Source organism: Thalassolituus sp. UBA3500 (assembly GCF_002377545.1).
GTDB lineage: Bacteria > Pseudomonadota > Gammaproteobacteria > Pseudomonadales > Oceanobacteraceae > Thalassolituus.
In genome coordinates, this window is record NZ_DFQB01000013.1 from 12,834 (window position 1) to 68,782 (window position 55,949).

The following is a 55,949-nucleotide window of genomic DNA, read 5'->3' on the forward strand; positions in this document are numbered from 1 at the left end:
CGGGAAGAAGCTTCCCTCCTACAGGGTCGTCACACGATATTGTAGGAGCTCAACGCGAAGCTTGAGCGATACCCTGAGTCTGTCGAGCATAGCCAGGCAGGCTGGCTTAAGCGCTCCTACCCATTTCAAATAGCGCGAATAGCCTACGGCTGATTCACTCCCACAGGAACCAGTGTGTGGTTCTATGCCACACAGGATGAAACCCCGCTGTCTTTCCTGTAAAATGCCGCGTCATTTTCATACGTTAGACAGCGACAGGGGTACCCACCTTGGAAATCAATCCAATCGTCGAACAGATTAAAGACCTTCAGGCACGCACCGACGTGCTTAGGGGGTATCTTTGACTACGCCAACAAGGTTGAGCGTCTCGAAGAAGTAGAACACGAACTGGCTCAGGGCGATGTCTGGGATGACCCGGACCGCGCGCAGGAGCTGGGTCGCGAACGGTCTTCTCTGGAAGCCGTCGTTAAGACCATCGATACCCTGGATAGCGGTCTCGGCGATGCCAAAGATCTGCTTGATATGGCGGTCGAAGAAGACGATGAAGATGCCGTTGACGAAGTTAAAAGCGAATTGGATGGCCTTCAGTCCGAGCTGGAAGTTCTGGAATTCCGCCGCATGTTCTCGGGCGAGATGGACGAGAACAACTGCTACGTAGAAATTCAGGCTGGCTCGGGTGGTACCGAGGCTCAGGACTGGGCCAACATGCTGCTGCGTATGTACCTGCGCTGGATCGAAGCGCATGGCTTCAAAGGCGAGCTGATGGAAGTCTCCGAAGGTGAAGTTGCAGGCATCAAAGGTGCTACGATTCACGTTCAGGGCGAATACGCTTATGGTTGGCTGCGTACTGAAACAGGCGTCCACCGCCTGGTACGTAAGAGCCCGTTTGATTCGGGTAACCGCCGTCATACCTCATTCTCATCGGTATTCGTTTCTCCGGAAGTCGACGACAATATCGAAATCGATATTAACCCGGCCGATCTCCGCATCGACGTATACCGTGCCTCAGGTGCTGGTGGTCAGCACGTAAACCGGACAGAGTCAGCGGTACGTATTACGCACTTGCCGACCAATACCGTGACTCAGTGTCAGAATGACCGCTCCCAGCACAAGAACAAAGATCAGGCGATGAAGCAGATGAAAGCCAAGCTCTATGAGCTGGAGCTGCAGAAGCGCAGTGCTGAATCTCAGGCGCTTGAAGACAGTAAAGCTGATATCGGCTGGGGCAGCCAGATTCGTTCGTACGTTCTCGATGATGCGCGTATTAAAGATCTGCGCACCAGCGTTGAAACGCGTAATACGCAGGCTGTTCTGGATGGCGATCTGGACCAGTTTATCGAGGCGAGCTTGAAATCCGGGCTTTGACCTTTTTCGCGCATAGCCAGGCGAGCTGGCTGAAGCGCTCCTACGATAAAAGAATCCTGTAGGAGCGCAACGCGAAGCTTGCGCGATGTATATTTGCAGACCAAACAGAATTTAACATTGATCCCTAGAATACCGGGTGCCAAATGACAGATCAGAATCAAACCGCTCAGGACGAAAACAAGCTCATCGCCGAGCGCCGTGCCAAACTCGAAACGCTGCGTGAAAACAGCAAATCTAATGGCCACCCGAACGACTTCCGTCGGGAACATCTGGCGGCTGATCTGAAAGCTGAGCACGGTGAAAAGAGCAAAGAGCAGCTTGCTGAAGAAGGTCACCGCGTTGCGGTAGCAGGTCGTGTCATGCGTCGCGGCGGTCCGTTTATCGGTATTCAGGATGTCACGGGGTCCCTGCAGGTCTACATGGCGAAGCCACTGCAGAAAGAAAGCACCGCGTGGCAGTCACTGGATATCGGTGACATCGTGGCGGCAACCGGCACACTGAGCCTGTCTGGTAAAGGCGAGCTGTACGTTGATGTGGGTGATCTGAGCAACTTCCAGATTCTGACCAAGTCACTGCGCCCACTGCCGGATAAATTCCACGGCCTAGCGGATCAGGAACTGAAATATCGTCAGCGTTATGTTGATCTGATCATCAACGAAGAAACGCGTAATAATTTCCTGATGCGTTCAAAAATCATCGAAGGCATTCGCTTCTATCTGTCGCAGCGCGGCTTTATGGAAGTCGAAACGCCAATGCTGCAAACCATTCCGGGCGGTGCAACTGCGAAGCCATTTGAAACACACCACAATGCGCTGGATATCGATATGTTCCTGCGTATTGCGCCTGAGCTATACCTCAAGCGCCTCGTCGTTGGTGGTTTTGAGCGTGTGTTCGAAATTAACCGTAACTTCCGTAATGAAGGTCTGAGTACTCGCCATAACCCAGAATTCACCATGATTGAGTTCTATCAGGCATACGCCGATTACCGTGACATGATGGACCTGACCGAAGGCATGCTGCGCTTTGTTGCTGAAAATGTCGTTGGTAGCACCACCATTAAATACGGTGAGTCTGAATACGATTTTGCACAGCCATTCCAGCGCATGACCATGGTCGATGCGATTCTGAAGTACAACCCGGATATGGATGCCAATGTACTGAATAATCCGGAAGAAAATATCGATACGCTTAAAGAGTATGCGAAAAAAGTCGGTATTCCTCAGTCTGAGAAACAGTCTGCCTGGGGCCCTGGTAAGTACATCTGCGAAATCTTTGAAGAAACCGCTGAAGAAAAACTCGATCAGCCGACCTTCATTACCGAATATCCATGGGAAGTGTCACCGCTGGCACGCCGTAACGACGACAACCCATTTGTGACTGACCGCTTCGAATTTTTTGTCGGTGGCCGTGAGCTGGCAAATGGCTTCTCGGAGCTTAACGATGCCGAAGATCAGGCCGCTCGCTTCCGTAAGCAGGTTGAAGAAAAAGACGCCGGTGACGACGAAGCAATGCACTACGATGCAGATTATGTCCGTGCGCTGGAGTACGGTATGCCACCAACTGCAGGTGAAGGTATTGGTATTGACCGTCTGGTGATGTTGTTTACCGATTCGCACACCATTAAGGATGTTATTCTCTTCCCACATATGAAGCCGCTCTGAGGCTAGCTACGTTGCCCTGACGGTGGTGAAGGCTGATTCAAAGTGCTCATGTATTACAATACATTCCGCGCTTTTCACCAGCCTTCGCCTTGTCAGGTCTGCCTCGCTGACGCCTCAGCCGCAAGAGGTTAATCGCGTAGCCAGTTTGCGCGACTCTGATAGGTAGGAGGAGATCTTATCCCCAACCTCTCATTGTGGGAGCGAATCAGCCGGAGGCTATTCGCGATGATTTTCAGGCTGATTTAAGAGCACCACACCATGAATAAACCCAGCGAGTTACATCCCTCCTGGCTGGCGGTCATTGGCGATCAGTTTGATCAGCCTTATATGCAGAACCTACGCGACTTTCTCAAAGCCGAAAAAGCCGCGGGCAAAACTATGTTCCCGCCGGGTCATTTAATTTTTAATGCGTTTAATCACACGCCATTCAATAAAACTCGTGTCGTGATCATCGGGCAGGACCCATACCACGGCCCAGATCAGGCCATGGGCTTAAGTTTTTCTGTGCCGCAGGGCGTTAAAGTCCCACCTTCTCTGGTGAATATCTTCAAAGAAATTCATCAGGATCTCGGCTTGAGTATGAGTGGATCAGGTGATTTAACTCCATGGGCTGATCAAGGCGTTTTATTATTAAATGCGACCTTAACAGTCGAGCAGGCGAACGCCGGCTCACATCAGAAAAAAGGCTGGGAAGAGTTTACTGATGCGGCTATTGCTGCACTAAACGCGCAGTGTGAAGGTTTGGTGTTTGTTTTGTGGGGCAGTTACGCGCAGAAAAAGGGTGCGTTTATTGATCGCAATAAACACCTGGTTCTGCAATCACCACACCCGTCGCCTTTATCGGCGCATCGGGGTTTTTTCGGTAATCGTCAGTTTTCAACGATTAATGAATATCTGATGAAGCGTGGTGAGCAGCCGATTAACTGGCAGTTGTAACTGCTATTCGCGCATAGCCAGGTAAGCTGGCTGAAGCGCTCCTACGAGGTGAGTTACGTTGCCGATGTAGGAGGGGATCTTATCCCCGACAATGATCAGGTTAGTCAGGCTGTCGGGAAGATGCTTCCCTCCTACAGGTCTACCACGGATTTTATACCGGCTTCCTCACATAAAACTGGTACATGCCTGCGAAGAGCGCAGGCTCTATCTGTTCCAATGTATGCCAGTCATTTAACGTCAGGTTAGCCGGTGGCAAACGCAGAATTTTCTCTGCGAGCTGTTGAGCGCCCGGTGGTGGCACAATGCCAACCCATTCGAGGTCGGCACTTTCAATCATGCGACGTATTTCCTGCAGATCAAATGTGTGTTCCTGAGTATGGAATAACAGGTCCCGCACACTGCTCATGCTGTAAAAGTCGGGTGACTGCAGAATGGCGCGCCAGCGTCCTTCTCCTTGATGCAGCAGGGCTTCACGGACTGTGCGTATTTCCTGCTCGCTTTGCGGAAGATTGCCATTCAGTTCAGAGCGAAGTTCAGAGATCAGAGTTCTTGCCTGACGACTGTAGAGGGCGAGTTTCATGATGCCACCGGGTTTTAATGCATCAACAAGCGCCTTCAGGCCCGCCTCAGGCGTTTCCATATGATGCAGGACACCAGAGCTCTCAATGACATCAAACTGCTGCCCTAAGCGTTCTGAGACAAGAATATCGCCCAGGATGAAGTCTACTGGCAGGTGATGATGCTCCGCCTGCACTTGTGCGTATCCCAGAGCAGAAGCACTGAGATCCATCGCAGTCACCTGCATACGGTGGAAGTACTTAACCAGTCGCAAAGCGTGGCGGCCGGTACCGCAGCCTGCAACGAGCACACTTATCGGTCCGGACTCTGGCTGCAGATCGTCGAGACGATTCGGAAACAGCGCCTGAAGCGATGCGTAGTAGTCGGTTTTCTGGTTATATCCCAAACTCGTCCAGCGAGGATATGGATGTTCCTCGTATTGAGTTTTTACTTTACGTGATGTGGCGTTGCTGCTGAGCCCAAGTGAAGGAATTACCTTCGCTGCCTCTGCAACGTGCAGAGGTTGATCGAAGCACAGGCTCATCAACTCACTCAGATGATCAGGCCATAGCAGAGCTTTTTCTCTAAGGTCCATGTAGAAAGGTGCTGTACGCAGTGGCTGGTACATCATGGTCAGCAGCATGATCGCGCTGATGTCTTCGGCTTTTAATTCACTTATCTGCAGGATTTTTGCTGCAAGCTGGTTAAGCTGACTGACGAGCGTCTGCTCTTGCTGGCTGATAAACCAGACTGCCTCGTTAAGCTCGATTTGTCCCGACAGGGCGACAACGAAAGGCATATAGCCTGAATCAATGGCAAGATCGCGACTGCTGTTCAGGAGAATGCTCTGGCGTAAGGTAATTAACAGCCGCTCTATTAACGGATCACTGAAATGAAAGCGCATCATGGCTTTAAGCAAGAGTGGATCCGACGCAATGGTTTCCGGCTCGATCGGGCAGCCGGCTTCACTCAGATGTAGTTTGTGCTTGAGCAGTGAGGTGGTGAGGCTTCTCAACTGGTTGTAGTCGACGTCTTTAAACTCGAACCAGCGCAAAAGCTCGCTTTCCAATTCCTGGGAGTAGAAGTCTGCAACGATGTAGCTGGCAGCTTCAAATAATTTACTGCGGATCTGGACATCATCAGAGCGGGTTTTTATCAGCTCACGATACAGTTGAAAGGCCTCGAGATACTCGCCTTGCAGGAGGCGTATGTGGGCGAGGTAAATCGGAGCTTTCGTGCTCGTTTTCGAAATGCGGGTCGCATCCGCAAAGTAATCGGCCGCGAGTGTCTGCTTTCCTTCGATCAGAGCCAGGTGACCTGCGCTGTATAAGAGGCCGGTGCTTTCAGGCTTCAGGCTTAAACCGGTTTGCAGCCAGTGATGGGCTTCTCCATTAGCACCACGGCGCATAGCAATGCGGGCGAGCAGGTTAATACCGGGAATGTAATTGTTGTCAGCCTGCCATGCCTGATAAGCAAGGTCGGCAGCCTGAGACAATAACACTGGGTTGTTTTCCCGGCTGGCCTCATTGTAACAACGGCTGGCGGCAGCGAGCAGACTTCGGTGGTCTGTCTGCCGTGCTGTATTTAATTGTGCTGTCGTTTGTACGCTGGCCATGTGAATAACCTCTTAGCATTTACAGCCCTACGATCAAATTCTGTGCCATTTTTTATATCGTTGATTTTATTGGGGTTTTTAATTTATCTGAACGAGGAGGGCGGCCGCTTGCCGCTGATTGCCGGGCAAGAGCTTGCCGCTTGTGCCGTCTGAAAATTCGCTGAAACTACAAAAAGTTACTAAAGAATTCTGCTCGCAGGCCGTCAAAGAGAGTATCACTTGATTATGCTCATCAGGTTTTTCGGTGGGCTATTTCGGCAGGAGAGTTGTGTATGTATCAATCCGGCGCGTCGCAATACCAAAAGGTAAACGTTACGTCCGAGGTCCTCGATGCGGACCCACATCGTCTGATTCAGCTTCTGATGGAAGCGGCTCTGACTCGTATGGCGCAGGCGAAAGGAGCTATTCAGCGTAAGGATATGCAGGAGAAGGCAAGTTTGCTTGGCAGGGTGAATGAAATCATCCAGACGTTGAAGTCGAGCCTGGATCACACTCAGGGAGGTGAACTGGCCGGAAATCTCGATCGTCTTTATGACTACATGATACGTCGAATTCTGGAAGCGAGCGGGCAGAATAGTACAGACATGATTGATGAAGTTATGGGGCTGATGCTGGAGGTCAAGACGGGCTGGGACGGTATTCGTCAGGAATATCTTGAGTCTGTGCATGGTACTCGCCCTGAAACCGACGAATCAGCATCAGGGCGCCTGTCGAGTTCAGTATCTGCCTGAATTTCCACGACTTTTTTCACTTGTGTGAACTTCCTTGCCCTCTTTTCAGAGGGCTTTTTATTGTCCTGAGGCGCCATATTCTTAGGTATTTCAACAAATTAAGTATAGATTTGGGCTAACTGGATAAGTTTTAACGTCAGAAGTTTGACTTCGTCGCATTTTGATACTTAACTGAAAAGAGGGAAGTCAATCAGTTGGCGTTGATTACGCTGTTCCGTGTTTTATTGAGGGAAAGGGCATCTGCCATGTGGAGAGAAATCAAAATTTTACTTGTCGATGACGACGAACAACGTCGCCATGATCTTAAGGTAATTCTCGATTTCCTGGGCGAAGAAGTTATCGTGGCGGGCTCGTCAGACTGGCGCAAAGTTGCGGATGCCAGCATTGAAGAGAGCACTGAGATCAGTGCAGTAATGCTGGGCGACTGTGATAACCAGTCGCTTGAGAAAACTGTTGAGGCGATGCTTGCCTGGGATAAGGGGCTGCCATTCCTTTTTGTTGGCAGCCAGATACAGGTCGACGAATTATCTGAAAATGTCCGCCGCTGTGTATTAGCCAGCCTGGCGATGCCCCCAAGTTACAATAAAATGCTTGATAGCCTTCACCGCTGTCAGGTGTTCCGCGAACAATATACGCACAACCGCAGTCGCGGTGAGCGACGCGAAGTTCAACTTTTCCGAAGCCTTGTGGGTACCAGCCGTCAGATTCAACATGTGCGTGAGCTGATCATGCAGGTGGCCGATAAAGACGTCAGCGTTATGATTCAGGGCGAGAGCGGCACGGGTAAGGAAGTGGTTGCCCGTAACCTGCATTATCATTCGCATCGCCGTAATAAACCCTTCGTGCCTGTGAACTGCGGTGCTATTCCGGCTGAGCTGCTTGAGAGTGAGCTGTTCGGGCATGAGAAAGGCGCATTCACCGGTGCAATCAACAGCCGTCCGGGGCGTTTTGAGCTGGCAGAGGGTGGTACGCTCTTTCTGGATGAGATCGGTGACATGCCGCTCAATATGCAGGTAAAAATCCTGCGTGTGTTGCAGGAGCATACGTTTGAGCGTGTTGGCAGTAATAAAACCCTTAAAGCGAATGTCCGTGTTATTGCAGCCACGCACAAGAACCTCGAAAAAATGATTGAGGATGGTTCATTCAGGGAAGACCTGTACTACCGTCTGAATGTTTTCCCCATCGATATGCCATCGCTGCGCGAGCGTGTCGAAGATCTGCCCCTGCTGTTGAATGAACTGATTTCCCGCCTGGAAAATGAAAAGCGCGGTTCTATCCGCTTTAACTCGGCTGCAATTATGTCGCTGTGCCGTCATGAGTGGCATGGGAATGTTCGTGAGCTGGCTAACCTGGTAGAGCGTTTAGCAATTCTGCATCCGTACGGTGTTATTGGTGTAAATGAATTGCCGAAGAAGTTCCGTCACGTGGATGAAGACGATGAGCAGTACACACCACCGGTTGTTGCGGACGTCACTCAGAACGAAGGTCTGGCGGGTGTCGACAGCCCAGCCTTGTTACCGGTGAATGGTCTGGATCTGCGTGAATATCTGTCTGACCTTGAGTGTTCGTTGATTCAGCAAGCGCTTGATGATGCCAATGGCGTTGTCGCACGCGCTGCCGAGAAACTCAGTATCCGCCGTACGACACTGGTGGAGAAAATGCGTAAGTACAACATCAACCGCAAAGAAAAAGACATGGCCTGATCAGCCACAGAAGCGGCCTGCATTGGCGGGCCGTTGATTTCAATCCTACCTGACTTTCGTAACCTCTCTTTTTTAAATTATCCTCCCTCTAAGTTTATTGCAGTTGCTGGCACGCTAATTGCCCAATACCTATCAGTGACATTTTTCCGCCGCAAATGTGGTGTTCTGGTGAGGTATTTATGGCGAGTGTGGCATTAAGTTCAGTTCCTGACGATCAGCAGCCCCTGGACCCCAGTGAGCTCAAGCGCGCATTTAACATGTTCAATGAGATGTCGCAGCAGCTGACGGATTCTTACGCCTTTCTCGAAAACAAGGTTGAGCAACTCAGCGGCGAACTGGCGACGGTGTCTGCGCAGCGTATGCAGGAGCTGGGCGAAAAAGAACGTCTGGCCGATCGCCTGGAAAGCCTGCTGCAGATGCTACCTGCAGGTGTTCTGCTGCTCGATGAAAATGGCGTCATTATTCAGAGTAACCCAGCCGCTGAAGACCTTTTATTAGCAGCTTCGGGTGCTGGCACCTTGCTTGGCCAGCGCTGGCGCAACGTGATTAAGCGTTGTTTCAAACCACGCCGGGATGACGGTCATGAAATTTCACTGGTTGATGGTCGCCGCGTCAGTCTGCGCACCGCAGCCATGACCAATGAGCGTGGACAGCTGATTCTTCTTACCGACCTGACGGAAACCCGTGCGTTGCAGTCTCAGTTGGCTCAACACGAGCGCTTGTCGGCCATGGGAAAAATGGTCGCTTCTCTGGCGCATCAGATTCGGACACCTCTGGCAGCGGCGACACTCTACGCGGGCCATCTTAGTTCCGAAGATCTCGCTGAAGAACACCGTATTCGCTTTGCCGGTAAGTTGCAGGAGCGACTTCATCACCTGGAAAGCCAGGTGCGCGATATGTTGATTTTTGCCCGTGGCGAGGCGCCATTAAACGATGATGTGAAAGTAACGTCCCTGTTGGACGGTATTGCCTCGGCCATGGAGGTCGCTGTTGCGCAGAGCGGCGCTGTCTGCACGCTTGAGAATCAAGTGGGGGAAGCTTCCCTTATGTGTAATCGGGACTCTTTAATCAGCGCCGTAATGAACCTGATTAATAACGCCCTTGAGTCCTGTGAGCACCCTATCGAGATCAAATTGGTCGCCCGTCGTGACGAGCAGGGCAGGCTGTGTATCGCCGTCATGGACAACGGTCCAGGCCTGCCGGATGACAAGAAAAACCGCATGATGGAGCCTTTCTTTACAACAAAAAGCAATGGTACCGGGCTGGGTCTGGCCGTTGTGCAGGCGGTTGTTCGTGCTCATCACGGTGATTTCAGATTAACCGACAGCCCACTGGGTGGGGTGTCTGCAGAAATGTACCTGCCGCTCGCACGCGGTTAATTCAAACAGGTATCTAAGAGGAATTATTATGCGCTTACTCGTTGTTGAAGATGATCCGACTCTACGTGAAGCAGTCGTAGATACCCTGAAAATGAAAGGGTACGACGTCAAAGAAGCTCCGAACGGCATCGAGGCTGTGGCTTTGCTGAATCACCATAATTTCGACGTTGTTCTGTCGGATATTAATATGCCTGGCATGGACGGTCTTGAGTTGCTGAATCACATAAAGCAGCAGCACCCATGGTTGCCTGTATTGTTAATGACTGCCTATGGCGATGTTTCTCAGGCAGTTCAGGCGATGCAGAAAGGTGCTGATGATTACCTGATGAAGCCATTCGAATTGCGTGAACTTGAGGCTCTGTTAAAGCCCTATACGCAAGGTGAAACTGAGGTATCGGATAAAGATCAACCTGTGTGTGAATCCTTCGCGTCGCAGCAGTTATTTCAGATGGCCATGCGTGTCGCGGCAACAGATTCCACGGTGTTGATCAGTGGTGAGAGCGGTACCGGCAAAGAAGTTCTTGCCCGTTATATTCACCAGAATTCGCCAAGAAAAAGTGGCCCTTTTATCGCACTGAACTGTGCTGCTATTCCGGAAAATATGCTTGAAGCCATGTTGTTTGGCTATGAGAAGGGCGCATTTACCGGGGCTTACAGTGCTATGCCGGGCAAGTTTGAACAGGCGGATGGTGGCACCATTCTGCTTGATGAAATTACTGAAATGGACATGGGGCTTCAGGCGAAACTGCTGCGAGTGCTGCAGGAGCGTCAGGTCGAACGTCTGGGCGGTAAGAAAACCATTGATCTTGATGTTCGTATTGTTGCCACGACGAACCGTGAACTGGCGGATTACGTAGCCGAAGGTAACTTCAGAGAAGATCTGTATTACCGCCTCACCGTATTCCCTCTGCAGTGGCTACCGCTGCGCGAACGCCGCGACGACATCCTCCCTCTGGCGCGCCGCTTACTCGCGCATCATGCCGATAAAATGAAACGACCAGCACCATCACTGCATGCCGATGCTGAACGTAAGTTGGTAACGCACAGCTGGCCCGGCAACGTTCGTGAGCTGGATAACACAGTCCAGCGTGCACTGATTATGCAGACTGGAAATCAACTGAACGCAAATGACTTTATTCTGACTCCGGTGCCAAAGCATCGTCAGGTCCCGGCACCAGTGTCTGTGGATGTGGCGGATGTTACGCAGGATGAAGGCGAGTTAGGTTCTGACTTACGTACCCGTGAGGTTGAATTAATCGTTCGCGCATTGAAAGAAGAACCCAGTAGAAAAGAAGCCGCTGAACGGCTGGGTATCAGCCCTCGAACACTACGCTACAAGGTGGCGCGCTTAAGAGATGAGGGTGTTGATGTTGAATCTATGGTGCTGGCTGCGTCTTAAGCGCGAAGCTGGCAAGGGGTTTGCAACGTCAAAGAATGCATCGGAAAAATATAGAAAAAGTGTCAAAAATAAGTTGCCGATGCGTTGCAGAAGAGGGTGTAGAAAATGGTTGATCGTGTTGATGTAAGTTCAGTTCTGATGCAGATGCGACAGGTAAAAGATCAGTTGCGTTCGCAGAATGAAATGGCCAGCCAGGGAGTGCGACCAAATGCTGAAATGGACGCCGTTGCACGGATCTCTAAGCAAGCCGAGCAAGCAACCAGCATTAACGAAGTCAGTGGTGATAATACGGTTCCTGATTTCCAGTCCATGTTTAAAAATGCCATCGATAATGTGAATGAAAACCAGCAGACGGCTGCACAGCTGGCAACACGGTTTGAACAGGGCGACCCTTCCATTGATCTGCCAGAGGTCATGATTGCTCTGCAGAAATCCAGCGTTTCTTTTCAGGCGATGACACAGGTTCGTAACAAACTTGTCGAGGCCTATAAAGACATCATGAACATGCCTGTATAACGAGCTGAGCTATGGAAAACGTACCCGCACAAGCAGGCGCCGGCGCTGATGGCGCTAACGCAAACGCTCAGGAACCTCAGGCAAGTAGCACGAATACTGGTGCCGAAGGCTTAAGCGAGAATAGCGCTCCGACATCCGGACATCCTCTACTCGCTGGTTTCAGCAGCCTTCCTATGACGCGTCAGGTGATGGCGATTGGTGGTATCGCACTGGTCGTCGCCATTGGTATTGCGGTCATGATCTGGTCAGGCGAACCCACCTACAAGCCTCTGATTCACCGCATGCAGGATCACAACGCCCAGGATATTGTCGAGATCCTGAATCGTGAGGGTATTCCATTCCAGATTGATCCGACGACCCAGGTTCTGATGGTCGAAGCGGGGGATGTGCACCAGGCACGGATGAAACTCGCTGCGGCCAGCCTGATCGATGATAAAACCGTCGGGCTGGAAGTGCTTGAGCAGGACAGCGCGCTCGGTACCAGTCAGTTTATTGAAAATGCACGCTATCGCCGCGGTCTGGAAGGTGAACTTGCACGTACGGTTGCCAGTGTTAAATCGGTGCGCAATGCCCGTGTTCATCTGGCGATTCCCCGTCAGTCGGTGTTTGTACGTGATCAACGTAAGCCCCGTGCATCGGTATTTGTAGAGTTATATCCCGGCAGTAACCTGAGTAAAGATCAGGTTGAGGCTGTTGTGAATCTGGTCGCAACCAGTGTCAGTGAAATGGATCGGTCTGATGTGTCAGTGGTTGATCAGCACGGCAATCTGCTGTCGAAAATTGAAGATGACACGGAAGAAATGCTGGCAGCCCGCCAGCTGGAATATCGCGAAAAAGTTGAGTCGTCTATTTCTGACGCGGTGAATAATATTCTTCAGCCGGTGCTGGGCTCTGCGAACTACAAAGCGGAAGTGTCGGCAGACATCGACTTTACGATCAGAGAAGAAAGCTCTGAACTCTTTAATCCTGATTTGATTGCGCTGCGCAGTGAGCAGGTCATCGACGAAGAAAACATGTCAGAGGCTGGTGGCGGCATTCCTGGTGCGCTTTCTAACCAGCCTCCGCCAGAAGCAGCTGCTCCGGAAGAAGCCATTGGCACGGGGGCCGGCGGTGCGGGTGCGGCAGGTAAGCGTCGCTCAGAAGCAACTCGTAATTACGAGGTCGATCGTACACTGAGCTATCGCCAGCATTCGGTCGGAGATATCCGTCGCCTGACCGTTGCGGTAGTAATTAACGACAAAGCGGTGCTTGATGCGGATGGGAACACCACGACGCAGCCATGGACTGTGGATGACCTGCAGCGCCTCGAAACTCTGGTGAAAGATGCCGTTGGCTTTAATGCGGCTCGAGGTGACAGTGTGAACGTCATCAACTCTCCATTCATGGGTGATGATTCGCTGACGCTGGGCGAACCTGATATCTGGACTCAGCCCTGGTTCTGGGAACTGGTAAAACAGGTGCTGGCGGGATTGTTCGTTCTGATCCTCATATTCGGTGTTATCCGTCCTACTATTAAGAGCATTACAAATAAAGGTCGGGAAGAAAGTGACTTACTGCTCGATGAGCTTGAAGATGCTGAAGCCGGTCTGGATGATGATAAGGTGACACTGGCGGGCATGGATGAATATCTACTTCCCGGTGCGTCAGAAAGTTATGAGCGTCAGCTGGATGCCTTGAAAGGGCTGATCGCAGAAGATCCGGCCCGGGTCGCTCAGGTAGTTATTCAGTGGGTAAACGACGATGCCGGATAATACGATGCCCGAGGCGGGCAATGCACTAGCTAATCTCAACCGCACAGAGCGTGCTGCGATTCTGTTGATGTCTCTGGGCGAGAAAGACGCTGCCGAAATCCTGAAACACATGGGCCCGAAAGAGGTTCAGCGTGTAGGTTCGGCCATGGCCACTCTTGCGAGTGTGAACCAGACTCAGGTTGAAGGCGTGGTATCAGAGTTCCTTGATGCTGTCAGTGGTCAGACCGGCATGGGGCTTGGCGCTGATGACTACATCCGTAATATGCTGACGCAGGCTCTGGGTCAGGATAAAGCGGGCGCACTCATAGACCGGATTCTTCTTGGCGGTAACACCACAGGCCTGGATTCATTGAAATGGATGGAGCCGCGTCAGGTTGCTGACCTGATTCGTCACGAGCACCCTCAGATTCAGGCTATTGTTGTGTCATACCTGGACGCGGATCAGTCGGCGGAAGTGCTGTCTTTATTTGATGAGAAAGTCGTCCTAGACATCATCATGCGTGTTGCATCGCTCGAGGCCGTTCAGCCAGCGGCACTGCAGGAACTTAACGATATCCTTGAACGCCAGTTTTCTGGCAAGGCAGGCACACAAACCACGACCATGGGTGGTATCAAATGCGCGGCCAGTATTGTTAACTTCGTGGATAGCACGATTGCCTCTGAGCTGCTTGAGCAGATTAAAGAGGTCGATGAAGATCTGGGTACCCAGATTGAAGACCTCATGTTTGTCTTCGATAACCTCGTTGACGTTGATGACCGGGGTATTCAGACCCTGCTGCGCGAAGTGTCGACCGACCTTCTGGTGCTGGCATTAAAAGGGGCAGATCCGGGCGTTCAGGAAAAGATATTCAAGAATATGTCGAAACGCGCTGCCGAGCTGTTACGTGATGATCTGGATGCGAAAGGGCCGGTCAAACTCAGTGACGTTGAAGGCGCTCAGAAAGAGATTCTTACCATTGCCCGTCGTCTGGCTGATGCCGGTGAAATTATGCTGGGCGGTGGTGGTGAGGCCATGGTGTAACCCATGACCGAACTGAAGAAACGTGATGCGCCGATTCCTGCTGAAAGTGCGGAAGAAGCGCGTCCGTGGCGACTGCCGTTCTGGACTGAGCCTCCTGTTCATACTGTCGAGCGTGAACCCGATCCCGCAGATTCAGATGACGAGTCTACCGGTAAGGCAGACGCTGACAGTAATGAATCCCCTCCTAATTTCCCGACGGCCGAAGAACTGGAAGCGATTCGCCGGGAAGCCTACAACGCCGGTTTAGAGCAAGGCTTGGTCGAAGGGCGTCAACAGGGTCATAAAGACGGCTACGATGCTGGCTTCGCCGAAGGTCAGGCCGATGGTCAGGCTCAAGGCTTTGATGCTGGTAAAAAAGAAGGTTCGACTGCGGGCTTTCAGGAAGGCAAAGCGTTAGGCAGTCAGGAAGTCACTGACGAGGCACAGCGCCTGCGTCAGATTAGTGCCACGCTCACGGCGACACTCAAAGAGCGTGACGCTGAACTGCCTGATGTTATGCTGATGCTTCTTACCCGGCTCGCCGAACAGGTGCTAGAGCACGAATTGAATTCTGGAGCCGATAGTATCGCGCAGTTTGTCGACAAGGCCATTGCTGCTTTACCTTCAGGTGAGGCGTTGGCAAAGGTTTACGTTTCCGAAGCCGACTCTGAACTGATGGCATCCCATTCTGCAGCGAATAAATTGCTTGTCGATAAGACGTTGAATGCGGGCGAATGCCGTGTCGAAAGTGAAAATACCCTGGTTGAGTATTCAGTCAGCGAAAGCCTTCAGCAAACAATCGTCGCACTGGCGAATAAATTATTGACGGCGTCTGACGGTTATCCTGACGACTCCATTGGTGAGTTCGTTCTGGTTGATGTATCAGAGGATACAGAGGCAGATGATGAACTGGATGGCTACGATGATATTGAAGAGATCACTCAGGGCGATGTTCAGCAGCCGGCGGCATCAACATCAGAAGCTCTGGAGCCCGAAACTCAGCAGTCTGAAACTCAGCAGTCCGAAGTTGAGCAACCTGAAACTGAAAACGGCGCAGGGTTAGAACAGAGCACGGAACAAAACACACAAACAGACACGGAACCAGACACAAATCCGGATTTGACGACGGAGGAATCAGACGATGACTCTGAGCAGCCGTTGGCGTGATCTCACACCCGAGGCGGTGTATCAACCGCGTACATCCGGTCGTCTTGTGCGCATGGTCGGTCTTACGCTGGAAGCTATCGGTATCGATGTCCGTACAGGTGATCGTTGCCGGGTAGAGCGTCCGGGTGGCGGTGATGTTGAGGCAGAAGTTGTCGGCTTTGATGGACAGCGTATTTTTCTGATGCCGATTGAGCAGGTTGATGGACTGCGTCCTGGGGCACGGGTCTGGCCGTTGCAGGGCAGTGCGGATGTACCGGTTGGTTTCTCTCTTCTGGGGCGGGTTGTTGACGGTGCCGGCCGGCCATTGGATCTTGATGGCCCGCTTCTCAATACCGAATCCGGAAATCTTCAGGGGCGCTATATTAACCCGCTGCACCGCGCACCCATCCGTGAAACGCTCGATGTTGGTATTCGCGCCATTAATTCCATGCTGACAGTAGGACGCGGACAGCGTATCGGTTTGTTTGCGGGTTCGGGTGTCGGTAAAAGTGTGCTTCTCGGTATGATGACGCGCTTCACCAACGCTGATGTCGTCGTGGTTGGTCTGATTGGTGAGCGTGGCCGTGAAGTTAAAGAATTTATCGACGAGATTCTCGGGCCGGAGGGCCTTAAGCGTGCCGTTGTGATTGCATCACCTGCCGATGATTCGCCCTTGATGCGTCTGAGAGCCGCCATGTACACGACCTCGGTCGCTGAATTCTTTCGCGATCAGGGACTTAACGTTCTTATGTTGATGGATTCATTAACGCGCTATGCACAGGCGCAGCGTGAGATCGCTCTGGCTGTGGGTGAACCGCCAGCCACGAAAGGCTACCCACCTTCAGTATTTAATAAGCTTCCAAAGTTGGTCGAGCGTACGGGTAATGGTCAACAAGGTGGTGGGTCTATTACGGCGTTCTATACGGTATTGAGTGAAGGCGACGATATGCAGGACCCGATTGCCGATGCCAGTCGGGCAATTCTGGATGGTCATATCGTCCTGTCCAGGAAACTGGCGGAAGAAGGGCATTATCCAGCGATTGATGTCGAGGCTTCCGTCAGCCGTGTGATGCCTCAGGTTGTCGACGAAGGCTGGCTACAGCAATCGCAACTGTGCCGCCGTCTTATGGCGCATTATCGTCAGAATCAGGATCTCGTCGCTGTTGGGGCGTATCAGGCTGGCACGGACCAGGTGCTGGATGTCGCGATAGATCGTATGCCACAGATCAAAGCCATGCTCAGGCAAGGGCTGACCGAAGGTGCTGATATTGCGAACAGCCGTAAGGCGCTCAATGATCTGTTCCCAGGTGCAGATAAGTGACCTATCAGCATCCTCGCTCTAAACGATTGGCCGTCGTGCTTAACCTTAAGCGAAGAGAAGAAAAAGAGGCGCTTCAGCGCTGGGGTGATATTGAGCAGCGTCTGACCGCCGAGAGAGACAAACGAACGCAGCTGGACACGTACGCTCAGGAGTACCGCCGTCAGATCACCAGCCCGGCGGACCAGAGTGTCGCTGCCGGACAAATACATAACTCTCTCGAATTTATCGGTCAGATAGAGACTGCTCTGGCGCAACAGGATACGCAACTCAAGGAACTTGAGGCTCTCAGTCAGCGTGCGCGGGATGCCTATCTTGAGATTCATCATAAAGCCGATGCATTGGAGAGCATGATCGATAAGCTTGAAGACGAGCACAAGCGGACTATCAGCCGCGCTGAACAGCGTGAAGCGGACGAGTGGGCCAACCGTCGTCGCTGATTATCCAAATCGCATATTTCCTGACTTTCATACCTTCATTTAGCGATCTATAAAAAAAACACCACATTGTGTGGCAGCTCACAGATTGCCTACTAATCTTAAGGTCATGTCCATGACCGGAATAAAACCATGACCGACACCAGCCCAGTTAACTGTGGTAACCGCCTTAGCATTGATCAGGCTGAAGCTCTCCTAGAGAAGCTTGAGGCTGCAGTGCAAGCAGGTGGGGATGTTGTTCTTGATGGCAGTGAGGTGCAGTACTCGGATACAGCGGGTTACCAGCTTCTGATCAGCCTCCGGAAAACGCTGGAAACCACAGGTAACAGCATTCAATGGCATGCGGTCTCTGAAAATATCCGGGAGATAACGGGCTATCTTGGCCTCAAGCAGGCGATAAACCTGCCAGATTAATTATTCGTTTACTAAGAGGGAGTACTCCTATGACGAGTATTTTAGCGGTCGATGATTCGGCATCCATGCGTCAGATGGTGAGTTTCACACTGAAAGGTGCGGGCTTTGACGTACGCGAAGCGACTGACGGTGTGGAGGCGTTAGAAATCGCTAAAACGGAGAGTTTTGACCTGGTGCTGACCGACGTAAATATGCCAAACATGAATGGCATTGAGTTGGTGAAGAATCTTCGTCAACTCGACAATTATAAGTTTACCCCGATGCTTATGTTAACCACCGAATCGGCAGGTGACATGAAGATGCAGGGCAAACAGGCAGGTGCTACCGGCTGGATCGTGAAGCCGTTTAATCCGGATCAATTGCTGAGTACGATCAAGCGCGTTCTGGGGTAAGCACATGAGTGTCGATCTGTCGCAATTTCATCAGGTATTTTTCGAAGAAAGTTTCGAAGGCCTGGACGTTATGGAAAGTGAGCTGCTGGATATGGACCCTGCAGATGTCGATGACGAGACCGTCAATAATATCTTTCGCGCGGCTCATTCTATTAAAGGTGGCGCAGGTACATTTGGCTTTATGCCTGTGTCTGAGTTCACACACGTTCTTGAAACCTTGCTTGACGAAATACGCTCCGGAAAACGCTCCATGGAGCCCCGCTACGTCGACCTTTTTCTGCAGTCGGTCGACTGTCTGCGTGGCATGCTTTCCGATATGCAGGATGGAAACGATCCAGAGACAGAACGCCCTGCCGAGTTGCGTAAAGAATTCGAGGTGATTCTTGGAATGGAGCAGGAGAGTGCTGCTTCAGAAAATACCGACGCAGACTCTGACGAAAAAGATCATGGTTGGTTAATCGATGTACACCCTCATACCGATCTGCTGATGACCGGTAATGAACCCTTCCGTATGTTCCGTGAATTGCGCGAACTGGTCGGGGAAGACAGCTTTGATGTTACCGCCGATATCGACAATGTCCCAGAACTGAGCAGTCTGACGCCAGAAGAATGCATCATCAACTGGCAGATCAAAGTCACGACCTCAGTGCCACTCGAAGATATCAAAGCGATTTTTGAGTGGGTCGAGGATGAGTGTGATCTGACCTATTCGCCTCTAACGGGTGATGCAGATACCACTGCGGATAACAGCACAATACCGGATCAGAAAGCCCCTGAAGAGCAGGAACAGCAATCTCAAGAGACACCAGAGGTTGTTGCGGAAAAAGCACCTGTGATCGCTGAGGCTCAGAAAGCTGCGAAGCCTGCAAAAGCTCCGAAGAAGGCCGCCGAAAGCTCATCAATACGGGTGTCCATCGATAAAGTCGATAGCCTGATTAATATGGTCGGTGAGTTGGTGATTACCCAGTCGATGCTGGGGCAGCTTGGACAGGACTTTGATCTGAGCCGTCTTGCAAAATTACAGGAAGGCTTGTCTCAGCTGGAACAGAATACGCGCGAACTGCAGGAAAGCGTCATGAAAATACGCATGATGCCGATCAGTTTTGCCTTCAGTCGCTTCCCGCGTCTGGTACGGGATCTGGGTGGTCAGCTCGGTAAGAAAGTTATTCTCGAAACCATCGGTGAGCAGACGGAACTTGATAAAACGGTGATGGAAAAGATCAACGATCCTCTTGTGCACCTCGTTCGTAACTCAATGGATCACGGGCTTGAGACAACAGAAAAGCGTATCGCTGCCGGTAAATCCGAAGAGGGAACCATCACCCTGAATGCGTACCACCAGGGCGGAAATATCGTTATTGAAGTGGCAGATGACGGCGCGGGTCTGAACGAAGACCGGATTCTGTCGAAAGCCATAGAAAAAGGTCTGGTACCTGAGAACAACAACCTGACCCCAGAAGAAATTCACAACCTTATCTTCCTGCCGGGTTTCTCAACAGCAGAAGCGGTGAGCGATATTTCTGGCCGTGGTGTTGGTATGGATGTGGTGCGTCGGAATATTCAGGCGCTGAATGGCAGTATTGAAGTGAAGTCTCAGCGTAACGTGGGTTCCACTTTCATTATTCGCTTGCCACTGACACTCGCTATTCTCGATGGACAACTCGTTAAGGTCTGCGAAGAAACGTACATCTTCCCGCTGGTATCGATTGTTGAATCCATCCAGATTCACAGATCTTCACTGAATCATGTCACCGGTAGCCAGTACGTCATGCAGCTGCGCGATGAATATATTCCGATTGTAAGACTCGATCAGATCTTTGGACTGCGTGATGACAAAGATGTTGTCGATGAAATGATGCTGGTGGTTGTTGAAGGTGACAACGAGAAAATTGGCATCGTGGTCGATGATCTTCTGGGCCAGCAGCAGGTCGTTATTAAGAGTCTTGAACAGAATTATCAGAAAGTGTCCGGTATTTCGGGCGCCACAATTCTGGGTGATGGAACCGTTGCTTTAATAATCGACATTTCCAGTATCGGTAAAAATATTGTTCCTGTTAAACGAAACCAGAACCGCTCTGAACGAGCTGCATGAGGTCCGGGATGGAAGAGCTTAAGAAAGAAATAGTTTTGCCCGAAGGCGACATCGGCGACGAGCAGCAATACCTGACGTTCATCATGTCAGGTGAAGAGTACGGTGTAGATATTCTGGCTGTTCAGGAGATTCGCGGCTGGGAAGAACCCACTTTGATCCCTAATGCGCCCTCGTACATCCGCGGTGTGATCAACCTCCGGGGAACCATCGTTCCTATTATGGATTTGCGCCTGAGATTCGGTCTCGATGAGGCAGATTATACCGCAACCACTGTTGTCATTATTCTGAAATTTGACAGTGACAATGGCGAGCGCGTGATGGGTATTGTTGTCGATGCTGTATCCGATGTTTATACCATTGCCGACGAAGATACCCGTCGACCTCCAGAACTTACGGAGGACGACAACTCAGATTTTATAAAAGGTCTGGTGAACGTGAACGAGAAGATGGTCATTCTGCTCGATGTAGAAGAGCTACTGATGCTACGCATGGGTATGGCTGCAACTCCTTATTCTATTGATGAAGATTAACTGCCGTAAGGTATTTGCCTGAAGAAGGTACAGGAAGGTAACTATGAGCTTTTTCCGCAATATCATTTCCGGTGGCGCAGCCATCGACCCTAATAAAATCCGTGAAATGGAAGGGAAGCTGGCTGCGATTGAGAAAAGTCAGGCTTCTATTGAATTCAAGCCGGACGGAACGATTGTCACAGCAAATCAGAATTTTTTGGATGCGATGGGCTACCGCCTGGAGGAGATACAGGGCCAGCACCACAGTATTTTTGTGTCGGCTAAGTACGCTAAAACTCCAGAATACGCGGCCTTCTGGAATTCTTTGGCACGTGGAGATTTTCAGACGGCGGAGTTTGAGCGCTTTAATAAAGCTGGCGAGAGTATCTGGATTCAGGCGACGTATAACCCAATCTTTGATGAAACAGGCAAAGTGGTGAAGGTTATTAAGTACGCAACTGATATTACCGAGCAGAAACGCCGGAATATTGATTTCGCGGGCAAAGTAGAAGCGATCAGCCGTGCCCAGGCCATGATCGAGTTTACGCCAGAAGGTGAGATCCTGACGGCGAACGATAACTTCCTGAAGACTCTGGGATATCAGCTAAGCGAAATTCAGGGGAAGCATCATCGCATGTTCGTGAAACCAGAGTATGCAAACAGCCCTGAATACGCAGAATTCTGGAAGAAGCTGGGACAAGGTGAATTCAGTGCCGATGAGTTCGAGCGTGTAGCCAAAAATGGTAGCTCAGTCTGGATTCAGGCGACTTATAACCCTATCGTCAATGATGATGGTGATGTCGTTAAGGTCGTGAAATTTGCCTCAGATATTACCGAGCAGAAAGCCAGGGCTGTGGTCAATGAGAAGAATGCTCAGATCGCCAGTGCATTGAAGTTGTGTCAGGCAACGGTGATGATGGCAGATAATGATCTCAACATTGTTTATATGAACGATGAGATGGTGAAAATGCTTCAGAATCGTGAAGCAGACATCCAGAAGCATCTCAGTAACTTTAAAGTGTCGGAGTTGATCGGCACCAACGTCGATAGCTTCCATAAAAAGCCTTCGCATCAGCGAGGCATTCTGCAGTCTTTGGATGGGCCTATCGAAACTCAGCTGTCGTTCGATGACGTCAAGTTTGATCTGACTGCATCTCCCTGGTACGACGCCGATGGTAACCGCATTGGTACCGTGGTTGAGTGGGTTGATATGACCGATATCCTAAAAGCCCGTGAAGAAGAAAAGCGGATTGCAAACGAGAACCTTCGCGTACGTCAGGCACTCGACTCTGTCAGCACGAACGCCATGATTGCAGACACTGACGGCAATATCATTTATATGAACGAAGCCGTTGAAAATATGATGAAGGACTCTGAAGCGGATCTGCGTAAGGACCTGCCTTCATTCAATGCCTCGGCCTTGATGGGCGCGAACATCGATACATTCCATAAGAATCCTGCGCATCAGCGCTCTATGCTGGCTGCCTTAACACAGACCTATAAAACCCAGATCGAGGTTGGTGGTCGTCATTATTCGTTGATCGCTAACCCGATTATCAATGAAAGTAATGAGCGTCTGGGTACGGTTGTTGAGTGGACAGATCGTACCATTGAGGTTCGTGCTGAGCGTGAGATCGATACCATCGTTGAAGCCGCCGCGGGTGGAGATCTGTCGCGTCGGATCGACACTATCGGTAAGCAAGGTTTCTTCCTTGGTCTGGCCGAAGGCCTCAACCGTTTGCTTGGTATTGCGGATGATGTTGTTAACGATACCGTACGTATCTTCGATGCTCTGGCGCATGGCAATCTGACCCGCAAAATTGAAACAGACTACATGGGCTCATTTGGCAAGCTCAAGCAGGACGCGAACTCAACAGTTGAGCGCCTGACCGAAATCATGACCCGTATCCGTGAGTCTGCTTCGACCGTTGCTACGGGCGCGAGTGAAATTGCTCAGGGCAACGCGGATCTGAGTAAGCGTACTGAGTCTCAGGCTTCGAGTCTGGAAGAAACCGCTTCCAGCATGGAAGAAATGACCAGTGCGGTGAAACAGACCAGCGAAAATTCTGTACACGCCAACGAGCTGGCAAGTTCGGCGAAGAACAAAGCGGAAGAAGGCGGCGAAGTCGTTGAGAAAGCTGTCACTGCGATGGATGAAATTAATCAGGCCAGTAAGAAAATCTCAGACATTATCGGTGTAATTGATGAAATCGCCTTCCAGACCAACCTGCTGGCACTGAATGCCGCCGTTGAGGCAGCGAGAGCTGGAGAGCAGGGACGGGGCTTTGCGGTGGTTGCCGGTGAGGTAAGAAACCTGGCTCAGCGTTCTGCCGGAGCAGCAAAAGAGATCAAGGATCTGATCCGCGACAGCGTAGACAAAGTTGAAGCTGGCACGTCACTTGTGAATGCATCGGGTAAAACTCTGAACGAAATTATCGGTGCGGTTGATCGTGTATCGGCCATGATTCAGGAAATCAGCACTGCGGCGGCTGAGCAGTCTGCAGGTATCGATCAGGTGAACAGCGCGGTTGCCCAGATGGACGAAATGACCCAGCAGAATGCTGCTCTGGTTGAGGAGGCAACTGCGGCTGGTGAGGCAATGGCCGGACAGGCTCAGGGTATGACTCAGCTGATGGAATTCTTCACCGTTGATGCGTCGTTTGCATCGGGGTCTATGGCGATGGATGCTCCAGTCGCGGCAGCGCCTTCTCAAGCTGCGGCTCCTACAGCGACAAAAGCTCCGTCCGCACCAGCTGCTGATCAAGGTGGGCTGTCGGTCAGTAATTCTCATGATGACTGGGAAGAGTTCTGATCAGGTATGAACGCACATGTGTCTGATAAGCCCCTGTTAGCCGACAAAGAGTTTTTAATGACAGAGCGCGATTTCGATGAGATCGCAGCTCTTGCTCTTAAACATACGGGGATTGTTCTCGGTCGCCATAAAGCGAATATGGTTTACGGACGTATAGCTCGCAGGCTGCGTCAGACGGGGTATCGAAACTTTGCAGATTACCTGGCGTATCTTAAAGACAATTTTAGGGACGAATCGACAAATTTTATAAACCTAATTACAACCAATCTGACGTCTTTTTACCGGGAGCCTCATCACTTTGATTTTTTGAGGGATACGGTCATCCCGGAATTAAAGAAAAAATCAGATAAGAAGGTCAGAATCTGGTCTTCTGGTTGTTCCATCGGTCAAGAGGCGTACACAATCGCCTTTACCCTCGCTGAAGCGCATTTGGCTTCATCATTTGATGTGAAAATTCTCGCGACCGATCTTGATTCAAATGTTGTCAGTACCGGGGCTGAGGGCATTTACCCTGCGGATAGCCTGATGTCGGTGCCTGATGATACGGTTGAACGATTTTTTGAAAAGAACCGGGCTGGTAATCAGGTTCGCGTGAAGAAAAGCATGCGGGACCTGGTGCACTTTAAGCGCCTGAACCTTCTTGAAGGTTGGCCCATGAAAGGAAAATTCGACGTTATTTTTTGCCGTAATGTCGTAATCTATTTCAACAGAGAGACTCAGAAAACCCTGTTCAACCGCTATGCCGATTATTTACCGGTGGGGGGGTATCTGATTATTGGTCATTCTGAGTCGCTGAACGGTCTGACAGACCGCTTTAAGTCGGTGGGTAATACCATCTACCAGAAAATCTATTAAGGGGTCTGCCTATGCATCAGCGCCCACCCGAGCCGAAACCTCTCAGTGGTTTCGAGCATGTCGCGCGATATTGGGATGGGGTTCACAACACCTGGGCCGCAAAAATCCTTCCTGGTGAATTATACGTTTCGACACAGGGAGAGATGATTGCCACCGTGTTGGGTTCGTGCGTCTCCGCCTGCATACGCGACCGTAAGCTAGGTATTGGCGGAATGAATCACTTTATGCTGCCAGAACAGAATGAACACTCAAGCGATGTCTGGGGATCCAACCCGGTAACACAGAACTCACGCTATGGGACCTGGGCGATGGAGTTTCTGATTAACGAGATACTTAAACGCGGTGGGCGTCGACAGAATTTAGAAGTGAAGCTTTTCGGCGGCGGTCAGATGATCGCGTCTATGAGTGATATTGGTCAGCGTAATATTCTTTTTGTATACAACTATTTGCGTAATGAGGGGCTTGAAATCGCCAGTGCTGATGTTGGTGATGTTTACGCACGTAAGGTTCTTTACTTCCCCGATACTGGGTCCGTGAAAATGCGCCGTATCTCCAATGTTAAGAACGATACATTGATGAAGCGTGAAACTGAATATAGCCGCAAAGTTAAAATGGAAGATATGGAGCAGGGAGACAGCGGTATTGATCTCTTTTGAGGGGGAAGTTGTATGAGTAAAATTAAAGTCCTGATCATTGATGATTCCGCTCTCATTAGAAAAATGCTTCGCGAAGTGTTTGATAGTACAGAGGATATCGATGTCGTCGGAGTGGCCAGTGATCCATTGATCGCGCGCGACAAAATTAAACAGTTGAATCCGGATGTCATCACGCTAGACGTTGAAATGCCGAGGATGGACGGGTTGCAGTTTCTCAGTAACCTCATGCGCCTTCGACCCATGCCGGTAGTGATGGTATCGACCCTTACAGAAAAAGGGGCACCCGAGACGCTTGAGGCGCTGGAAATGGGCGCAGTTGATTACATCTGTAAACCCAAAGCGCAAAGCCCTGACGAGTTTTACGAATTTGCAGAAGCACTATGCGATAAAGTCCGGATTGCTTCGCAGGCGCGTGTCGTTGCTGTTGAAACGACAAGAAGCCAGAAAACGACACGAGTCGTGACGCGTGAAACGAACGATAACTACAAACGCATTATTGCCGTGGGGTCATCAACCGGTGGTACAGAGGCCATTTCAGAGGTCCTCTCATCATTACCGGTTAATTGTCCGCCGATAGTGATCAGTCAGCATATTCCTGAGGTCTTCAGTGCCTCACTGGCAAAACGTCTGGATAACCGCTATCCGATGGAAGTACTCGAAGCGAGGAATGATCTTGAGGTGACTCCGGGTCGGGTGATCATTGCTCAGGGCGGGCGTCATCTTCGTTTCAGGCGGAAAGGTGATCAGTTGTTCACTATCGTGGACGATGGCCCGAAACAGAATCTTCATAAACCTTCGGTTGAGGCAATGTTTGATTCATTGCTACAGGTTGCGGGTGGTAAGCGCCTGGTGGCTGTGATGCTGACGGGCATGGGCGCTGATGGCGCAGTTGCCATGAAGCGGCTTCATGACGCTGGTGCCCTGACCATGGCGCAGGATGAGGCCTCTTCCGTTGTTTGGGGCATGCCTAAATCAGCTTATGAGCTGGGTGCGGTTGACGAACTGATTCCTTTGACAGGAATTGCGTCAGAAATGATTAAAAAAGCACGATTGATATGACCACTTTTTGTGGCTTGTGCTAAACCTATTGTACGAGATTTATTTCAGGAGATAGTCGCATGTCTGTACGTGCATCATTGGCGGGTAACGGCCAGGAACTGGTCATTCAGGTTGACGGACGCTTTGACTTCAGTGCTCATCAGGAGTTTCGGGATGCCTATGAAAGTGCATCGCAGGTGCGGAAATATATTGTCGACCTGGGCGGTGCTACTTACCTCGACAGCTCAGCTTTGGGTATGCTGCTTCTGCTGCGCGATCACGCGGGCGGAGACCACTCTGAAATTTCAATTACGAACTGTAATGATGACGTTCGTAAGATTCTGGCAATTTCAAACTTCGAGCAACTTTTCACTATTCAGTAACAGGTAATCATGACCGCTTATAAGGTCCTGATAGCGGACGATAACAGCGTTGATCGCAAAGTGTTATCACGCGTTGTCCGCAACCAGGGAAACGATGTAATAGAAGCGACAAACGGATTTGAAGCGGTAGATATCTTTACGGAGCATCGCCCCGATATCGTCTTGATGGACGTTATGATGCCTGGCCTCAACGGAAAGGAGGCCACCCGCCAGATTAAGACGATCGCCGACGAAGATTTTATCCCCGTTATCTTTCTGACATCGCTATCGGATGCACAGAGCCTGGCCGATTGTCTTGAGTCAGGTGGTGATGACTTTTTAACCAAGCCTTATAACCATGTAGTTCTGCAGGCAAAAATCGCTTCTTATCACCGCATGTCGGAAATGCATCGCACGCTGCTAAATCAACGTGATGAAATCGCACGTGTTAACCGGCATATGCTGCAGGAGCAGTGCGTTGCTAAGGCTGTGTATGATAACGTTGCCCACGCAGGCTGTCTTACCTCCCCGAATATCCGATACGAACTGTCTCCACTTGCCGTTTTTAACGGTGATGTTCTGTTGGCCGCCCGCAAGCCGGGTGGTGGGATGCATGTATTGCTGGGCGATTTTACAGGGCATGGGCTTCCGGCTGCGATTGGTGCAATGCCGATGGCCGATATCTTTTACGGAATGACGGCGAAAGGCTTTGGTCTTCGTGAGGTACTTCGTGAGATCAACCAGAAGTTAAAAAGTATTCTGCCGGTAGGGTTTTTCTGTTGTGCTGCTGCGGTCGACCTGGCCCCGGACCGACAAGCCGCCAGCGTATGGATGGGCGGCGTGCCAGACTGTTATCTGTTGCGTAACGACGGTGAAATGATAGAAACATTATCATCACGTCATCTTCCTCTGGGTGTGATGTCCGCTGATAAGTTCAATGATCAGATGACCGAATTTCCGATGGCAAACGGAGACCGGCTATTTCTCTGGTCGGACGGAATCATCGAAGCCCGTAATTCTGACGGTGAAATGTTTGGACAAGAGAGGTTATTAAACGTAGTAAGAGATTCTGCGCATGCGAGCGAAGTGTATGAAGATATCCAGCGTGCGGTGGACGAATTTGTTGACGGTTCGGAACAGGATGATGACACTACTCTGATTGAAGTCGTCATGGATGATGCACTGCGTGAAGATAAAGAAAGCGCAGTTACTAAGGCCGGTATTTCACAGGGCCCACGAGACTGGAATATGGAGTATCGTCTCGAAGCTTCTACGCTGAAGTCATTCAACCCAGTGCCACTGATGAATCATATAATGATGGAGGTCCCCGGGCTTCGCGCGATTGGCGGTCAGCTCTATACGGTCGTCGCTGAACTTTTTTCAAATGCCTTTGAGCATGGTGTGTTGGGATTGGAGTCTTCGATGAAGCAATCGCCAGATGGTTTCGTGGAGTATTACCGTCAGCGAGAAAAGCGTGTTGCTGCTCTTGAGGAAGGTTTTGTCCGTATTAATATGCATCATACGGGGGACGGTGACAGCGGTAAGCTGACTCTGACTCTGGAAGACAGTGGTGACGGGTTCGACTATCAACAACATGATATAAGCATTGGAAATAATTACTCAGGCCGAGGTATTCCCCTGATTGAGAGCATCTGTGATTCAATTGAGTATCACGGTAAGGGGAACAAAGTGTCGGTGGTTATTCACTGGCCATTGGAGCTGGAGACATGATCGACCTTGATTCGTTGAATATGCTGAAAGACATTATGGAAGAAGAGTTTCAGCCTCTCATTGAATTGTATATACGTGATAGTGACAGACGTTTCCCCGAAATGCGTCAGGCATTGCAAGAGGGCGATTGCGAAAGTGTCCGCATGACGGTGCATAGTTTCAAAGGCGCAAGCAGTAATGTGTGCGCTGTTGAATTAGCCGAGCAGGCGTATTCGGTTGAAAAAATGGCGATCGCCGGCGATACCGCTCACCTTAGAGGTGCAATTGACGAACTTGAGCAGTCCTATCTGCGGGTTCGTCAGCAATTGAATTCTCTCCTATAGGCTCCGCGCATTCCCCTGATCTGAAAACTGGCCCACCTTTTGCGATATCACCGGTAACCCAGATAACAGGAGACCGGGATGAACCCTTCTCTTCCAAACAGCCCAATGGCATCACTGTTGATGTCACTTGGGGGCAATATTGATTTCCAGGGCCTGAAACTCAGTGGTGACGGGGCCTCTGGCTTAAGTGACTTCTCGAATTTACTTGACCAGATGCAACTTCAACCGCTCGAATCATTAGAAAAGAGCGGTATATCCCCGGCTCTGGCGGCAATGCCAGAGGGGCAAAGTCTGCCGCTGGACTTGCCGCTTAGTTTGCCGTTGGACTCTGCAACAGATGGCGCTCAGATTATTCCTGAAGGCCAGTTGTCACTCGTTGCAGTTGAAAAGCCGCTGGATGATTCTGGTCGCGAGTTGATGGGAGACACCCTGATGGCTCAGATTCAGAAAGGAAAAGATATTTCAGTACGCTACACCGATCAGGAAGGCGTGACTGATAATGCGGACCCAGATGCCGCGCTTGTGGATAGTGATACTTCTGTGGATGCGGCGGTCGAAGTAGCTTCGCCACTCGCTGTTGCGTCTGTTTCTCCTGTTGCAGCTGCTGTACGAAGTCAGAACGCAGCCGAGGGTCGTTTGCAAACTGATCAGAAAACGTCAGGTAAACCACAAGCATCAGTGCCATTAACTGATGGTGTCGATGCCGCTGCAGAAGATGCCGAAGCAGAGCTGGTCAGTGGCGTATTTAAGCCGGTCACGGCTGAAGACAGCCCGGTTGAAACGTCTGGCTACCGTGACAACCTGACGGGAATGCAGAACAACGCACCCGCTCAGTTACAGTCAGCCTCAGCGACGCCTGCCCAGTCTCAGACGGCCACTGCTATAAATGTTACTGCCGCATCTGACCTGATCAACGCCGAGAGCACCGGTGAAGAAATTGCCACGGAAGACTACAGCTTCGAGGAAGGTTTCGAGCAGAAGCTTCAGCGCCAGTTCCGCGAGCGGTTAGATTTTGGTCAGGATCGTCGCGAGTGGACGCCAGCTCTGGGCGCTCGTCTGATGACCATGGTGGCCAATGATGTGCAGCACGCTCGCATTCAGCTGGACCCTCCCGAGCTGGGCAGTCTTGAAATCCGAATGCAGGTTCAGAACGATCAGGCCAGTGTTCAGGTGTCTGCACAAAGCCATCAGGTGAAAGATGTTCTTGATAGCAGTGCGCAGCGATTGCGGGATGCGTTGGCTGCTGAAGGCATCGAATTGAATGAGTTCAGTGTTTCAGCTGACAGTGGCGGCCAGGGCCGGGACAGCGGTTCCGATGGCTCTGATGGCGGAGACAACGGCTATGCCGGCGGCTCAGGTGTTGAGGGTGATGAGCTCGTCGGGGGAAATGAGGTTCATGTTCCTGCGCCAGATTCGCTGCTGGATACGTTCGCTTAGCCTTCTGAACTCAGCTCAGACTGTAAGACCATGCTTCTGGTCTGAGTTGCTTATCTGAGGCTACGCACTCGACGCTTTTGTCCTCATTTTATTCTGAGAGCTGCCGCTCTGGTGGCTCGATTCTTTGTTTTTGTTGCTGTTCCTTCGACTGTTGGTGAAATCCGCCAGTAGCCCCAGTGATTTACTTCTACACTGAAATCAGGCTGAGCATTTAAGTTTGATGTCATTTTTTTGGCGAAAAAACGTGGCACAAGCTTTGCAAATTTGACTTCATAAAGGAGATATCCGAATGGCAAAAGAACAGGACCTGAAGCTCGAAGGTCAGGAAGGCGAAGAAGAACAGTCGGGTGGTGGTAAGAAGAAACTCATTATCATCATCGGCATTGTGGTGGTTGTCTTGCTGGCGGGTGGTGGTGCTGCGGCCTTCTTCTTACTCGGTGGAGAAGACGAAGAAGCGACCGATGAAGAAGTGGTAGAAGAGGTCGTCGAGGAACCGGAAATTCCGGCAGTGTACGTCAAACTGAAACCCGAATTTGTGATCAGTTTTCAGGTCGGTACGCGTCAGAGATACGTCCAGGCGAGTATCGAAATTATGACGCGTCAGCAGTCCATCGTTGATGCACTCGAGTTGCACGAGCCGATGGTGAGAAACGAAGTAATCAATATTGTTAGCCGCCAGGAGTTTGCGACATTACGAACAGCCGAAGGACGGGTTGCTCTGCAGAACGCTTTAAAAAGCGCAATCACGGAAATGATGGAACGGGAAGCAGGCTCTGACGGTGTCGAAGCTGTGCTGTTTACCAACTTTGTAATGCAGTAGGAATGAGTTGTGCAGGATTTACTGTCGCAAGATGAAATCGATGCCTTATTGCATGGTGTAGACGACGGCGACATTGGCCCCGAAGAAGAGGTCGATGCGGCCGGAATCAAATCCTACGATCTGACCAGTAACGACCGTATCGTCCGCGGACGTATGCCGACGCTGGAGATGATCAATGAGCGATTTGCCCGCTATACCCGCATCAGCATGTTTAATTTTCTGCGCCGAAGTGCCGATGTTGCCTCCGGTGGTGTTCAGATTATGAAATTTGGTGAGTACATACATACCTTGTATGTACCTACCAGCCTGAACCTCGTGAAGATGCGTCCTTTGCGTGGTACAGCGTTGTTTATCCTTGATGCGAAGCTGGTTTTTAAGCTGGTGGATAACTTTTTTGGTGGCGATGGTCGTCACGCTAAGATTGAAGGTCGTGAATTTACTCCGACCGAAGTACGAGTGGTGCAGTTAATTCTGACGCAGGTCTTCAACGACATGATGGAAGCCTGGTCACCGGTGATTCCTGTTGAGTTTGAATACGTCGGCTCTGAAGTAAACCCTGCGATGGCGAATATCGTCAGCCCGAGTGAAGTCGTGGTCGTCAGTACTTTTCATATTGAACTCGACGGTGGCGGGGGGGATCTTCACCTGACGATTCCTTATTCCATGATTGAACCGATGCGCGAGGTTCTGGATGCAGGTTTTCAGAGCGATGTTGACGACGTGGATGAGCGTTGGCAGCAGTCTCTTCGCGAAGATATTCTCGAAGCGCCGGTTGAGATACACGGAACGCTGGCGCAGAGAGACATTACGTTACGAGAAGTTGCCGCGCTGAAAACCGGCGATGTAATACCAATAGAAATTCCCGAAGACTTTGTATTGGAAGCGAATGGCATTCCAATTTTTACCGGGAAAATGGGCATATCCAATGAGAATCTGGCCGTCAAAATAAAAGAACAGATTTCTCACAGAAAACGCTGACAGGAGCAGGTTATGAGTGACGAAAAAGATCAGGATCAGTCACCCGAAGAAGAATTAGATCCTCAGAAACTTGCTGATGAAGTGGCGGGTGGTATCGAAGAAGCCAGTGGCGACGACAGTGCGACAGAAGGCGAGGAAGATAGTCAGGCGCTTGCAGATGAGTGGGCGGCGGCAATGGAAGAGGCTGGTGAAACTGAAGATGAAGAACCTGAGCCTGACCCCGTAAAACAGGTCGAGCTTGATGAGCTGCAGGACGAAGGTCGCCCTGGAGGTAATGGTGATAATCCCGAGCTTGAAGTCATTCTGGATATTCCGGTTCGTATATCAATGGAAGTAGGCGCGACCAAAATACCTATCCGAAACCTGTTGCAATTAAATCAGGGGTCAGTCGTTGAGCTGGATCGTTTGGCTGGTGAGCCATTGGACGTTCTGGTGAATGGAACTCTGATTGCACATGGTGAGGTGGTCATGGTTAACGATAAGTTTGGTATCCGCCTGACGGATGTGGTGAGTCAGAGTGAACGTATACACCGTCTGCGCTAGTTTATTGTTGTTTCTGCCCGGGCTGGCAGCCGCTGAAGAGCAGGTCGCGCCAATGTTGCAGGCGACACCGATGGCAAGCGCTGGAAAAGTCGTACTGTTTCTGGTGCTTATCCTCGGGCTCATCGTTGGCTTGGCCTGGCTGGTCAATAAAACCCGGGTTGGTCAGTGGACTGGCGGCGCTCAACATCTTAAGACATTGGCAGTGTTGCCTCTTGGACAGCGTGAAAAAGTAGCCATTATTCAAGCCGGTGAGCAGCAGCTGGTGATTGGTATTACACCGCATGGCATTAATACACTGGCGACCCTTGATCAACCGATTGATGTCGCTGAAAGTAAGCCTGCCGATTTTGCCGACATTCTGAAAAAGGCCGTGCGCAAATGATGACTCTGATGCGCTGGTTACCCATCCTGTTTTTTATGCCGATGGTTGCTTTCGGTGCTGATCCCGCGACGCCCGTAACTGGGCCGGGCGGCATTCCTGCTGTTGTGTACACCGCCAATGATAATGGTGGTCAGTACTCGGTGACTATTCAGATTCTTGTATTAATGACGCTGCTGACGGTGTTACCGTCGTTGCTCATTATGATGACCTCGTTTACCCGCATTATTGTTGTGTTGGCAATTCTTCGTCAGGCCATTGGTTTACAGCAGACGCCATCCAATCAGGTACTGCTGGGACTTTCTCTGTTTCTTACTTTGTTTATTATGATGCCGGTATTTCGTATCGTTAATGCCGATGCGATACAGCCATATCTTGCCGAAGAGATTGCTCCGCTGGAGGCGCTGGAGCGAGCAGCGGTTCCTATGCATGAGTTTATGCTAGCGCAGACACGGGAAACGGATCTTGATCTTTTCGTACGCATTAGCGGCCGTACTGATATTGCAGGCCCGGCAGAAACGCCGATTCATATTCTGATTCCAGCATTTATCACCAGTGAACTGAAAACGGCTTTTCAGATTGGCTTCCTGATATTTATTCCGTTCCTGATCATTGACCTTGTGGTGGCCAGTATCCTGATGGCCATGGGTATGATGATGCTGTCGCCCATCATTATATCGTTGCCATTTAAAATCATGTTGTTCGTATTGATTGATGGCTGGGCATTAATCATGGGTACTCTGGCGAACAGTTTCGGAACGATTTAGAAAGGGAAACATGGTCACAAATACGCACTCGGGAGGCCGTGATGTCTGAAGCGATAATCGGTGATATTTTTACCAGCGCGCTCTATATCGTGCTGGCCATTGTTGTGGTGATCATTGTCCCAAGTTTGATTATTGGTCTGATGGTAAGTACGTTTCAGGCGGCAACTCAGATCAATGAGCAGACGCTGAGCTTTCTTCCGCGTTTGGTGGTGACTTTGCTGGCGATGATTATGTTTGGCCCCTGGGCCGTCAGTGCTGTGCTCGATTTTACGCGTGAAATCTACCTCAATATTCCGTTTCTGATCGGGTGAGCTGTGATTGAGGTCGAAGCACTGGATATCAGCCACTGGATTACCCGCTATGTGTATCCCTTTGCGCGGATATCCGGTCTTCTAATGGTGATGCCTTTGATCGGTACTCGCATGGTCTCAATGAGGGTGCGCCTGCTTCTTGCCGTTGCAGTTACCCTGGTTGTCGTACCGCTATTACCGCCGATCCCTAAGGTCGAAGCCATCTCTCTTGCTTCTGTGATCATTATTCTGCAGCAATTGTTGATAGGAATCTTACTCGGATTCGTGACCGAATTACTCATGCAGGTGTTTGTGATTGCGGGGCAGTTGATTGCGATGCAGACCGGCCTCGGTATTGCCACCACCGTAGATCCCAGTCAGGGGGCATCTGTGGTGGTTATCTCGCAGTGGTTTTTGTTTATGGTCAGCCTCGTTTTTTTGTCGTTGAACGGGCATCTGGTACTCATCGAAATTCTGGTCGATAGCTTCCGTTCTATCCCCATTGGTATGGCGAGTTTTTCTGCGGAACAATTTGGATTGCTGGTGAATTGGAGTGGCTGGATGATTGCCGCTGCGGTGGTGATTTCTTTGCCAGCCATGACGGCCTTGCTGATCGTTAACTTAGCATTTGGTGTCATGACCCGTGCGGCCCCTCAGTTGAATATCTTTGCACTAGGTTTTCCGGTGACCATGATCGTTGGTCTGTTGATTATGTGGTTGAACATTGACGAAATGGCAACCAGCTTCCATGGCTACATGGATGTACTATTTGAGTTTCTGAAGAAACTGATCACTCTCTAGAGGTCGTTATGGCAGAGCAGGACAGTAGTCAGGAAAAAACAGAAGAACCCACCCCCCGACGCCTCCAGAAAGCGCGCGACGAGGGTCAGGTTCCCCGATCGAAAGAGCTGGGTACGACCATGGTGCTGGTCATGGGTGCCGCTGGCTTATTGATGTTCGGCCCTTTTATGTCCGAGCGTATCGCGGCAATGGCGAAGCATTCTTTCTCGTTCGATCGGGATACTGCGTTTGATACCGGTATGATGACGTCGTATCTCGATGCTTCTGCACTGGAGGCTGCGGTGGCGCTTGCTCCGTGGTTAGTTGTTGTATTGATTGCTGCGTTCGCCGGCCCGCTGTTGGTTGGCGGTTGGTTGTTTTCGGGTAAAGCGATCACCCCCAAGCTTGATCGCTTAAATCCGCTCAGTGGTCTCAAGCGGATGTTCTCCGCTAATTCTCTGGTTGAATTGTTTAAAGCCTGGGCAAAGGTTCTGGTGGTCGGTACGGTCGCGTGGTTGACACTGATGTTCTTTTTCCAGGATGCGATGCGTATTCAATATGAAAGTACCGAGTCGGCGATCGATCACGCGGTGACTATCATCATCTGGAGCGTACTAGCCTTGTGTGCTTCTACGGCATTGATCGCCATTGTCGATGTGCCGTGGCAGATATACAGCTTCACGAAAAAGATGCGTATGTCGATGCAGGAGATCAAAGACGAATACAAAGAAACCGAGGGTAAGCCCGAAGTCAAAAGCAAGGTTCGCCAGTTGCAGCGTGAGGTCGCTCAACGCCGGATGATGGCAGACGTGCCCGAGGCTGATGTTGTAATCACCAACCCGACTCACTATTCCGTTGCTCTGCGCTATGACGCTGGGGCCAGTGCAGCGCCTGTACTACTGGCAAAAGGTTCAGATCGGGTGGCGTTGAAAATACGCGAAATCGCCAAAGAAAATAACGTACCTCAGATGCAGGCTCCGCCGTTGGCCCGAGCGCTCTTCACACACACCAAAGTCGGCGATGAAATTCCGGAAGGGCTCTATGTCGCCGTGGCGCAGGTACTGGCATATATCTATCAGATGGATCAGTTCGCCAAGGGTAAAGGGCCGAAGCCTGAACGTAAGCCTGACATGCCAATTCCTCGTGACCTGAGAGTGGACCCGGACCCGTCATAACCCGAAAAAATTCGATAAAAATGCTTCCCTTAATTAAAACGGGAACACTTCTTGCGATACCCAGTCGGTAGAACATTTTTTTGACGGGTATCTAAATGGCAGCGGCCTCCGGAAGCAACGTAGTCGGACAACTGAAGAGCGGAGCCTCAATACTCTTGCAGGGCAACCTGGGCATTCCTGTGATGCTGCTGGTGTTACTGGGCATGATGACGCTGCCTTTGCCGCCCTTTCTGTTGGATACTTTTTTCACCTTTAATATCGCTTTATCCATTGTCGTACTGCTGGTCAGTGTCTATTCAAAGCGTCCCTTGGATTTCGCCATTTTCCCGACCATCCTGTTGATTGCGACGTTATTACGGCTCGCGCTGAACGTAGCCTCTACCCGTGTTGTATTACTTTATGGTCACGAGGGCGGAGACGCCGCGGGTAAGGTGATTGAAGCCTTTGGTGAAGTACTGATTGGTGGTAACTATGCCGTCGGTCTCGTGGTCTTTATGATTCTGATGATCATTAACTTTGTGGTGGTCACCAAAGGTGCTGGCCGTGTTTCAGAAGTCAGTGCGCGTTTCACCCTGGATGCAATGCCCGGTAAACAGATGGCTATTGATGCCGACCTCAATGCGGGCCTGATCGAGGCGGAAGAGGCGAAGAAGCGTCGCTCTGATATTGCCGCAGAAGCCGACTTCTATGGTGCTATGGACGGTGCCAGTAAATTTGTAAAAGGCGATGCGATAGCCGGTATTCTCATTCTTCTGATTAACGTCATCGGTGGCTTTGCTATTGGTATGGCTCAGCACAATCTCACATTCGGTGACGCGGTATCCGCTTATACGCTTCTGGCAATTGGTGATGGTCTGGTTGCTCAGATCCCTTCGTTGCTGCTGTCGACGGCGACGGCGATTATGGTTACTCGTAATGGCGGTGACGAAGACATGGGGCAGCAGGTGTTCGGGCAGATGTTCGGCTCTTCGCGCGCACTGGCGGTGTCTGCGGGCCTGCTTTTATTGATGGGTGTTGTTCCGGGCATGCCACATACCGTGTTTATCAGTGCCGCACTGGTCGCTGGGTTGGCGGCGTATGTTATTCGCTGGAAGAAGGAAGGTGGAGAACTGGGGGATGCGGTCGTACGGCGGCTTGGTGGCAAGCCAAAGGATACGCCTGCGCTTGAGGGCGCTGGAGCCGGTGCGGGTAATGCCCTGGCAGCCCCACAGGAAAAAGCTGCCGAGGCGATGAAACAGCTTGAGGTCAAAGAGCTGGGGTGGGATGACGTAGAACCCGTCGATCGCGTTGGTCTGGAAGTGGGTTACCGTCTGATTCCGCTGGTGGATAAGAATCAGGGTGGGCAGCTGCTCAGTCGCATCAAAGGGGTTCGTCGCAAACTCTCTCAGGAACTCGGTTTTCTTATCCCGTCTGTTCATATTCGCGATAACCTCGATCTGTTGCCAAACCAGTACCGCATAACCCTGATGGGGGTGACGCTGGCTGAGGCAGAGATTCACCCTGAGCGCGAGCTAGCGATTAATCCGGGTCAGGTGTACGGCAAGATCGAGGGAATGGCGACCACCGATCCTGCCTTTGGGATGGAAGCCTACTGGATCACGGCTGATCTGAAAGATCGCGCGCAGACGCTGGGTTACACCGTGGTGGATGCCAGTACGGTGGTCGCGACGCATATGAATCAGAAATTACAGAGCCACGCCCATGAACTGATTGGTCACGAGGATGCGCAGCACCTGGTAGACATGCTGGCGAAAACATCGCCAAAACTGGCCGAAGAACTGGTGCCCAATAAAGTCAGTATCAGCCAGCTTCTTGCTGTACTGCAAAACCTGCTGCGTGAGCAGGTGCCTATTCGTGATCTGCGCTCTATCGCCGAGTCTTTGGCGAACTCACCTGCTCAGAGTCAAGATATTGCCGCTCTCGTTTCTGCTGCCCGGTTGTCTCTGGCCCGCATGATTACTCAGAATATCTTCGGAAATACCGATGAACTGCCGGTGATGACGCTCGATCCAGGGCTGGAACAATTATTGCTGAAAAGCTTACAGCAGAGTGCGCAACAGGGTAGCCAGCAAGGTCTGGTGCTTGAACCAGGTATGGCAGATACCTTGCAGCGCTCACTGAATGAATCGGTGCAGACACAAGAAGCAGCAGGCCGCCCTGCGGTGCTGCTGGTGACTTCGCAATTACGTCCGGCGATGTCGCAGTTTGTCAGGAACAGCATTCCGCAACTGCACGTACTGGCCTACCAGGAAGTGCCGGACAATAAGAGCATTACGATTGTTGCTGCCGTTGGCGGCAAGTCGTAACGAGGCTGAATTATGAAGGTAAAACGTTTCGTCGCAGACAATATGCAGCTGGCACTGAAAATGGTGTCGGCTGAGCTCGGCCCGGATGCGGTTATCGTATCCAGCCGACGCCTGGATAACGGCATGGAAGTCGTGGCCAGTAGCGAAATGCTGGGTGAGATTGATAACGCAAAACAGGGTGAGCTGAATCGCCAGTTGCGACTTCAGCGTGAGCTGGAAGCGGCCAAGCAGGCAGCGCGTGCGAGTGCAGCACAGCGTCAGGAATATGCAGCGGATACTGCTGCGCGTTATGCACCTCAGCAAAGAGATTCTCAACAAGCTTCAGCTCAGGTGAGTCGCACTGAAGCGGATGTAGCAGCCGCTACCCGACTGGCGGAGCAGGCTGCCGAAGAGCGTAAAAAATCAGACGAAACCTACCAGACCCGCCTGCAGGAAATGCAGGGTGAGCTGCGTGAACTGAAAGACTGGCTGGTCAGTCATCAGGGCAGTGCCTGGGATACGCGTCGCCCTCTGACGTGGCAACAGTCACAATTGTGGCAGCGTTGTCAGGACATCGGGCTTGAGCCAGCGTGGGCTGATCGGGTCGTCAGCATGAGTGACCAGAGTGGCGATCTCGAGCAGGCCTGGAAATCTGCGCTCGGCGTTATTCAGAATGATTTGCCGATTTTACCGCAAGGTGTGCTTGAAAAGGGTGGCACCATCGCTCTGGTCGGGCCGACAGGTGCAGGTAAAACAACAACACTCGGCAAAATAGCGGCTCGGTTTGTACAGCGCCATGGCCCGGACTCTGTGGCTTTCGTGACGCTGGATAACTATCGCATGGCCGCTCATGACCAGTTGCAGGCGTTCGCACGTATTCTCGGCGTAGAAATGAAAGTCGTGCTGCAGAATGGCGATCTGGTGAAAACGCTCAGCACCCTGCGGAAGAAGAAACTGGTATTGATCGACAGTGCCGGACTTGCCAGTCAGGACCCACATTTTTCGTCACAGTTGTCTATGCTTAAACAGACTGGTCGTGATGTTCGTAAGTTTCTCGTGCTGCCTCTGACAAGTCAGGCAAGGTGCCTTCAGGAAAACTACGAGCACTTCAAACCAGCAGGGCTGGATGGTTGTATTTTTACCAAACTGGATGAGTGTTTCAGCCTTGGTGCTGGCCTCAGTGTTGCCGCCCTGACCCGGTTGCCGCTGACTCTGATTACGGACGGGCCACACATTCCTGATGATCTGCATTACCCGGATGCGTCGAGACTGGTCAACCTGGCGGAACAGATGGCGCGGATGGCGCGAACGCGCTGGCAGGCGGCAGAAGCAATGAATATGGCAACACAACAGCAAAGCTTTCAACACGGAGTTTAATTGAAGATGGCGAGTCATCCTGTACAGGTCATAGCAGTCACTGGCGGCAAAGGCGGTGTTGGCAAAAGCAATGTCTCCGTAAATCTTGGTATTGCTCTGTCTGAAATGGGCCGGCGAGTGGTCATTCTGGACGCCGACCTCGGACTGGCAAATATCGATATTCTTCTGGGTATCAGCTCAAATAAAACGATCGAAAACGTCTTGCAGGGCGAGTGTGATCTGCGAGAAGTGATGGTTAAGGGCCCTGGTGGAATAAAGATCGTTCCCGCGTCGTCGGGAACTCAGAAGTTGTCGCAACTCAATCCGATGGAGCATGCGGGTCTTATCCAGGCCTTCAGTGACATTGGTGATGATATTGATGTGTTGATCATCGATACGGCTGCAGGTATCTCCGATACGGTATTGAGTTTCGTGCGGGCATCGCAGGAAGTGCTGGTCGTCGTGACTGACGAACCGACGTCAATCACGGATGCGTATGCACAGATTAAATTGTTGAACCGGGATTACGGCCTGTTCCGTTTCCGTGTCGTTGCCAACATGGTGAGGTCTCCGCAGGACGGTATGGCATTATTCGCCAAGCTGACCAAGGTGACCGACCGCTTCCTTGATGTGGCAATGCAGTATGTTGGCGCGGTACCTTCTGATGATGCGGTTAAGCGTGCGGTTCAGCGTCAGAAGGCGGTCATTGAAGCCTATCCACGTTCGAAGGCAGCAACGTCTTTCAGAGCATTAGCGAAGAAAGTAGACAGCTGGCCGTTGCCATCGACGCCACGCGGCCATCTTGAGTTCTTCGTGGACCGGCTGGTTGATCAGGTAGGAGCATGACGGGTGTCGACGGGAAGTTGTCTGGTGTACTCCGACGTTCAGAATACTAATTTCGACGATCTGGTCCGTGAACACGCGGGACTGGTAAAGCGGATAGCCCACCACCTGATGGGACGTTTACCGGACAGTGTTCAGGTGGATGATCTGATTCAGTCGGGCATGATTGGCTTGCTGGAAGCTGCGCGTAAATACGACGGCGGTAAAGGCGCAAGTTTCGAGACCTACGCAGGTATCCGTATCCGCGGAGCGATGCTCGACGAAATTCGCAAAGGTGACTGGGCGCCGCGCTCAGTGCATCGTAATGCACGACGTATTCAGGATGCGATTAAGCAGGTTGAAGCCGTTAAAGGTCGTGATGCTGACGACAGTGAAGTCGCTGCTGTCCTCGGTATCAGTCAGGACGAGTACCATCAGATTCTCAAAGACAGTGCCGGTTGTCGCCTCTTTAGTTATGAGGAGCTTCTGGAAAACGACAGCACTCCGGACTTTATGGATGAGTCGACGCCGGGGCCAGGTAAAGGCATGGAGCGGGATGCATTCCGTCGTCAGCTTGCGGAGGCTATTTCTGGCTTGCCAGAGCGGGAACAACTGGTGCTGGCTTTGTATTATGACGAGGAACTTAACCTCAAAGAAATTGGTGCCGTGCTCGGGGTCAGTGAGTCCCGGGTGAGTCAGCTGCATTCGCAAGCGACACACCGTTTACGTGCGCGTCTGAGCGATTGGGCCTGAATTATTCCCTTCGGCGCGGACAGCGTCATACGCTCATCTCAGACGCCATCATTATTCTTTTCTATTCTTTCTCTCTCTTTCTTTCTGGATAAACCGCTAACTGGGTCTAAACTGAATTCAGGACCGGCTTGGTTTGTAAAAGTCGTATATTGGAGGTCGTTTTGGACAAGAACATGAAAATTCTCATTGTCGATGATTTTTCAACAATGAGACGTATCGTCAAGAACCTGCTGCGTGATCTTGGTTTTACCAACACTCAGGAGGCCGACGATGGCACAACAGCGTTGCCGATGCTGCAGAATGGCGACTTCGATTTTCTGGTCACTGACTGGAATATGCCGGGGATGACAGGCCTGGATCTTCTCAAGCACGTAAGGGAAGACGAACGTCTGAAAACTCTGCCAGTACTGATGGTCACTGCAGAAGCCAAGCGCGATCAGATCGTTGCAGCGGCGCAGGCAGGGGTGAATGGTTACGTAGTTAAGCCTTTTACCGCCGCAGTACTTAAAGAAAAAATCGATAAGATTTTTGAACGCGTCGAAGGCTGAGTGAAGGTAGCACCATGGTGGATGTAAACCTGGATAATAAGGACAACCAGGTCGGCTCGGAGATTCGTTCGCTTGCCGAGAATATGCTCGAACAGCTCGAGCAAGGTGATCTCGGCAAAGCAGTCGCTCTGGTCGACGACCTCAATCAGTTGCGGGATCGCACACTGTATAACGAGATCGGACGACTGACCCGTGCATTGCATGAGTCGATTAAGAATCTGAATGTCGATACGGTAGGTGCCGCTTCTGACATCACCGAGACAACCGACAAGCTGACGTATGTCCTTGAAATGACCGATAAGTCAGCCAACCGCACGATGGATATTGCCGATGCTGGTGGTCCTCTTGCGGGTGCTATGGGAGATCGGGCTTCAGAGCTGTCGGCACGTTGGAAGCGATTTATGAAGCGCGAAATGAATACCTCCGAATTTCGCGAACTCAGTCGTGATATCGATGCCTATCTTACCAGCAGCGTTAAAGATTCATCGGAAATTAAAAAACAGTTTTCTGAAATTGTTCTGGCTCAGGACTTTCAGGATCTGACCGGCCAGGTCATCCATAAAGTGATTAATCTGATTCGTGATGTGGAAGGGAGACTGGTCACTCTGGTCTCAATGGCTGGCCAGGTCGACCAGATTACTGGCATTAATCATGAATTTGAAAAAAGCACACCGGCGCCAGACAGTGGCCCGGATATTAACCCTGAAGGCCCACAGACCGACAGCAAAGCCGATGGTGTAGTAGGTAGCCAGGATGATGTCGATGATCTGTTGTCGAGCTTAGGGTTTTAGAGGAGCGGTTGAATGAGTTTCGATGCTGATGAAGAGATTCTCCAGGACTTTCTCGTAGAGGCGGGAGAAATACTGGAACTGCTTTCAGAGCAGCTGGTGGATCTGGAAAATAGCCCAGACGATAAGGATCTCCTGAATGCAATCTTCCGTGGATTTCATACGGTAAAGGGTGGTGCTGGCTTTTTACAGTTGAACCCTTTGGTGGATTGTTGCCACGCGGCTGAGAACGTGTTCGATACGCTTCGTAATGGTAAACGTTCAGTGAATGCAGACCTGATGGACGTGGTTCTCAGTGCACTGGATACCGTGAACGAAATGTTTGATTGCGTACGTTCTGGGGATATGCCAGAGCCCGCAGAACAAAGTTTGCTCGACAATTTGCATCATCTGGCACTGCCGGAAGACGAAACTCCAGCAGTTGAAGCTCCCGCTGCAGAGGCCGTCATCGAAGCTCCAGCGCAAGAAGCTGATACGGCGTCGGAAAGCGCTTCAGATGCAGATAATGGCGACATCACCGACGATGAATTTGAGCAACTGCTGGATGCGTTAGACGACAAGGCAGGCTCTGCTCCTACTGATGAAGTTGCGCCTCAGGCCAGTGGCGATGACGATCTGTTTGGTGGCGATGATTTGTTTGATACCGACAGCGCGCCAGCTGCCTCAGCTTCCGATGATGAAATCACTGAGGATGAATTTGAAGCCTTATTGGATCAGATTCACGGCAAGGGCAAACCCGGTGCTTCCTCGGAATCGGCTAATGCGGAAACTCCCCCTCCCGCAGAGCCTGAAAAAACAGAAGCTCCAGCGGCTTCCGCTCCACCTGCGGGTGGAGGTGACAGTGATCTGATCACGGATTCTGAATTTGAGGAACTGCTTGATCGTCTGCATGGTAAGGGAAAGCCTGGTGCTACAGACAGTGTCGCACCGGCGTCAGAAGCGCCAGTCAGTACGGCTGCAGAAACAACGTCTTCAGAATCAAAAGCTCCGGAGTCTAAAGCGTCTGATTCTAAAGCAGCAGTAACGCCTGAAGATAAGAAGCCAGAACCCGCTGTCGCCAAACCGGCTGCAGCCTCCTCAGCTAAGTCAGCCGCGCCCAAACCCGCTGCGGCTCCCGCTGCAGCAAAAGCGAAACCAGAGGCGCGTAAAAACGAAAAAGAAGCGATGGCCGAAGCCACCGTGCGTGTCGATACCAAGCGTCTTGATGACATCATGAACATGGTGGGTGAGCTGGTACTTGTGCGTAACCGTCTGGTTCGTCTGGGGCTGAAGAGCAGCGATGAATCCATGGCGAAGGCCGTGGCGAATCTGGATGTTGTGACAGGTGATCTCCAGTCGTCTGTGATGAAAACGCGTATGCAGCCGATCAAGAAAGTATTCGGTCGCTTCCCTCGAGTCGTCCGGGATCTTGCCCGCCAGCTGAAGAAAGAAATTAATCTCGAGTTGCGCGGTGAAGAAACCGATCTTGATAAAAACCTGGTGGAAGCGCTCGCCGATCCTCTGGTTCACCTTGTGCGTAACTCGGTAGACCATGGCGTTGAGCAGCCAGAGGTTCGCGAAGAAAGTGGTAAGAGCCGTGTTGGTACCGTCATTCTCTCTGCAGAACAGGAAGGCGATCATATTCTGCTGCGAATCCAGGATGACGGCGCTGGAATGGACGCCGATGTACTGCGACGTAAAGCTGTAGAGAAAGGCGTCATGGATCAGGATGCTGCCGACCGCCTGACCGACAATGAGTGTTTTAATCTTATTTTTGCACCGGGTTTCTCAACCAAAGAACAGATATCTGATGTGTCTGGTCGTGGTGTCGGGATGGATGTTGTTAAGACAAAGATCACCCAGCTAAATGGCACGATATCTATCGATTCGTTCAAGGGCGAAGGCACTACGATCAGTATTAAAGTACCTTTGACGCTCGCTATTATGCCGACATTAATGGTGATGCTGAAAGATCAGGCATTTGCTTTCCCTCTCGTTAATGTGAATGAAATTTTTCATCTGGATCTTACTCAAACTAATGTGGTTGATGGGCAGGAAGTTGTGGTTGTACGCGAGCGTGCGATCCCACTGTTTCATCTGAAACGCTGGTTGGTTAAGGGCGAGCAGTTTGCCAAAGCCGACGAATCTGCTCATGTCGTAGTAGTCTCGGTCGGTACTAACAAAGTTGGATTTGTCGTAGACCAGTTGATCGGTCAGGAAGAGGTGGTGATTAAGCCGCTTGGAAAAATGCTTCACGGTACTGCTGGAATGGCAGGAGCAACAATTACAGGTGATGGCCGCATAGCGTTGATTCTTGATATTCCGAGTATGTTGACGCGCTACGCGACGCGACAATCCAGCGCAGCCTGACACAGGAAGTAATATGGCTTTAAAAGTTCTGGTGGTGGATGATTCGGGTTTTTTCCGCCGCCGGGTAACAGATATTATCAATGCTGACCCTCGTCTCGAGGTTATCGGTGTTGCTGAGAACGGACTTCAGGCTATTGAGCTGAACGAGAAACTCAAACCTGACGTCATCACCATGGATTACGAGATGCCAGTGATGGATGGCATCACGGCCGTACGTAAAATAATGGCATCAAATCCGGTGCCTGTTCTGATGTTTTCTTCTTTAACTTTCGAAGGCGCCCGGGTAACTCTGGATGCGCTGGACGCTGGCGCTGTCGACTTTTTACCTAAAAACTTTGACGCTATTGCCCGTAATGCAGCATCCATCCGTAAGCTGTTAGCTGAAAAGATTCTTGCTGTAGCGAAGGGGCAACTGAAAAGCTCATCACAGCCGGTAACACCTTCTTCGAAACCTGCTTCTAAAGCAACGTCGGCTACAGCCACCAATGAGCCGACTCCACGCCACCTTGAAATTGTTGTTATCGGCACATCTACTGGCGGCCCGGCGGCGTTGCAGAGCATCTTTAAGAGCCTGCCTGCGGGGTTTAATAAGCCCATTATTATCGTTCAGCACATGCCTGCCTCTTTTACTGCCGCGTTTGCCGAGCGACTGAATAATCTTAGCGCGTTAAGTGTGAAGGAGGCTGAAGAGGGCGACGTATTAAAGCCTGGTCATGTCTATGTAGCTCCAGGCGGAAAACAACTGATTGTTGATAAACGTCACGGTGGTTCTATACATATATTAGAAAGCGATGAGCGGGTTAGCTATCGACCTAGCGTTGATATTGCACTGGCGTCGGTGGCGAAGCATTACGGCAATAAAGCGCTCGGTATTGTACTGACAGGAATGGGGGCAGATGGGCGGGAAGGAGCCCGCTTGCTCAAGCAGTCAGGAGGACACTTGTGGGCGCAGGATGAACAGAGCTGTGTTATTTACGGAATGCCTATGGCTGTAATCAATGCGGGATTAGCTGATCGAATACTGCCGCTCAACGACGTCAGTAAACATATGAGCCAGCTCTGACTCTGCTCTGAATTCTTCCTGCCCGGCACGCTTTTGCCGCTTCCTTCTGCACTCTGCGTTTTTATTGTTTCAAAAATCGCTTTCAACGCGCTCGGCCATGGAAGATAGCCGTGTTTATGACCGTAAATACCTATTTATTTAAAAACTGACATGATATTTGCTTAGACTCAGGTATGGCATTGAGATTCATGCGATGAGTGGGTGGTCTGCTCTGAGCGGAGAGGAATACTATTGTGAAAATCTGGTCGATATCCAATCAGAAGGGTGGTGTGGGTAAAACGACATCGGTTGTTTCTCTGGGCGGCTTGCTGGCTGACCAGGGGCACCGTGTGCTTCTGGTTGACCTCGACCCCCATGGCTCTCTTACCAGTTACTTTGGCCAGGACCCTGACGGATTAGAAAGAAGTCTGTATCACTTATTTTTTGAGCAACGCTGGCGTAACGTGGATTACATCCGCGATACGCTGAAGCCAACCAGTCTCGCAAATGTCTCTATGCTGCCCGCGACCACTTCGCTTGCGACACTGGAACGGCAAGTCAGTGGGCAGGACGGAATGGGCCTTGTGCTTGCGAGAAGTCTGGCCCAACTCTGGGATGACTACGATTATGCACTGCTGGATACACCGCCTATTCTCGGCGTGTTACTGGTGAATGCACTGGCTGCTTGTCAGCAACTTGTTATTCCAACACAGACAGAACACCTTGCTCTCAAAGGATTGGAGCGCATGGTGCACACTCTTAAAATGGTAATGAAGTCGCAAAAGCGGGAGTTGCCGTACACCATCGTCCCAACACTTTTCGACCGTCGCACATCTGCATCACTCACCAGTCTCAAAGAAATGCGACGGACGTATCAGGGGGCTTTATGGGATGAAGCCATTCCGGTGGATACGCGGCTGCGGGATGCCAGCCATGAGGGAGTTTTTCCGCATCAGTTAGACCCGAACACCCGTGGTGTTCGGGCGTATCGTCATTTGCTTGCTCAACTGTGTGGAGAGAAGCGCTGATATGTCGGGTAATACTGATGTTCTGATGGGCTACTTCGACAGTCTGCTGACGACGCTTGAAGAGGACCCAAGAAAAACGATTGTCAGTGATCTGCTTGCAGGCGCTGCGGCTCAGGTGCCTGACGATGACTATACGCCGGTTGCAACAGATACCATTGCTCTGGGGATGCGGGTTATCCCGCTGAAGCCACCGGCGAAGGTCAATGGTGGTGCGATTAACCGGATCACTGCGCTGCAGTTATTAACTGTCGTTAAGACGATTCCGCCCAGTCGCCTGAAGCTTCATATTTTATCGTGTTGTGCAGGTGTTCTCGATGTCTGAAAGCCAGCTGACGGATAACAAAGTCACTGCGCAGGAAGCCAGTACGCTGACGAAAGAAAACCAGGTCGATGGTGTTCTTCAGAATTACCTTGATCAACTTTTAATCGTCGCTACAGAAGCCGCCGTCACGACCGAAGTTCCAGTGGCTACGGAAGCCCCTGCGCTTGCTGAAACCGCCATCGATGTTGTCACCGATACGATTACTGAGGTCGATACGTCGGAAATTACCGGCACTCTGATGGAAGAAGCTTCTCTGACGCTTCAGCCGGAAACAAAAACGGAAGAAATTCAGGATTGGGACCCGTACGCCCTCGATCCTCATGTTCAGGTAGTAGAAAGACCGTCTGACATGAGCACTGATAATGAACCGTTGCAGGAGGCCGATACGGCAGTGGCGCAGGTTACGCCCCTGGCGGCTGAGTCTAAAAAGCTGCTGTGGGATTCGAGTCAGGGCGTTGAGTGTCTTCTATTCAGCGTTGCTGGCCTTAAGCTTGCGATCCCTCTTTCGCAACTTGGGGGCGTTCATCCTGCTGAAAATATGAAAGTAACACCTTTGTTTGGTCAGTCTGACTGGTCACTGGGTGTATGGCAAAGTGATACGGATAAACTGACTGTCGTCGACAGCGCCCGATTGATTATGCCGGAGCGGGGGGCGTCATTACGCGACTCTGGCTACGAATACCTTATTCAGCTGGATCGGACGCCCTGGGCGCTGGCGTGTGAAGGTATTTGTGACACCATTACATTGGTTTCTGAGTCAATTAAATGGCGGGGTGACTCAAGTAAGCGCCCCTGGTTAGCCGGAACCGTCATTTCTGAGATGTGCGCCTTACTGGACGTGCCCAGCCTGGTGGATCTTCTTGAGTCACACCTTAAGCAGACACAAGCCTGATCGAACACTTTATTCCCATAGAAGCTGCAGCAGTGCGGAGTTTTTCCGCGCTATTGCCGGTCTCTTTCTAAGTTACAAAATTTCCTTCATTTCGGCTGGTACACTTTGTGCTCTGATCTATAGTTAAGAGAGGTTTGTAGTGTTTTTGACACTGTCAGGCATCGGCCTTTCTTAGCGAGGATGTTTTATGTCAGCAATTGCCGCTAAAAGTGCGGAAGATCCGGTACTCCAATGGGTAACCTTCCGGCTTGAAAACGAGAGTTACGGTATTAACGTAATGCAGGTTCAGGAAGTCTTGCGTTATACCGAAATTGCACCGGTACCCGGTGCGCCCCCTTATGTATTGGGGATCATAAATCTGCGGGGTAATGTCGTCACTGTGATCGACACCCGGCAGCGTTTTGGCTTGCCGACATCAGACACCACGGACCAGACTCGCATCGTTATTATCGAGGCAGAGAATCAGGTCGTGGGCATTCTCGTGGATGCGGTGGCTGAAGTGGTTTATCTACGTCAGTCAGAAATCGAAACCACTCCGAATGTCGGCAACGAAGAGAGCGCCAAGTTTATTCAGGGTGTCTGCCATAAGAATGATGAACTTCTTATTCTGGTAGACCTTGAGAAACTGATGACAGACGAGGAGTGGACAGAACTTCACGGTCTATAGGGGTCTGTCATGCCAACACTGACGCTGGTTCACTGGTTACTTATCGGAAATTTCACTGTTTTGCTGGCCGCAGCGGGCTTTATAGTTGCGCTGCGTAAACAGCAAAGCAGAGAAACTCAGATACTGGAGGATAAAATTCTTCAGTTACAGCAAGGGCAGGACGCGATCAGCAAAAGTGCGATTGGTCTCGGGCGTCGGATGAAGCAGGTGGAGGCGAGGGCGGCAGCGGCAGATAAGCGACCGGCAGCGGCGGCACCGGATGCGCGTTTTGAACAGGCGTCACGGCTTGCGGGCATGGGAGCGTCAGCTGAAGATCTCGTTGACTCATTGGGTGTGGCAAGAGCAGAAGCCGAGCTTCTTGTATCCATGCGTCAGAGTGTAAGCGCCTGACAGATGAGACGCCGATAACACTTCTGGCTTTTCACACTTTGAATCTGTGAACCGGTTACGAATCTCAACGTGAAAGGCCATACCAGCTCAGAAAGCTCTTCTATACTTAGTGTTACAGCCTTTTTGATAAACGGAAAGGTGTATGCGTCAGCGAGGAGGGGTATCAATGAAATACCTGCTATCGGCGATTATGGCACTGGCAATTATTGTTGTGTCTGATCAACCTGCTGTACACGAGTATGACAGTTCGGTTCAATGGCACGCACAGGTGCTGAAGAACACGATGTTTTCTGAGCACACTCCGGGATTTAATGACCTGTATATGATCGAGACGCCTGACAAAGGCCGTCAGATCGTTATCTATTGCAATCCTTCGTATTGTTACAAACTTAGGGGCCACCACCTGACTGCGTAGTACTGAATTGCCCGGCAGCCAGGCATTGCCCCGGGTTTTATGCGCCCGCAGCAAACAAAGCGATCACGCACGCCAGACCTGCTGACCAGACCAGCGTCCGCAGTGCTGCCAGATTAGCCAGATACATAGCACCGTACACGATACGGATACCGATAAATGCGATGGCCAGAGTGTTGATGTAATCCTGCTCAGCACCTGTCAGGTGAGCAATGATGACGGCTGCAGCGAACATTGGAAATGCTTCAAAGCTATTCAGCTGAGCCCAGTGGGCACGTTTGCGAAAACCTTCCTGTTTTTCCAGAAACTCACGTGGTGAGTAATTGTTGTAGCGTCCTCCGCTGAATTTAGCGATCCCGGTAAACAGAAACGGCATCAATGCGGCGGCGAGCACGCACCAGTAGGCGAGAGTCATAGTATTTCCTTGTTCAGAGAATGATTGGCTCTCAGCTAGCCGTATTCACGCAGTGTAAACAGGGTCTAGTCTGAAGCCGCGACAGGACAATTCTGGAGGGTTTCTCCAGGGGCGCCCGGATCAAAACAGTAGCCACCGAGTGGCGACGCGACAAGGTCATTTGCGGCAGAGAAGCCGTGGCGAACCGATTCCCGTCGAGGTTTGGCGTTTATGCCTTGTGTTTCTTCATAGATATCCCATATTTCCTGATGAACTGCTTCAGCTGATGCAGCGTATCGGGTCACTTCCCGGTCTGCCTGATCGAGGATGTCTGGAAAATAGTGCATTGCGGTACCCGTAAGTACGCCGCTGATAATTATTCCGGCGGTGGTCTGTAAGGTTGAAAATCCGGCAGAGGCACGAAGTGAAAAGCGCAAGTTGACCGTCCGTGAAGTGAAGTCGTTGTAATTCCAGTTATCCGACCTTAACGGATATCACACGGGTGGCCAATGGCGCATGCAGGCCGGGCGGCCTGCATGTCAGGTTAGTCAGTTTAGCGATAGTTGATACCAAGACGATCGTAGATGAAGCCTATCACCCAGGCGGGGCCTATAAGGAGAAACTGAATATCTTTAAAGAAGGACGGTTTTTTACCTTCAATGTGGTGCCCCACGAACTGCATGATCCAAAGAATGACGAAAGCGATAACACTGGAAAGCCACAGTGGGGTGTCTGTCATCTGCTCATAGACAAGAGGAAACAGAAGGCATAGCAGAGTAAATATCCCCAGGCCTTTCGCCAGCGGCTTAGACAAGCGTACATAGAAAGTCATGGTGACTGCAGCGCCGAGTACTGCCCAGTTGACCAGTGGTACAGAGGCCAGCCAGTCAGGCTGCGGAATCTCCCAGAGCAAAGAAAAAATAACCAGGTAAATAAGAGGAACACAGAACCAGTGAATCAATTTGTTCATCGGGTTTTGATGGCTCTCTCCGTATTCAGCGAACCATTGGTCAACAGTTTTACGACTCATTGCAGTCTCCGTTTGTTGTTATGATGTTCAGTCTACGTCAGCCCTCGGGTTTTATCTTGTCCTTGCAGGTCAGAGGTTTGTTCTAAGCAATCATTATGACGACAGAAAACAATACATCACACTTACGGGTATCGGCGCATTGGCTGACGGTTTTGCTTCAGGGCTTTCGCTCTCTCGGGATCAATCCAGAACAGGTATTGCAGCAGGCACGCCTGTCAGCGGGTGAATTGGCAGAGCCCGACGCACGTATCGATCTGGAGCGCACCCTGTTGCTCTGGAAAGCCGCAGCGGCAGCGACAGATCAGCCACTGGGACTGCGTTTGGGAGACTATCTGACACCGCTTCATTTTCCGCTATTGGCCATGAATCTGATGCATAGCCGGAGCTTGCTTGAAGCTCTGGGCACAGCGGAACGATATTCATCGGTGATCAGTGAGGGCGGGCGTTTCTCTGTGAGTCAGCATCACGGTTTGATGCATTTGACGTATCTGCCGGGTGACAGGTCGTTCAGTCGTGATCAGATAGATACCGTTCTTTTACTTCTGAAAAAATTTGGCGAGTGGCTTTACTGTCGCTCGGTACCGCCTGTCAGGGTGATGCTGAACTTCACTGTGGCTGATTCAGAAGTCGATGAGTATCAGCGAGCTTATGGGTGCCTCCCTGAGTTTGGTGCAGATAAGAATGTTTTGGTGTTTGAAACGGAGTGGTTTCAGAGACCTTTGCCTGGTGGGGAGCCTGCGCTTGCAGGAATGCATCAGCAGTTACTTGATGCGCAGTTAAAGCGTGTCCAGCAACCAGAAGTACGGACGCGGGTAGAGCGTTGCTTGCAGGAAGCCGTACATCTGGCAACCGATCGTGAGGACATTGCGTCACGTCTGTATATGAGTGTCAGCACCTTACAGCGACGTCTTGGTGAGGCCGGCACCAGTTTTCAGCAACTGTTGGATACTGAGCGTGAACGTCGGGCGACACAGCTACTCAGAGGGACTGATCTGCCGATTTCCGACATCAGTGGTTTGCTGGGCTTTGCAGATGGCAGTGCCTTCAGCAAAGCATTCAAACGTTGGCAGGGGATGTCTCCCCTGCAGTATCGTCAGAGTACCTGAAGTTTAGGATCAGAGAGCATCCAGTGCGGCGAGCAGGTCGTCGTGGTGGGTTTTGGTTTTCACCTTCTCCATAATGTGTACTAGCTTGCCATCTTCATCAATGATGAAGGTGATGCGATGAACGCCCATGAACTCGCGCCCCATAAACTTTTTCATGGCCCACACGCCGTATTTCTCGGCAATCGCGTGATCTTCATCTGACAGAAGGTCAAAATTAAGCTCGTCGCGATCAATGAACTTCTGCAGGCGTTTAGGTGCATCAGGGCTTAGCCCGAGTACGACGACATTTCGGTCTTCGAGCTCTTTCTGGGTATCACGCAGGCCACAGGCCTGAACAGTACAACCCGGCGTCATTGCTTTTGGGTAGAAGTAGAGAACGACTTTTTTACCTTTCAGGTCGCTTAGAGAAACATCTTCTTCGCGTTGATTCTGTGTCGTGAAGTCTGGAGCGGGTTGACCAAGTTCTGGAAAATCGAGTGCCATAATGTCCTCTGTACAAAAAGTGTATAAGAATCTTAGAAGGCTACCGGAAGGCAGCGATTGAATGCAAGACTTTGAACTATTGAAGTTTCAGGGCTGATTTCGGGATACAGCAACAGGGCAGAATTTCATCGTCATCAATCCATGCCATTGGCTCTTCAATATAGTGAACGTCGCCCTCTACAAGACGCACCCGACAACTGCCACAGTAGCCTTCGCGGCATTGGTATTCAATATGAATGTCCTGAGCTTCCAGGGATTCCAACAAGGTATTCGCGTGCTGGAAGCGCGCGTTACGACCGTCCGCGAATGCCACTTCAAAGATGGGTTTCTCCATGCCTTCGAAAATGGTTTGCGGTGTTGGCTCCGGGGATTCTGCCAGCAGATCAAACAGATCACCCTGCTCAAGCACATTATCTTCTTTGGGAGCCGGTCGGGCATAAGAGGGTAGGGGCAGTTCACCCAGGTCCATTTCCAGCTGAGTGGTGCTGCCACCGGTCAGCTCCATTTCGGTCTGAGCATCAGAATGAAATGTCTTCGAGCTAGCCCAGCGACGGCGGCCTATGCGGGCCGCCCTGCGTGCGTTGGTCATCAGGTCAGAGGTTACAGGTCAAAGTCACCGAAGTCTGCGGTATCAACTTCGCTATCAATCGCGCCGACGAGGTATGAACTGATCTCAGCTTCCTGTGGGGCTACCTGAACGTTATCACTGTTCAGCCAGGCATTGATCCATGGGAGTGGGTTGTTACGTACATCGAAGATTGGTTCGAAACCCAGAGCACCGATACGCTGGTTGGTGATGTACTCAACATACTGGCTCAGGATATCTTTGTTCAGACCAATCATAGAGCCGTCTTTGAACAGATAGTCGGCCCATTCTTTTTCCTGCTCCGCGGCTTCGTGGAAGATGGCCACAACATCATCTCGACACTCTTCAGCGATCTGAGCGAACTCAGCATCGTCTTTACCACGCGCCATGATTTGCAGCATGTGTTGGGTGCCGGTCAGGTGCAGGGCTTCATCGCGGGCGATCAATTTAATGATCTTGGCGTTGCCTTCCATTTTGGCACGCTCAGCGAACGCAAAAGAACAGGCAAAACTGACATAGAAACGAATAGCTTCGAGTACGTTCACCGAGACCATTGTCAGGTACAGACGGCGCTTCAGTTCGTGCAGGTTCACATCAATGGTTTCGCCATTCACTGTGTGCTTGCCTTCGCCGAGCTGCTGATAGTAGTTACTCAGTTCGATAAAGTCGTCGTAGTACTTGGTCACCGAAATTGCACGGCGGACGATGTATTCGTTTTTAGTGATGTCATCGAATACGACCGCTGGATTCGGAACGATATTACGCACAATGTGCGTGTACGAACGGCTGTGAATCGTCTCACTGAACGACCAGGTCTCGATCCAGGTTTCCAGCTCTGGCAGCGACACGACGGGAAGCAAAGCGACGTTAGGAGAGCGGCCCTGAACAGAATCCAGCAAGGTCTGGTATTTAAGATTAGACACGAAAATGTGCTTCTCGTGCTCAGGCAGATCCATGAAATCTTTGCGATCGTTTGTCAGGTCAACTTCTTCCGGGCGCCAGAAAAAGGACAGCTGCTTCTCGATCAGGTTCTCAAAGATCTTGTGCTTTTGCTGGTCGTAACGTGCGACGTTGACGGGCTCGCCGAAAAACATCGGCTGCTCAAAAGTATCAAACTCGTTACGGTTAAAAGTTGTGTAAGCCATTCGCTGTTTTAGTCTCGTGCTATGGGCGCAGCCCCATAGCCGCGCCCCTTAATAAATCAGATTTTACACGCACCGCCGGCGCAGTCGTCATCTTCTTGTGCAACTTCTTTCTGTGGGTCTTCCATACCGTCACGGGTGTTGTGGTAGTACAGAGTCTTAACACCGTTACGGTACGCCGTCAGCAGGTCTTTAAGCAGCTGCTGCATAGGTACCTTGTTGCCCGGGAAGCGGGAAGGGTCGTAGTTGGTATTCGCTGAGATCGCCTGATCGACGAACTTCTGCATGATACCAACCAGCTGCAGATAGCCTTGGTTATCCGGAATCTGCCACAGGAGTTCGTAGTTCTTCTTCAGGTTTTCGTAATCAGGCACAACCTGTTTGAGGATGCCGTCTTTGCTCTGCTTAACGCTGATGTAGCCACGCGGCGGTTCAATACCGTTGGTTGCGTTACTGATCTGCGATGACGTCTCTGATGGCATCAGTGCAGTCAGGGTAGAGTTACGCAGGCCGGTGTCAACGATGTCTTTACGCAGAGTTTCCCAGTCGTATTGCAGCGGCTCTTCACAGAACTTGTCGATGTCTTTCTTGTATGAGTCGATCGGGAGAATGCCCTGAGCGTAGGTAGTATCGCCGAACGCATCACACGCACCTTGCTCTTTTGCCAGTTGGTTTGACGCGCGCAGCAGCCAATACTGAATCGCTTCAAATGCACGGTGAGTCAGGCCATTGGCTGAACCGTCTGAGTACTTAACTCCGTTCTTAGCGAGGAAGTAGGCAAAGTTAATAACGCCAACACCCAGAGTACGACGCGCGATGCTGGCGCGTTGGGCTGCAGGCACCGGGTAGTCCTGATAGCTGAGCAGGCTGTCGAGTGCACGCACGATCAGGTCGGAGAGATCTTCCAGTTCGTTCAGATCGTCAATCTTACCCAGGTTGAACGCCGCGAGAGTACACAAGGCGATCTCACCACTCTCATCATTGATGTCATTCAGCGGCTTGGTTGGCAGAGCAATCTCAAGACACAGGTTTGACTGACGAACTGGTGCTTTCTTCGGGTTAAACGGGCTGTGGGTATTACAGTGGTCAACATTCTGAATGTAGATACGACCCGTGCTGGCACGCTCCTGCATCATCATTGAGAAAAGGTCGACCGCTTTGATGGTCTTTTTGCGGATGCTGTCGTCAGCTTCGTACTTGCTGTAAAGCTGCTCAAACAGTACCTGATCTTCAAAGAAGGCGTCGTACAGTCCTGGCACATCGCTTGGTGAGAACAGGGTGATATTGCCATTCTTGATCATGCGCTCGTACATCAGCTTGTTCAGCTGCACACCGTAATCCAGATGACGTACCCGGTTTTCTTCAACACCCCGGTTGTTCTTGAGAACCAGCAGGTTTTCTACTTCGTAGTGCCAGATAGGATAGAACAGAGTCGCTGCACCACCGCGCACACCGCCTTGAGAACAAGACTTCACTGCCGTCTGGAAGTGCTTATAGAACGGGATGCAGCCAGTATGAAATGCTTCACCGCCACGGATTGGACTGCCGAGTGCGCGGATGCGACCGCCATTGATGCCAATGCCAGCACGCTGCGACACGTATTTTACGATAGCGCCTGCCGTTGCGTTGATGGAGTCGAGGCTGTCGCCCGCTTCGATCAGGACACAGGAGCTGAACTGGCGGGTC

At 51.1% G+C, this 55,949-nt stretch carries 56 protein-coding genes; 48 read left to right on the forward strand and 8 right to left on the reverse strand.

Annotated elements, in window-relative coordinates; translation table 11 throughout:
• The first annotated feature begins 269 nt into the window (after positions 1-269).
• From prfB to ung, 3 genes are all read left to right on the forward strand, one after another.
• A protein-coding gene (gene prfB / locus B2R29_RS03390; RefSeq protein WP_301179798.1) for a peptide chain release factor 2 occupies positions 270-1,365 on the forward strand; the annotation gives its coding sequence in 2 pieces (ribosomal slippage) (positions 270-341 and positions 343-1,365; 1,095 coding nt in all).
• Positions 1,366-1,508: 143 nt separating this feature from the next.
• Positions 1,509-3,026, forward strand: coding sequence for a lysine--tRNA ligase (lysS, locus tag B2R29_RS03395; RefSeq protein WP_068436284.1), 1,518 nt, complete (start codon positions 1,509-1,511; stop codon positions 3,024-3,026).
• 258 nt (positions 3,027-3,284) lie between these two features.
• Positions 3,285-3,962: a uracil-DNA glycosylase gene (gene ung, locus B2R29_RS03400; RefSeq protein ID WP_301179799.1), complete on the forward strand. Its 678-nt coding sequence runs from the start codon at positions 3,285-3,287 to the stop codon at positions 3,960-3,962.
• 151 nt (positions 3,963-4,113) lie between these two features.
• Here the strand turns inward: ung and B2R29_RS03405 are convergent, their stop codons facing one another.
• Entirely contained in the window at positions 4,114-6,135 is a 2,022-nt protein-coding gene (locus tag B2R29_RS03405) for a class I SAM-dependent methyltransferase (protein ID WP_301179800.1), read from the reverse strand.
• A 272-nt stretch (positions 6,136-6,407) separates the two neighbouring features.
• On the opposite strand from B2R29_RS03405, the gene fliS reads away from it, so the two are divergent.
• The 44 genes from fliS to B2R29_RS03625 all read left to right on the forward strand — a co-directional run bounded on the left by fliS (position 6,408) and on the right by B2R29_RS03625 (position 49,525).
• Positions 6,408-6,866 (forward strand): flagellar export chaperone FliS, encoded by a 459-nt coding sequence (gene fliS, locus B2R29_RS03410; RefSeq protein WP_301179801.1) that lies wholly within the window; start codon positions 6,408-6,410, stop codon positions 6,864-6,866.
• A 245-nt stretch (positions 6,867-7,111) separates the two neighbouring features.
• A complete protein-coding gene (locus B2R29_RS03415) occupies positions 7,112-8,569 on the forward strand; it encodes a sigma-54 dependent transcriptional regulator (RefSeq protein ID WP_301179802.1) in 1,458 nt (485 codons plus the stop codon).
• A 179-nt stretch (positions 8,570-8,748) separates the two neighbouring features.
• Positions 8,749-9,948, forward strand: a complete 1,200-nt coding sequence (locus B2R29_RS03420; protein ID WP_301179803.1) for a sensor histidine kinase — start codon at positions 8,749-8,751, stop codon at positions 9,946-9,948.
• A gap of 28 nt (positions 9,949-9,976) precedes the next feature.
• Complete coding sequence (locus B2R29_RS03425) at positions 9,977-11,347, forward strand: sigma-54-dependent transcriptional regulator (protein WP_301179804.1); 1,371 nt, start codon at positions 9,977-9,979, stop codon at positions 11,345-11,347.
• 105 nt (positions 11,348-11,452) lie between these two features.
• A complete protein-coding gene (fliE, locus tag B2R29_RS03430; RefSeq protein WP_297532837.1) occupies positions 11,453-11,863 on the forward strand; it encodes a flagellar hook-basal body complex protein FliE in 411 nt (136 codons plus the stop codon).
• A gap of 11 nt (positions 11,864-11,874) precedes the next feature.
• Positions 11,875-13,614, forward strand: a complete 1,740-nt coding sequence (gene fliF, locus B2R29_RS03435) for a flagellar basal-body MS-ring/collar protein FliF (RefSeq protein WP_068436139.1) — start codon at positions 11,875-11,877, stop codon at positions 13,612-13,614.
• Between the two features lie 4 nt (positions 13,615-13,618).
• Positions 13,619-14,635: a flagellar motor switch protein FliG gene (gene fliG / locus B2R29_RS03440; protein WP_301179854.1), complete on the forward strand. Its 1,017-nt coding sequence runs from the start codon at positions 13,619-13,621 to the stop codon at positions 14,633-14,635.
• 3 nt (positions 14,636-14,638) lie between these two features.
• On the forward strand, positions 14,639-15,781 hold the full coding sequence (locus tag B2R29_RS03445; RefSeq protein WP_301179805.1) for a FliH/SctL family protein: 1,143 nt from the start codon (positions 14,639-14,641) through the stop codon (positions 15,779-15,781).
• Positions 15,756-17,081, forward strand: coding sequence for a flagellar protein export ATPase FliI (gene fliI / locus B2R29_RS03450; protein WP_301179806.1), 1,326 nt, complete (start codon positions 15,756-15,758; stop codon positions 17,079-17,081). The genes B2R29_RS03445 and fliI overlap by 26 nt, the downstream gene beginning before the upstream one ends.
• Positions 17,078-17,518: a flagellar export protein FliJ gene (fliJ, locus tag B2R29_RS03455; protein WP_301179807.1), complete on the forward strand. Its 441-nt coding sequence runs from the start codon at positions 17,078-17,080 to the stop codon at positions 17,516-17,518. Before fliI ends, fliJ begins: the two co-directional genes overlap by 4 nt.
• 129 nt (positions 17,519-17,647) lie before the next feature.
• Positions 17,648-17,929, forward strand: a complete 282-nt coding sequence (locus tag B2R29_RS03460; RefSeq protein ID WP_068436130.1) for an STAS domain-containing protein — start codon at positions 17,648-17,650, stop codon at positions 17,927-17,929.
• Positions 17,930-17,958: 29 nt separating this feature from the next.
• The gene (locus B2R29_RS03465; RefSeq protein ID WP_068436128.1) at positions 17,959-18,321 is read left to right on the forward strand and encodes a response regulator; all 363 of its coding nucleotides are present in this window, start codon (positions 17,959-17,961) and stop codon (positions 18,319-18,321) included.
• A gap of 4 nt (positions 18,322-18,325) precedes the next feature.
• Entirely contained in the window at positions 18,326-20,413 is a 2,088-nt protein-coding gene (locus B2R29_RS03470; RefSeq protein WP_301179808.1) for a chemotaxis protein CheA, read from the forward strand.
• A gap of 8 nt (positions 20,414-20,421) precedes the next feature.
• On the forward strand, positions 20,422-20,943 hold the full coding sequence (locus B2R29_RS03475; RefSeq protein ID WP_301179809.1) for a chemotaxis protein CheW: 522 nt from the start codon (positions 20,422-20,424) through the stop codon (positions 20,941-20,943).
• Positions 20,944-20,986: 43 nt separating this feature from the next.
• Positions 20,987-23,734 carry a methyl-accepting chemotaxis protein gene (locus B2R29_RS03480; protein ID WP_301179810.1) on the forward strand — a complete coding sequence of 916 codons (2,748 nt, stop codon included), beginning with the start codon at positions 20,987-20,989 and terminating at the stop codon, positions 23,732-23,734.
• 18 nt (positions 23,735-23,752) lie between these two features.
• Entirely contained in the window at positions 23,753-24,589 is an 837-nt protein-coding gene (locus B2R29_RS03485) for a CheR family methyltransferase (protein ID WP_301179811.1), read from the forward strand.
• An 11-nt stretch (positions 24,590-24,600) separates the two neighbouring features.
• Entirely contained in the window at positions 24,601-25,245 is a 645-nt protein-coding gene (cheD, locus tag B2R29_RS03490; protein WP_068442297.1) for a chemoreceptor glutamine deamidase CheD, read from the forward strand.
• 12 nt (positions 25,246-25,257) lie between these two features.
• Entirely contained in the window at positions 25,258-26,304 is a 1,047-nt protein-coding gene (locus B2R29_RS03495) for a protein-glutamate methylesterase/protein-glutamine glutaminase (protein WP_301179812.1), read from the forward strand.
• Positions 26,305-26,363: 59 nt separating this feature from the next.
• Positions 26,364-26,666, forward strand: coding sequence for an STAS domain-containing protein (locus B2R29_RS03500; protein WP_068438777.1), 303 nt, complete (start codon positions 26,364-26,366; stop codon positions 26,664-26,666).
• 9 nt (positions 26,667-26,675) lie between these two features.
• Positions 26,676-28,376, forward strand: coding sequence for an ATP-binding SpoIIE family protein phosphatase (locus tag B2R29_RS03505; protein ID WP_301179813.1), 1,701 nt, complete (start codon positions 26,676-26,678; stop codon positions 28,374-28,376).
• Positions 28,373-28,699: an Hpt domain-containing protein gene (locus B2R29_RS03510; RefSeq protein WP_301179814.1), complete on the forward strand. Its 327-nt coding sequence runs from the start codon at positions 28,373-28,375 to the stop codon at positions 28,697-28,699. Before B2R29_RS03505 ends, B2R29_RS03510 begins: the two co-directional genes overlap by 4 nt.
• A 78-nt stretch (positions 28,700-28,777) precedes the next feature.
• The gene (locus B2R29_RS03515) at positions 28,778-30,136 is read left to right on the forward strand and encodes a flagellar hook-length control protein FliK (protein ID WP_301179815.1); all 1,359 of its coding nucleotides are present in this window, start codon (positions 28,778-28,780) and stop codon (positions 30,134-30,136) included.
• Positions 30,137-30,425: 289 nt separating this feature from the next.
• Entirely contained in the window at positions 30,426-30,956 is a 531-nt protein-coding gene (locus B2R29_RS03520; protein WP_301179816.1) for a flagellar basal body-associated FliL family protein, read from the forward strand.
• Between the two features lie 9 nt (positions 30,957-30,965).
• On the forward strand, positions 30,966-31,934 hold the full coding sequence (gene fliM / locus B2R29_RS03525; protein WP_068442311.1) for a flagellar motor switch protein FliM: 969 nt from the start codon (positions 30,966-30,968) through the stop codon (positions 31,932-31,934).
• A 12-nt stretch (positions 31,935-31,946) separates the two neighbouring features.
• Complete coding sequence (gene fliN, locus B2R29_RS03530; RefSeq protein ID WP_301179817.1) at positions 31,947-32,477, forward strand: flagellar motor switch protein FliN; 531 nt, start codon at positions 31,947-31,949, stop codon at positions 32,475-32,477.
• Positions 32,452-32,859, forward strand: a complete 408-nt coding sequence (gene fliO, locus B2R29_RS03535) for a flagellar biosynthetic protein FliO (protein WP_301179818.1) — start codon at positions 32,452-32,454, stop codon at positions 32,857-32,859. The genes fliN and fliO overlap by 26 nt, the downstream gene beginning before the upstream one ends.
• On the forward strand, positions 32,859-33,623 hold the full coding sequence (gene fliP / locus B2R29_RS03540; RefSeq protein ID WP_374047305.1) for a flagellar type III secretion system pore protein FliP: 765 nt from the start codon (positions 32,859-32,861) through the stop codon (positions 33,621-33,623). The genes fliO and fliP overlap by 1 nt, the downstream gene beginning before the upstream one ends.
• A gap of 41 nt (positions 33,624-33,664) precedes the next feature.
• Positions 33,665-33,934 carry a flagellar biosynthetic protein FliQ gene (locus B2R29_RS03545; protein ID WP_076514922.1) on the forward strand — a complete coding sequence of 90 codons (270 nt, stop codon included), beginning with the start codon at positions 33,665-33,667 and terminating at the stop codon, positions 33,932-33,934.
• Positions 33,935-33,937: 3 nt separating this feature from the next.
• Positions 33,938-34,714: a flagellar biosynthetic protein FliR gene (gene fliR, locus B2R29_RS03550; protein WP_301179819.1), complete on the forward strand. Its 777-nt coding sequence runs from the start codon at positions 33,938-33,940 to the stop codon at positions 34,712-34,714.
• Between the two features lie 8 nt (positions 34,715-34,722).
• Positions 34,723-35,868: a flagellar biosynthesis protein FlhB gene (gene flhB, locus B2R29_RS03555; RefSeq protein ID WP_301179820.1), complete on the forward strand. Its 1,146-nt coding sequence runs from the start codon at positions 34,723-34,725 to the stop codon at positions 35,866-35,868.
• 95 nt (positions 35,869-35,963) lie between these two features.
• Entirely contained in the window at positions 35,964-38,174 is a 2,211-nt protein-coding gene (gene flhA, locus B2R29_RS03560; RefSeq protein WP_301179821.1) for a flagellar biosynthesis protein FlhA, read from the forward strand.
• Between the two features lie 12 nt (positions 38,175-38,186).
• Positions 38,187-39,530, forward strand: coding sequence for a flagellar biosynthesis protein FlhF (flhF, locus tag B2R29_RS03565; RefSeq protein ID WP_301179822.1), 1,344 nt, complete (start codon positions 38,187-38,189; stop codon positions 39,528-39,530).
• A 6-nt stretch (positions 39,531-39,536) separates the two neighbouring features.
• Positions 39,537-40,355 carry a MinD/ParA family protein gene (locus tag B2R29_RS03570; RefSeq protein ID WP_301179823.1) on the forward strand — a complete coding sequence of 273 codons (819 nt, stop codon included), beginning with the start codon at positions 39,537-39,539 and terminating at the stop codon, positions 40,353-40,355.
• Positions 40,356-40,376: 21 nt separating this feature from the next.
• Positions 40,377-41,084, forward strand: a complete 708-nt coding sequence (locus B2R29_RS03575; protein WP_374047306.1) for an RNA polymerase sigma factor FliA — start codon at positions 40,377-40,379, stop codon at positions 41,082-41,084.
• Positions 41,085-41,245: 161 nt separating this feature from the next.
• Complete coding sequence (cheY, locus tag B2R29_RS03580) at positions 41,246-41,632, forward strand: chemotaxis response regulator CheY (protein ID WP_068440287.1); 387 nt, start codon at positions 41,246-41,248, stop codon at positions 41,630-41,632.
• Between the two features lie 14 nt (positions 41,633-41,646).
• The gene (locus B2R29_RS03585) at positions 41,647-42,423 is read left to right on the forward strand and encodes a protein phosphatase CheZ (protein ID WP_301179825.1); all 777 of its coding nucleotides are present in this window, start codon (positions 41,647-41,649) and stop codon (positions 42,421-42,423) included.
• Between the two features lie 12 nt (positions 42,424-42,435).
• Complete coding sequence (locus B2R29_RS03590) at positions 42,436-44,769, forward strand: chemotaxis protein CheA (protein ID WP_301179826.1); 2,334 nt, start codon at positions 42,436-42,438, stop codon at positions 44,767-44,769.
• Between the two features lie 13 nt (positions 44,770-44,782).
• On the forward strand, positions 44,783-45,832 hold the full coding sequence (locus B2R29_RS03595; protein ID WP_301179827.1) for a protein-glutamate methylesterase/protein-glutamine glutaminase: 1,050 nt from the start codon (positions 44,783-44,785) through the stop codon (positions 45,830-45,832).
• 233 nt (positions 45,833-46,065) lie between these two features.
• Positions 46,066-46,839 carry a ParA family protein gene (locus B2R29_RS03600; protein ID WP_301179828.1) on the forward strand — a complete coding sequence of 258 codons (774 nt, stop codon included), beginning with the start codon at positions 46,066-46,068 and terminating at the stop codon, positions 46,837-46,839.
• A gap of 1 nt (position 46,840) precedes the next feature.
• On the forward strand, positions 46,841-47,161 hold the full coding sequence (locus tag B2R29_RS03605; RefSeq protein ID WP_301179829.1) for a hypothetical protein: 321 nt from the start codon (positions 46,841-46,843) through the stop codon (positions 47,159-47,161).
• On the forward strand, positions 47,154-48,053 hold the full coding sequence (locus B2R29_RS03610) for a chemotaxis protein CheW (RefSeq protein WP_301179830.1): 900 nt from the start codon (positions 47,154-47,156) through the stop codon (positions 48,051-48,053). The genes B2R29_RS03605 and B2R29_RS03610 overlap by 8 nt, the downstream gene beginning before the upstream one ends.
• A gap of 187 nt (positions 48,054-48,240) precedes the next feature.
• Positions 48,241-48,720 carry a chemotaxis protein CheW gene (locus B2R29_RS03615; RefSeq protein ID WP_068440243.1) on the forward strand — a complete coding sequence of 160 codons (480 nt, stop codon included), beginning with the start codon at positions 48,241-48,243 and terminating at the stop codon, positions 48,718-48,720.
• 9 nt (positions 48,721-48,729) lie between these two features.
• On the forward strand, positions 48,730-49,110 hold the full coding sequence (locus tag B2R29_RS03620; RefSeq protein ID WP_301179831.1) for a DUF2802 domain-containing protein: 381 nt from the start codon (positions 48,730-48,732) through the stop codon (positions 49,108-49,110).
• 166 nt (positions 49,111-49,276) lie between these two features.
• The gene (locus B2R29_RS03625; protein WP_301179832.1) at positions 49,277-49,525 is read left to right on the forward strand and encodes a hypothetical protein; all 249 of its coding nucleotides are present in this window, start codon (positions 49,277-49,279) and stop codon (positions 49,523-49,525) included.
• A gap of 37 nt (positions 49,526-49,562) precedes the next feature.
• Here B2R29_RS03625 and B2R29_RS03630 read toward each other — a convergent pair whose 3' ends face one another.
• The 3 genes from B2R29_RS03630 to B2R29_RS03640 all read right to left on the reverse strand — a co-directional run bounded on the left by B2R29_RS03630 (position 49,563) and on the right by B2R29_RS03640 (position 50,946).
• Positions 49,563-49,937 carry an MAPEG family protein gene (locus B2R29_RS03630; RefSeq protein WP_301179833.1) on the reverse strand — a complete coding sequence of 125 codons (375 nt, stop codon included), beginning with the start codon at positions 49,935-49,937 and terminating at the stop codon, positions 49,563-49,565.
• A gap of 65 nt (positions 49,938-50,002) precedes the next feature.
• Positions 50,003-50,353: a hypothetical protein gene (locus B2R29_RS03635; protein ID WP_301179834.1), complete on the reverse strand. Its 351-nt coding sequence runs from the start codon at positions 50,351-50,353 to the stop codon at positions 50,003-50,005.
• Between the two features lie 116 nt (positions 50,354-50,469).
• On the reverse strand, positions 50,470-50,946 hold the full coding sequence (locus B2R29_RS03640) for a DUF962 domain-containing protein (RefSeq protein WP_301179835.1): 477 nt from the start codon (positions 50,944-50,946) through the stop codon (positions 50,470-50,472).
• A gap of 95 nt (positions 50,947-51,041) precedes the next feature.
• Between B2R29_RS03640 and B2R29_RS03645 the strand changes: the two genes are divergently transcribed.
• On the forward strand, positions 51,042-52,052 hold the full coding sequence (locus B2R29_RS03645; RefSeq protein WP_301179836.1) for an AraC family transcriptional regulator: 1,011 nt from the start codon (positions 51,042-51,044) through the stop codon (positions 52,050-52,052).
• A gap of 9 nt (positions 52,053-52,061) precedes the next feature.
• Here B2R29_RS03645 and bcp read toward each other — a convergent pair whose 3' ends face one another.
• From bcp to nrdA, 4 genes are all read right to left on the reverse strand, one after another.
• Positions 52,062-52,535 carry a thioredoxin-dependent thiol peroxidase gene (bcp, locus tag B2R29_RS03650; protein ID WP_301179837.1) on the reverse strand — a complete coding sequence of 158 codons (474 nt, stop codon included), beginning with the start codon at positions 52,533-52,535 and terminating at the stop codon, positions 52,062-52,064.
• A gap of 76 nt (positions 52,536-52,611) precedes the next feature.
• Positions 52,612-53,124: a class I ribonucleotide reductase maintenance protein YfaE gene (yfaE, locus tag B2R29_RS03655; RefSeq protein ID WP_301179838.1), complete on the reverse strand. Its 513-nt coding sequence runs from the start codon at positions 53,122-53,124 to the stop codon at positions 52,612-52,614.
• An 11-nt stretch (positions 53,125-53,135) separates the two neighbouring features.
• Positions 53,136-54,266 carry a class Ia ribonucleoside-diphosphate reductase subunit beta gene (nrdB, locus tag B2R29_RS03660; protein WP_301179839.1) on the reverse strand — a complete coding sequence of 377 codons (1,131 nt, stop codon included), beginning with the start codon at positions 54,264-54,266 and terminating at the stop codon, positions 53,136-53,138.
• Positions 54,267-54,322: 56 nt separating this feature from the next.
• On the reverse strand, positions 54,323-55,949 hold a 1,627-nt coding region (gene nrdA, locus B2R29_RS03665; RefSeq protein ID WP_301179840.1), incomplete at its 5' end, for a class 1a ribonucleoside-diphosphate reductase subunit alpha.

Coding starts and splice junctions, on each gene's coding strand:
- lysS (WP_068436284.1), top strand. CDS start 1,509: ATGACAGATCAGAATCAAACCGCTCAGGACGAAAACAAGCTCATCGCC.
- ung (WP_301179799.1), top strand. CDS start 3,285: ATGAATAAACCCAGCGAGTTACATCCCTCCTGGCTGGCGGTCATTGGC.
- B2R29_RS03405 (WP_301179800.1), bottom strand. CDS start 6,135: ATGGCCAGCGTACAAACGACAGCACAATTAAATACAGCACGGCAGACA.
- fliS (WP_301179801.1), top strand. CDS start 6,408: ATGTATCAATCCGGCGCGTCGCAATACCAAAAGGTAAACGTTACGTCC.
- B2R29_RS03415 (WP_301179802.1), top strand. CDS start 7,112: ATGTGGAGAGAAATCAAAATTTTACTTGTCGATGACGACGAACAACGT.
- B2R29_RS03420 (WP_301179803.1), top strand. CDS start 8,749: ATGGCGAGTGTGGCATTAAGTTCAGTTCCTGACGATCAGCAGCCCCTG.
- B2R29_RS03425 (WP_301179804.1), top strand. CDS start 9,977: ATGCGCTTACTCGTTGTTGAAGATGATCCGACTCTACGTGAAGCAGTC.
- fliE (WP_297532837.1), top strand. CDS start 11,453: ATGGTTGATCGTGTTGATGTAAGTTCAGTTCTGATGCAGATGCGACAG.
- fliF (WP_068436139.1), top strand. CDS start 11,875: ATGGAAAACGTACCCGCACAAGCAGGCGCCGGCGCTGATGGCGCTAAC.
- fliG (WP_301179854.1), top strand. CDS start 13,619: ATGCCCGAGGCGGGCAATGCACTAGCTAATCTCAACCGCACAGAGCGT.
- B2R29_RS03445 (WP_301179805.1), top strand. CDS start 14,639: ATGACCGAACTGAAGAAACGTGATGCGCCGATTCCTGCTGAAAGTGCG.
- fliI (WP_301179806.1), top strand. CDS start 15,756: ATGACTCTGAGCAGCCGTTGGCGTGATCTCACACCCGAGGCGGTGTAT.
- B2R29_RS03460 (WP_068436130.1), top strand. CDS start 17,648: ATGACCGACACCAGCCCAGTTAACTGTGGTAACCGCCTTAGCATTGAT.
- B2R29_RS03465 (WP_068436128.1), top strand. CDS start 17,959: ATGACGAGTATTTTAGCGGTCGATGATTCGGCATCCATGCGTCAGATG.
- B2R29_RS03470 (WP_301179808.1), top strand. CDS start 18,326: ATGAGTGTCGATCTGTCGCAATTTCATCAGGTATTTTTCGAAGAAAGT.
- B2R29_RS03475 (WP_301179809.1), top strand. CDS start 20,422: ATGGAAGAGCTTAAGAAAGAAATAGTTTTGCCCGAAGGCGACATCGGC.
- B2R29_RS03480 (WP_301179810.1), top strand. CDS start 20,987: ATGAGCTTTTTCCGCAATATCATTTCCGGTGGCGCAGCCATCGACCCT.
- cheD (WP_068442297.1), top strand. CDS start 24,601: ATGCATCAGCGCCCACCCGAGCCGAAACCTCTCAGTGGTTTCGAGCAT.
- B2R29_RS03495 (WP_301179812.1), top strand. CDS start 25,258: ATGAGTAAAATTAAAGTCCTGATCATTGATGATTCCGCTCTCATTAGA.
- B2R29_RS03500 (WP_068438777.1), top strand. CDS start 26,364: ATGTCTGTACGTGCATCATTGGCGGGTAACGGCCAGGAACTGGTCATT.
- B2R29_RS03505 (WP_301179813.1), top strand. CDS start 26,676: ATGACCGCTTATAAGGTCCTGATAGCGGACGATAACAGCGTTGATCGC.
- B2R29_RS03510 (WP_301179814.1), top strand. CDS start 28,373: ATGATCGACCTTGATTCGTTGAATATGCTGAAAGACATTATGGAAGAA.
- B2R29_RS03515 (WP_301179815.1), top strand. CDS start 28,778: ATGAACCCTTCTCTTCCAAACAGCCCAATGGCATCACTGTTGATGTCA.
- B2R29_RS03520 (WP_301179816.1), top strand. CDS start 30,426: ATGGCAAAAGAACAGGACCTGAAGCTCGAAGGTCAGGAAGGCGAAGAA.
- fliN (WP_301179817.1), top strand. CDS start 31,947: ATGAGTGACGAAAAAGATCAGGATCAGTCACCCGAAGAAGAATTAGAT.
- fliP (WP_374047305.1), top strand. CDS start 32,859: ATGACTCTGATGCGCTGGTTACCCATCCTGTTTTTTATGCCGATGGTT.
- B2R29_RS03545 (WP_076514922.1), top strand. CDS start 33,665: ATGTCTGAAGCGATAATCGGTGATATTTTTACCAGCGCGCTCTATATC.
- flhB (WP_301179820.1), top strand. CDS start 34,723: ATGGCAGAGCAGGACAGTAGTCAGGAAAAAACAGAAGAACCCACCCCC.
- flhA (WP_301179821.1), top strand. CDS start 35,964: ATGGCAGCGGCCTCCGGAAGCAACGTAGTCGGACAACTGAAGAGCGGA.
- flhF (WP_301179822.1), top strand. CDS start 38,187: ATGAAGGTAAAACGTTTCGTCGCAGACAATATGCAGCTGGCACTGAAA.
- B2R29_RS03570 (WP_301179823.1), top strand. CDS start 39,537: ATGGCGAGTCATCCTGTACAGGTCATAGCAGTCACTGGCGGCAAAGGC.
- B2R29_RS03585 (WP_301179825.1), top strand. CDS start 41,647: ATGGTGGATGTAAACCTGGATAATAAGGACAACCAGGTCGGCTCGGAG.
- B2R29_RS03590 (WP_301179826.1), top strand. CDS start 42,436: ATGAGTTTCGATGCTGATGAAGAGATTCTCCAGGACTTTCTCGTAGAG.
- B2R29_RS03595 (WP_301179827.1), top strand. CDS start 44,783: ATGGCTTTAAAAGTTCTGGTGGTGGATGATTCGGGTTTTTTCCGCCGC.
- B2R29_RS03605 (WP_301179829.1), top strand. CDS start 46,841: ATGTCGGGTAATACTGATGTTCTGATGGGCTACTTCGACAGTCTGCTG.
- B2R29_RS03610 (WP_301179830.1), top strand. CDS start 47,154: ATGTCTGAAAGCCAGCTGACGGATAACAAAGTCACTGCGCAGGAAGCC.
- B2R29_RS03615 (WP_068440243.1), top strand. CDS start 48,241: ATGTCAGCAATTGCCGCTAAAAGTGCGGAAGATCCGGTACTCCAATGG.
- B2R29_RS03620 (WP_301179831.1), top strand. CDS start 48,730: ATGCCAACACTGACGCTGGTTCACTGGTTACTTATCGGAAATTTCACT.
- B2R29_RS03625 (WP_301179832.1), top strand. CDS start 49,277: ATGAAATACCTGCTATCGGCGATTATGGCACTGGCAATTATTGTTGTG.
- B2R29_RS03630 (WP_301179833.1), bottom strand. CDS start 49,937: ATGACTCTCGCCTACTGGTGCGTGCTCGCCGCCGCATTGATGCCGTTT.
- B2R29_RS03640 (WP_301179835.1), bottom strand. CDS start 50,946: ATGAGTCGTAAAACTGTTGACCAATGGTTCGCTGAATACGGAGAGAGC.
- B2R29_RS03645 (WP_301179836.1), top strand. CDS start 51,042: ATGACGACAGAAAACAATACATCACACTTACGGGTATCGGCGCATTGG.
- bcp (WP_301179837.1), bottom strand. CDS start 52,535: ATGGCACTCGATTTTCCAGAACTTGGTCAACCCGCTCCAGACTTCACG.
- yfaE (WP_301179838.1), bottom strand. CDS start 53,124: ATGACCAACGCACGCAGGGCGGCCCGCATAGGCCGCCGTCGCTGGGCT.
- nrdB (WP_301179839.1), bottom strand. CDS start 54,266: ATGGCTTACACAACTTTTAACCGTAACGAGTTTGATACTTTTGAGCAG.